The sequence below is a fragment of the Parviterribacter multiflagellatus genome (genome assembly GCF_056863265.1).
This window is the reverse complement of record NZ_JBXPIZ010000012.1, coordinates 164689-220290: the sequence shown is the minus strand read 5'-3', so window position 1 is coordinate 220290 and position 55602 is coordinate 164689. Positions and strand designations below refer to the sequence as shown.

Annotated in this window: 54 protein-coding genes and 1 pseudogene (2 of these 55 cut by a window edge); 27 read left to right on the top strand and 28 right to left on the bottom strand. The window is 73.9% G+C overall.

Annotation, left to right across the window (positions count from 1 at the left end; all coding sequences use genetic code 11):
* The 5 genes from gltB to AC1UE5_RS24710 form a co-directional block, all read left to right on the top strand.
* Positions 1-2213, top strand: partial view of a glutamate synthase large subunit gene (gene gltB, locus AC1UE5_RS24730; RefSeq protein WP_482928600.1) — the final stretch only. Its footprint begins 2350 nt before the window's first position; only the last 2213 of its 4563 coding nucleotides appear in the window; its start codon lies beyond the left edge, outside the window; the stop codon is at positions 2211-2213.
* A gap of 163 nt (positions 2214-2376) precedes the next feature.
* Positions 2377-3912 carry a glutamate synthase subunit beta gene (locus AC1UE5_RS24725; RefSeq protein ID WP_482928599.1) on the top strand — a complete coding sequence of 512 codons (1536 nt, stop codon included), beginning with the start codon at positions 2377-2379 and terminating at the stop codon, positions 3910-3912.
* 36 nt (positions 3913-3948) lie between these two features.
* Positions 3949-4515: a hypothetical protein gene (locus AC1UE5_RS24720; protein ID WP_482928598.1), complete on the top strand. Its 567-nt coding sequence runs from the start codon at positions 3949-3951 to the stop codon at positions 4513-4515.
* A gap of 55 nt (positions 4516-4570) precedes the next feature.
* The gene (locus AC1UE5_RS24715) at positions 4571-6151 is read left to right on the top strand and encodes a GmrSD restriction endonuclease domain-containing protein (RefSeq protein ID WP_482928597.1); all 1581 of its coding nucleotides are present in this window, start codon (positions 4571-4573) and stop codon (positions 6149-6151) included.
* Positions 6144-7364 carry a type II toxin-antitoxin system HipA family toxin gene (locus AC1UE5_RS24710; RefSeq protein ID WP_482928596.1) on the top strand — a complete coding sequence of 407 codons (1221 nt, stop codon included), beginning with the start codon at positions 6144-6146 and terminating at the stop codon, positions 7362-7364. The genes AC1UE5_RS24715 and AC1UE5_RS24710 overlap by 8 nt, the downstream gene beginning before the upstream one ends.
* Before the next feature lie 103 nt (positions 7365-7467).
* On the opposite strand, the gene AC1UE5_RS24705 is transcribed toward AC1UE5_RS24710, so the two are convergent.
* The 3 genes from AC1UE5_RS24705 to AC1UE5_RS24695 form a co-directional block, all read right to left on the bottom strand.
* Entirely contained in the window at positions 7468-9945 is a 2478-nt protein-coding gene (locus tag AC1UE5_RS24705) for a penicillin acylase family protein (RefSeq protein WP_482928595.1), read from the bottom strand.
* Positions 9946-10014: 69 nt separating this feature from the next.
* Positions 10015-10887 (bottom strand): hypothetical protein, encoded by an 873-nt coding sequence (locus tag AC1UE5_RS24700; RefSeq protein ID WP_482928594.1) that lies wholly within the window; start codon positions 10885-10887, stop codon positions 10015-10017.
* Entirely contained in the window at positions 10884-11405 is a 522-nt protein-coding gene (locus AC1UE5_RS24695) for an RNA polymerase sigma factor (RefSeq protein WP_482928593.1), read from the bottom strand. The genes AC1UE5_RS24700 and AC1UE5_RS24695 overlap by 4 nt, the downstream gene beginning before the upstream one ends.
* 129 nt (positions 11406-11534) lie before the next feature.
* Here AC1UE5_RS24695 and AC1UE5_RS24690 point away from each other — a divergent pair, with 129 nt between their 5' ends.
* The 4 genes from AC1UE5_RS24690 to AC1UE5_RS24675 all read left to right on the top strand — a co-directional run bounded on the left by AC1UE5_RS24690 (position 11535) and on the right by AC1UE5_RS24675 (position 15174).
* Entirely contained in the window at positions 11535-12896 is a 1362-nt protein-coding gene (locus AC1UE5_RS24690) for a flavin-containing monooxygenase (protein WP_482928592.1), read from the top strand.
* Complete coding sequence (locus AC1UE5_RS24685) at positions 12893-13486, top strand: TetR/AcrR family transcriptional regulator (protein ID WP_482928591.1); 594 nt, start codon at positions 12893-12895, stop codon at positions 13484-13486. The genes AC1UE5_RS24690 and AC1UE5_RS24685 overlap by 4 nt, the downstream gene beginning before the upstream one ends.
* Before the next feature lie 100 nt (positions 13487-13586).
* Positions 13587-14510 (top strand): hypothetical protein, encoded by a 924-nt coding sequence (locus AC1UE5_RS24680; protein ID WP_482928590.1) that lies wholly within the window; start codon positions 13587-13589, stop codon positions 14508-14510.
* A gap of 13 nt (positions 14511-14523) precedes the next feature.
* Entirely contained in the window at positions 14524-15174 is a 651-nt protein-coding gene (locus tag AC1UE5_RS24675) for a cobalamin B12-binding domain-containing protein (protein WP_482928589.1), read from the top strand.
* A gap of 5 nt (positions 15175-15179) precedes the next feature.
* On the opposite strand, the gene AC1UE5_RS24670 is transcribed toward AC1UE5_RS24675, so the two are convergent.
* On the bottom strand, positions 15180-15479 hold the full coding sequence (locus AC1UE5_RS24670; protein ID WP_482928588.1) for a hypothetical protein: 300 nt from the start codon (positions 15477-15479) through the stop codon (positions 15180-15182).
* 136 nt (positions 15480-15615) lie between these two features.
* Here AC1UE5_RS24670 and AC1UE5_RS24665 point away from each other — a divergent pair, with 136 nt between their 5' ends.
* The gene (locus AC1UE5_RS24665) at positions 15616-17493 is read left to right on the top strand and encodes a glycerophosphodiester phosphodiesterase family protein (RefSeq protein ID WP_482928587.1); all 1878 of its coding nucleotides are present in this window, start codon (positions 15616-15618) and stop codon (positions 17491-17493) included.
* A gap of 59 nt (positions 17494-17552) precedes the next feature.
* Complete coding sequence (locus AC1UE5_RS24660) at positions 17553-17807, top strand: hypothetical protein (protein WP_482928586.1); 255 nt, start codon at positions 17553-17555, stop codon at positions 17805-17807.
* Here AC1UE5_RS24660 and AC1UE5_RS24655 read toward each other — a convergent pair.
* Positions 17804-18985, bottom strand: coding sequence for a PucR family transcriptional regulator (locus tag AC1UE5_RS24655; RefSeq protein WP_482928585.1), 1182 nt, complete (start codon positions 18983-18985; stop codon positions 17804-17806). The two genes, AC1UE5_RS24660 and AC1UE5_RS24655, sit on opposite strands and share 4 nt — an antisense overlap.
* Positions 18986-19044: 59 nt before the next feature.
* Between AC1UE5_RS24655 and AC1UE5_RS24650 the strand changes: the two genes are divergently transcribed.
* On the top strand, positions 19045-20466 hold the full coding sequence (locus AC1UE5_RS24650; RefSeq protein WP_482928676.1) for a flavin monoamine oxidase family protein: 1422 nt from the start codon (positions 19045-19047) through the stop codon (positions 20464-20466).
* Here the strand turns inward: AC1UE5_RS24650 and AC1UE5_RS24645 are convergent.
* The 4 genes from AC1UE5_RS24645 to AC1UE5_RS24630 are packed head-to-tail and all read right to left on the bottom strand — an operon-like array spanning position 20453 to position 23496.
* On the bottom strand, positions 20453-21529 hold the full coding sequence (locus tag AC1UE5_RS24645; protein ID WP_482928584.1) for an ATP-binding cassette domain-containing protein: 1077 nt from the start codon (positions 21527-21529) through the stop codon (positions 20453-20455). The genes AC1UE5_RS24650 and AC1UE5_RS24645 overlap by 14 nt on opposite strands.
* Position 21530: 1 nt before the next feature.
* Complete coding sequence (locus AC1UE5_RS24640; RefSeq protein WP_482928583.1) at positions 21531-22334, bottom strand: ABC transporter permease; 804 nt, start codon at positions 22332-22334, stop codon at positions 21531-21533.
* A gap of 8 nt (positions 22335-22342) precedes the next feature.
* Entirely contained in the window at positions 22343-23110 is a 768-nt protein-coding gene (gene modA / locus AC1UE5_RS24635) for a molybdate ABC transporter substrate-binding protein (protein ID WP_482928582.1), read from the bottom strand.
* Entirely contained in the window at positions 23107-23496 is a 390-nt protein-coding gene (locus tag AC1UE5_RS24630) for a TOBE domain-containing protein (protein ID WP_482928581.1), read from the bottom strand. Before AC1UE5_RS24630 ends, modA begins: the two co-directional genes overlap by 4 nt.
* 82 nt (positions 23497-23578) lie before the next feature.
* On the opposite strand from AC1UE5_RS24630, the gene AC1UE5_RS24625 reads away from it, so the two are divergent.
* Complete coding sequence (locus AC1UE5_RS24625) at positions 23579-24172, top strand: hypothetical protein (RefSeq protein ID WP_482928580.1); 594 nt, start codon at positions 23579-23581, stop codon at positions 24170-24172.
* On the opposite strand, the gene AC1UE5_RS24620 is transcribed toward AC1UE5_RS24625, so the two are convergent.
* Complete coding sequence (locus AC1UE5_RS24620) at positions 24169-24891, bottom strand: isocitrate lyase/PEP mutase family protein (RefSeq protein WP_482928579.1); 723 nt, start codon at positions 24889-24891, stop codon at positions 24169-24171. The two genes, AC1UE5_RS24625 and AC1UE5_RS24620, sit on opposite strands and share 4 nt — an antisense overlap.
* Before the next feature lie 20 nt (positions 24892-24911).
* On the opposite strand from AC1UE5_RS24620, the gene AC1UE5_RS24615 reads away from it, so the two are divergent.
* Positions 24912-26471 (top strand): 4-coumarate--CoA ligase family protein, encoded by a 1560-nt coding sequence (locus AC1UE5_RS24615; RefSeq protein ID WP_482928578.1) that lies wholly within the window; start codon positions 24912-24914, stop codon positions 26469-26471.
* Positions 26472-26474: 3 nt separating this feature from the next.
* On the opposite strand, the gene AC1UE5_RS24610 is transcribed toward AC1UE5_RS24615, so the two are convergent.
* Positions 26475-26780, bottom strand: coding sequence for an AzlD domain-containing protein (locus AC1UE5_RS24610; RefSeq protein ID WP_482928577.1), 306 nt, complete (start codon positions 26778-26780; stop codon positions 26475-26477).
* Complete coding sequence (locus AC1UE5_RS24605; protein WP_482928576.1) at positions 26777-27475, bottom strand: AzlC family ABC transporter permease; 699 nt, start codon at positions 27473-27475, stop codon at positions 26777-26779. Before AC1UE5_RS24605 ends, AC1UE5_RS24610 begins: the two co-directional genes overlap by 4 nt.
* A gap of 54 nt (positions 27476-27529) precedes the next feature.
* Here AC1UE5_RS24605 and AC1UE5_RS24600 point away from each other — a divergent pair.
* Positions 27530-28654, top strand: a pseudogene (locus tag AC1UE5_RS24600) (lysylphosphatidylglycerol synthase transmembrane domain-containing protein); the annotation flags it as partial.
* Between the two features lie 89 nt (positions 28655-28743).
* Here AC1UE5_RS24600 and ligD read toward each other — a convergent pair.
* Both ligD and AC1UE5_RS24590 read right to left on the bottom strand, forming a co-directional pair.
* Positions 28744-29730: a non-homologous end-joining DNA ligase gene (gene ligD, locus AC1UE5_RS24595; protein WP_482928575.1), complete on the bottom strand. Its 987-nt coding sequence runs from the start codon at positions 29728-29730 to the stop codon at positions 28744-28746.
* 398 nt (positions 29731-30128) lie between these two features.
* Positions 30129-31460 carry an HD-GYP domain-containing protein gene (locus AC1UE5_RS24590; RefSeq protein WP_482928574.1) on the bottom strand — a complete coding sequence of 444 codons (1332 nt, stop codon included), beginning with the start codon at positions 31458-31460 and terminating at the stop codon, positions 30129-30131.
* Positions 31461-31773: 313 nt separating this feature from the next.
* Between AC1UE5_RS24590 and AC1UE5_RS24585 the strand changes: the two genes are divergently transcribed.
* Both AC1UE5_RS24585 and AC1UE5_RS24580 read left to right on the top strand, forming a co-directional pair.
* Complete coding sequence (locus AC1UE5_RS24585; protein WP_482928573.1) at positions 31774-32649, top strand: MerR family transcriptional regulator; 876 nt, start codon at positions 31774-31776, stop codon at positions 32647-32649.
* Entirely contained in the window at positions 32646-33143 is a 498-nt protein-coding gene (locus AC1UE5_RS24580) for a nitrogen regulation protein NR(II) (protein WP_482928572.1), read from the top strand. Before AC1UE5_RS24585 ends, AC1UE5_RS24580 begins: the two co-directional genes overlap by 4 nt.
* Here AC1UE5_RS24580 and AC1UE5_RS24575 read toward each other — a convergent pair.
* Both AC1UE5_RS24575 and AC1UE5_RS24570 read right to left on the bottom strand, forming a co-directional pair.
* Complete coding sequence (locus AC1UE5_RS24575) at positions 33140-35098, bottom strand: penicillin-binding transpeptidase domain-containing protein (RefSeq protein WP_482928571.1); 1959 nt, start codon at positions 35096-35098, stop codon at positions 33140-33142. The two genes, AC1UE5_RS24580 and AC1UE5_RS24575, sit on opposite strands and share 4 nt — an antisense overlap.
* A 53-nt stretch (positions 35099-35151) precedes the next feature.
* Complete coding sequence (locus AC1UE5_RS24570; protein ID WP_482928570.1) at positions 35152-35820, bottom strand: TetR/AcrR family transcriptional regulator; 669 nt, start codon at positions 35818-35820, stop codon at positions 35152-35154.
* 146 nt (positions 35821-35966) lie between these two features.
* Between AC1UE5_RS24570 and AC1UE5_RS24565 the strand changes: the two genes are divergently transcribed.
* Entirely contained in the window at positions 35967-37421 is a 1455-nt protein-coding gene (locus AC1UE5_RS24565; RefSeq protein WP_482928569.1) for an MFS transporter, read from the top strand.
* Between the two features lie 12 nt (positions 37422-37433).
* On the opposite strand, the gene AC1UE5_RS24560 is transcribed toward AC1UE5_RS24565, so the two are convergent.
* Positions 37434-37766, bottom strand: coding sequence for a hypothetical protein (locus tag AC1UE5_RS24560; RefSeq protein ID WP_482928568.1), 333 nt, complete (start codon positions 37764-37766; stop codon positions 37434-37436).
* A gap of 159 nt (positions 37767-37925) precedes the next feature.
* Between AC1UE5_RS24560 and AC1UE5_RS24555 the strand changes: the two genes are divergently transcribed.
* From AC1UE5_RS24555 to AC1UE5_RS24545, 3 genes are all read left to right on the top strand, one after another.
* Positions 37926-38102 (top strand): hypothetical protein, encoded by a 177-nt coding sequence (locus tag AC1UE5_RS24555; protein ID WP_482928567.1) that lies wholly within the window; start codon positions 37926-37928, stop codon positions 38100-38102.
* Between the two features lie 62 nt (positions 38103-38164).
* Entirely contained in the window at positions 38165-39355 is a 1191-nt protein-coding gene (locus AC1UE5_RS24550; RefSeq protein WP_482928566.1) for a hydroxymethylglutaryl-CoA reductase, read from the top strand.
* Positions 39352-39960, top strand: a complete 609-nt coding sequence (locus tag AC1UE5_RS24545; protein ID WP_482928565.1) for a QsdR family transcriptional regulator — start codon at positions 39352-39354, stop codon at positions 39958-39960. Before AC1UE5_RS24550 ends, AC1UE5_RS24545 begins: the two co-directional genes overlap by 4 nt.
* Positions 39961-39969: 9 nt before the next feature.
* On the opposite strand, the gene AC1UE5_RS24540 is transcribed toward AC1UE5_RS24545, so the two are convergent.
* Positions 39970-40839 (bottom strand): oxidoreductase, encoded by an 870-nt coding sequence (locus AC1UE5_RS24540; RefSeq protein WP_482928564.1) that lies wholly within the window; start codon positions 40837-40839, stop codon positions 39970-39972.
* A gap of 75 nt (positions 40840-40914) precedes the next feature.
* Between AC1UE5_RS24540 and AC1UE5_RS24535 the strand changes: the two genes are divergently transcribed.
* From AC1UE5_RS24535 to AC1UE5_RS24520, 4 genes are all read left to right on the top strand, one after another.
* Positions 40915-41706: a helix-turn-helix transcriptional regulator gene (locus tag AC1UE5_RS24535; RefSeq protein ID WP_482928563.1), complete on the top strand. Its 792-nt coding sequence runs from the start codon at positions 40915-40917 to the stop codon at positions 41704-41706.
* Complete coding sequence (locus AC1UE5_RS24530; RefSeq protein ID WP_482928562.1) at positions 41703-41933, top strand: ribbon-helix-helix domain-containing protein; 231 nt, start codon at positions 41703-41705, stop codon at positions 41931-41933. The genes AC1UE5_RS24535 and AC1UE5_RS24530 overlap by 4 nt, the downstream gene beginning before the upstream one ends.
* Positions 41933-42277: a type II toxin-antitoxin system PemK/MazF family toxin gene (locus AC1UE5_RS24525; RefSeq protein WP_482928561.1), complete on the top strand. Its 345-nt coding sequence runs from the start codon at positions 41933-41935 to the stop codon at positions 42275-42277. The genes AC1UE5_RS24530 and AC1UE5_RS24525 overlap by 1 nt, the downstream gene beginning before the upstream one ends.
* 189 nt (positions 42278-42466) lie before the next feature.
* Entirely contained in the window at positions 42467-43738 is a 1272-nt protein-coding gene (locus AC1UE5_RS24520) for a DEAD/DEAH box helicase (protein ID WP_482928560.1), read from the top strand.
* Positions 43739-43743: 5 nt separating this feature from the next.
* Here the strand turns inward: AC1UE5_RS24520 and AC1UE5_RS24515 are convergent, their stop codons facing one another.
* From AC1UE5_RS24515 to AC1UE5_RS24480, 8 genes are read right to left on the bottom strand one after another with little or no spacing between them, the layout of a single operon-like run.
* Positions 43744-44445 (bottom strand): SRPBCC family protein, encoded by a 702-nt coding sequence (locus AC1UE5_RS24515; RefSeq protein WP_482928559.1) that lies wholly within the window; start codon positions 44443-44445, stop codon positions 43744-43746.
* Between the two features lie 25 nt (positions 44446-44470).
* Positions 44471-45652 (bottom strand): vWA domain-containing protein, encoded by a 1182-nt coding sequence (locus tag AC1UE5_RS24510; RefSeq protein WP_482928558.1) that lies wholly within the window; start codon positions 45650-45652, stop codon positions 44471-44473.
* Positions 45649-46533, bottom strand: coding sequence for an AAA family ATPase (locus AC1UE5_RS24505; RefSeq protein ID WP_482928557.1), 885 nt, complete (start codon positions 46531-46533; stop codon positions 45649-45651). The genes AC1UE5_RS24510 and AC1UE5_RS24505 overlap by 4 nt, the downstream gene beginning before the upstream one ends.
* Positions 46530-47114: a nucleotidyltransferase family protein gene (locus AC1UE5_RS24500; protein WP_482928556.1), complete on the bottom strand. Its 585-nt coding sequence runs from the start codon at positions 47112-47114 to the stop codon at positions 46530-46532. The genes AC1UE5_RS24505 and AC1UE5_RS24500 overlap by 4 nt, the downstream gene beginning before the upstream one ends.
* Positions 47111-47947 carry an XdhC family protein gene (locus AC1UE5_RS24495; protein WP_482928555.1) on the bottom strand — a complete coding sequence of 279 codons (837 nt, stop codon included), beginning with the start codon at positions 47945-47947 and terminating at the stop codon, positions 47111-47113. Before AC1UE5_RS24495 ends, AC1UE5_RS24500 begins: the two co-directional genes overlap by 4 nt.
* On the bottom strand, positions 47947-50310 hold the full coding sequence (locus AC1UE5_RS24490; RefSeq protein ID WP_482928554.1) for an aerobic carbon-monoxide dehydrogenase large subunit: 2364 nt from the start codon (positions 50308-50310) through the stop codon (positions 47947-47949). The genes AC1UE5_RS24495 and AC1UE5_RS24490 overlap by 1 nt, the downstream gene beginning before the upstream one ends.
* Positions 50310-50816, bottom strand: coding sequence for a (2Fe-2S)-binding protein (locus AC1UE5_RS24485; protein ID WP_482928553.1), 507 nt, complete (start codon positions 50814-50816; stop codon positions 50310-50312). Before AC1UE5_RS24485 ends, AC1UE5_RS24490 begins: the two co-directional genes overlap by 1 nt.
* 15 nt (positions 50817-50831) lie before the next feature.
* Positions 50832-51710, bottom strand: a complete 879-nt coding sequence (locus tag AC1UE5_RS24480) for an FAD binding domain-containing protein (RefSeq protein WP_482928552.1) — start codon at positions 51708-51710, stop codon at positions 50832-50834.
* A 93-nt stretch (positions 51711-51803) separates the two neighbouring features.
* Between AC1UE5_RS24480 and AC1UE5_RS24475 the strand changes: the two genes are divergently transcribed.
* Positions 51804-52796: a LysR family transcriptional regulator gene (locus AC1UE5_RS24475; RefSeq protein ID WP_482928551.1), complete on the top strand. Its 993-nt coding sequence runs from the start codon at positions 51804-51806 to the stop codon at positions 52794-52796.
* A 10-nt stretch (positions 52797-52806) separates the two neighbouring features.
* Here AC1UE5_RS24475 and AC1UE5_RS24470 read toward each other — a convergent pair whose 3' ends face one another.
* A complete protein-coding gene (locus AC1UE5_RS24470; protein ID WP_482928550.1) occupies positions 52807-53688 on the bottom strand; it encodes an arginase family protein in 882 nt (293 codons plus the stop codon).
* Positions 53685-54806, bottom strand: coding sequence for an XdhC family protein (locus tag AC1UE5_RS24465; RefSeq protein WP_482928549.1), 1122 nt, complete (start codon positions 54804-54806; stop codon positions 53685-53687). Before AC1UE5_RS24465 ends, AC1UE5_RS24470 begins: the two co-directional genes overlap by 4 nt.
* 55 nt (positions 54807-54861) lie before the next feature.
* On the opposite strand from AC1UE5_RS24465, the gene AC1UE5_RS24460 reads away from it, so the two are divergent.
* Positions 54862-55602, top strand: the 5' portion of a protein-coding gene (locus tag AC1UE5_RS24460) for a LacI family DNA-binding transcriptional regulator (RefSeq protein WP_482928548.1). It continues 303 nt past the right edge of the window; the window shows 741 of its 1044 coding nt (coding positions 1-741); its start codon is at positions 54862-54864; the stop codon falls past the right edge of the window.

Sequence of the window (55602 nt, the reverse complement as noted above, 5' to 3'; positions counted from 1 at the left end):
ACGACCAGCTCCTGCCGGTCGGCGGCGTCTACGCGTGGCGCCGCGACGGCGAGCACCACATGTGGAACCCGGACACGGTCGCCGCGCTGCAGCACGCCGTCCGGGCCACGAACGGCACCGCGCAGCAGAAGTACGACGAGTACGCGAAGCTCGCCAACGAGGACGCCAACCGGCGCGCGACCCTGCGCGGGCTCATGAAGTTCAAGCCCGCCGGCGACCCGATCCCGTTGGAGGAGGTCGAGCCGGCGAAGGAGATCGTCAAGCGCTTCGCCACCGGCGCGATGTCGCTCGGCTCCATCTCCACGCCCGCGCACGAGACGCTCGCGAAGGCGATGAACCGCATCGGCGGGCGCTCGAACACGGGCGAGGGCGGCGAGGACCGTCGGCGTTTCGCCGACGACCGCCGCTCGGCGATCAAGCAGGTGGCGTCGGGCCGCTTCGGCGTCACGATCGACTACCTCACGAACGCCGACCAGCTCCAGATCAAGATGGCGCAGGGCGCGAAGCCAGGTGAGGGCGGCCAGCTGCCCGGCCACAAGGTCGACCAGTACATCGGCTCGATCCGGCACTCCACGCCGGGCGTGGGTCTGATCTCGCCGCCGCCGCACCACGACATCTACTCGATCGAGGACCTCAAGCAGCTCATCTACGACCTGCGCTGCGCGAACCCGGGCGCGTCGGTCTCGGTGAAGCTCGTGGCCGAGGTCGGCGTCGGCACGGTCGCCGCGGGCGTCGCGAAGGCGAACGCCGACCACGTGCTCATCGCGGGCCACGACGGCGGCACCGGCGCTTCGCCGCTGTCCTCGATCGTCGCCGCGGGCTGCCCCTGGGAGATCGGCCTGGCCGAGACGCAGCAGACGCTGCTGCGCAACGACCTGCGCTCGCGCATCTGGGTCCAGACGGACGGCCAGCTCAAGACCGGCCGCGACGTCGCGATCGCCGCGATGCTGGGCGCCGACGAGTACGGCTTCTCGACCGCGCCGCTGATCGCGACGGGCTGCATCATGATGCGCGCCTGCCACCTGAACACGTGCCCGGTCGGCATCGCGACGCAGGACCCGGTGCTGGTCGAGCGGTTCAAGGGCCAGCCCGAGCACGTCGTCAACTTCTTCTTCTTCGTCGCGGAGGAGCTGCGCCAGATCATGGCCTCGCTCGGCATCCGCACGGTGAACGAGATGATCGGCCGCACCGACCTGCTTGAGGCCGACGACGCGATCGACCACTGGAAGCAGCGCGGGATCGACCTGTCGCAGCTGCTCGCCTATCCGGAGCTGCCGGAGGGCGCGCCGCGCCACCGCACCGAGCTGCCGCCGGGCAACCTCGACGACCACCCGGACTGGAAGCTCGTCGAGCAGGCCGAGGGTGCGATCGAGCGCGGCGAGACGGTCCGGATCGACACGACGATCCGCAACGTCGACCGCACGGTCGGCGGCATCCTCTCGCACACGGTCGCCAAGAAGCACGGCCTGGAGGGGCTGGAGGACGACGCCATCACGGTGACGTTCGACGGCACCGCCGGGCAGTCGTTCGGCGCCTGGCTGGCGAACGGCGTCACGTTCGTCCTCAAGGGCGACGCCAACGACTACGCGGGCAAGGGCCTGTCGGGCGGCACGCTGGTCGTGCGCCCGCCGGACGGCGCGACCTACAAGTCGGAGGAGAACGTCGCGGTCGGCAACGTGCTGCTCTACGGCGCGACCGGCGGGAAGGCGTTCTTCCGCGGCCTGGCGGGCGAGCGGTTCTGCGTCCGCAACTCGGGCGCGACCGCCGTCGTCGAGGGCGTGGGCGACCACGGCTGCGAGTACATGACCGGCGGCCGCGCGGTGATCCTCGGCCCGACCGGGCGCAACTTCGCCGCGGGCATGTCCGGCGGCCTGGCCTTCGTGCTCGACGAGGACGGGACGTTCGCGTCGCGGGTCAACCCGGCGTCGCGGCCCGACCTCGAGGCGCTGACCGAGGCCGACGCGATCGAGGTCCACGCGCTGGTGTCCGAGCACTTCGAGCGCACCGGCTCGCCGGTCGCGCGCCGGGTGCTCGACGAGTGGGAGACGCTGAAGGCCAAGTTCGTGAAGGTCTTCCCGGCCGACTACAAGCGCGTGCTCAACGAGCTCGCCGCGCAGGAGGACGCTGCGCAGGCGCCCCGGGCGGACGAGTTCGCGGGGGAGACGGCCGACGTCGTCGGCGTGCCGGACATGCGTCAGGACGAAGGGGAGTAAGTGCTGCCCCCCGTCCATCACGACGTCCCTGGACGCCCGGCGATCACCGCCTGGCGGCGTCCTCGACCGCTCGAAATGCCAGAGGCATTCCTTCGGGTCTGCGTCCTTGCCAGCCGGCGCCGCCGGACCTCCATGAACATCGCGACGAACGGGGAGCAGCACTGTGGGTGAGCTCGGAGGCTTCCTGAAGATCGAGCGGCGCAACTTCGCGTACCGCGATCCGAAGGAGCGGGTCGGCGACTACCAGGAGTTCCTGGTCGAGCAGCCCGTCGAGACCCTGCGCGACCAGGGCGCGCGCTGCATGGAGTGCGGCATCCCGTTCTGCCACAACGGGTGCCCGCTCGGCAACCTGATCCCGGACTGGAACGACCTCGTCTACCGCGACCGGTGGTTCGACGCGATCCGCCAGCTCCACGCGACGAACAACTTCCCGGAGTTCACGGGCCGACTGTGCCCGGCGCCGTGCGAGGCCGCGTGCGTGCTGGAGATCCGCGAGGGCGACGCCGTCACGATCAAGCAGATCGAGAACTCGATCATCGACCGCGCCTGGGACGAGGGCTGGGTCAAGCCGCAGCCGCCGACGCACGAGACCGGCTACGCGGTCGCGGTGATCGGGTCGGGCCCCGCGGGCATGGCCGCCGCGCAGCAGCTGCGCCGCTCCGGTCACCGCGTGACGCTGTTCGAGCGTGACGAGGCCGCCGGCGGCCTGGTGCGCTTCGGCGTGCCGGACTTCAAGATCGAGAAGCGCATCGTCGAGCGCCGCGTGCAGCAGCTCGTGGCCGAGGGCGTCGAGCTGCGGCTCGGCGTCGACGTCGGCGTGGACGTGAAGGTCGACGAGCTGCGTGAGGAGTACGACGCGCTGGTGATCACGACGGGCTCGCGCACGCCGCGCGACCTGCCGGTCCCGGGCCGCGCCGAGCTCTCCGGCATCCACCCGGCGATGGACTACCTCTACGGGCGCAACCGCTGGGTCGCGGACAGCTCGTACGAGGCGCCGATCACCGCCAAGGGCAAGAACGTCGTCGTCATCGGCGGCGGCGACACCGGCGCGGACTGCGTCGCGCAGTCCGAGCGCGAGGGCGCGAAGCAGATCGTCCAGCTCGAGGTGCTGCCCGAGCCGCCCAAGAACCGTCCCGACGACAAGACGCCGTGGCCGCTGTGGCCGCAGAAGTTCCGGCTGTCGTACGCGATGGAGGAGGCGAAGGCGCTCGGCATCGGCGAGCAGGACTTCCTCGTCGCGACGACGTCGTTCAGCGGCAAGGACGGCCAGGTCACGACGCTGCACGCCGCGAAGGCCGACCCGGCGAACCCGTTCGGGCCGCCGCTCCCCGGCACCGAGTTCGAGATCGAGGCCGACCTCGTGCTGCTCGCGATGGGCTTCCTGCACCCCGAGCAGCCGCTGCTCGACCAGCTCGGCATCGCCAAGGACCCGCGCGGCAACGCGAAGGCCCCGACCTACGAGACGTCCGAGAAGGGCGTCTTCGCGGCGGGCGACGCGCGCCGCGGTCAGTCCCTGATCGTCTGGGCCATCAACGAGGGCCGCCAGTGCGCCCGCATGGTCGAGCGCTTCCTCGGCACCCTCGAGCCCCGCGAGCTCATCCCGACCGGCAACACCGCGCCGGCGGACGAGTCCTTCGAGGGCCCGCCCAACCACGTCTCCGGCGGCATCGTCGCCGGCGGCGCGGCTCCGGCAGCCTGACGCACGCCCGCGCCCCTCTCCGGGTAGGGGAGGGGCGTGTCGGATCACAAGGCGCTCTTGGAGGAGGCGATCGCGCTGGAGGCAGGTGGCCACCGCGCGCTGCTCGCCGGGGACGTCGAGGGCGCGCGGGACGACCTGCGCGCCGCGTCGGACCGCTACCGCGCGTCGTGGGAGGCCGCGCCGCCGGACGCGTACGGCCGGCTGGTCGGGATGCTGAAGGCGGCGGTGCTGGCGGGGGAGGCCGAGACCGCCGCGCGGTACGCGCACGCGCAGATCGGCGACGACCCCGCGACGCCCACCTCGGCGTACGCGGTCGCGATCGCGGCGCTCGTCCACGGCGACGACGCGCTCGCGGCGCGCGCGGCCGACGCCATGCGGGGCGGCAGCGACGCCTTCGACCGCACCGCCACCGCGATCACCGCGCTCGCGCAGGGCGACGCGGCGGCCTACGGCGACGCGCTCGAAGCGATCGTCGACGACTTCGCGCAGCGCACCGACCACCTCACCGGCGTCCCCATCGCGGACACCGCGGCCATGCTCGAGCGCCTCGCCGCCGCCCGCGGCCTCGCCGCGAACCTCCGCTCACCCCTCCTCCCGCGCTGACCTAAGCGCGGCGCGTTCGGGGAAGACCTCCGCCGCAGACAGTATCGTTTCTTGGGTGATCGAGGACCATGCGCCTATCCGTCTGCGCGCAGAGACCATCCCACTGGACGATCTCATCGATCAGGTACGGCGTGGCGCCATCCGGATTCCGTCGTTTCAACGCCTGTTCCGATGGAACGAGCGAGATGTCCTCGCCCTGTTCGACTCCGTTGCCAAGGGCTATCCGATTGGAACGCTGCTCTTATGGCAGCGAAGCGCTGAGGCTGAGCATGTGAAGCTTGGCCCCCTCGAAGTGGACGCACCTCCAATGAGCGACGCACATTGGGTGGTTGATGGCCAGCAGAGGCTGACTTCGCTCGCAGGCGTTCTGCTTGCTCCCGACGACGTCGAAGACCACCGGTTCAGGGTCTTCTACGACCTGCGTGACGGGAAGCTCCGTCGTCGCGGTGCTCAGCCCGCACCCGGACACTGGCTTCCGCTCAACGCAGTGCTCGATACCCAGCGTCTGCTCGGCTGGCTTCGCGACTACCCGGAAGAGGCGAGTTCACCTGAGCACGTCGAACGTGCCCTGGCTCTATCGAAGCGGGTCCGTGAGTACCGCGTGCCGACGTACGTTGTCGAGGGCACGGACGAGGAAGCGCTGCGTGACGTGTTCCAGCGCGTCAACAGGGGCGGCAAGCCTCTGCGGGCAGCGGAGGTGTTCGACGCGCTCCACGGCCATCGCGGGGATTCGGAGCCGACGAGCCTACGAGCCCTTGGCGACACCCTTGCGGGAACTGGGTTCGGCGAACTCGATCAGGCGACGCTGCTTCGCTCGCTGCTCGCGTCGCGCGGCGGTGACGCGTTTCGCGATTTCGAGGAGGAGTTCGCGTCTAGGGACGAGGCGGTTGCCGGTTTCCGCGACGCGGAACACGCGTTGCGACTGACTATCACCTTCTTGCAGGAGCAATGTGGATTCCCGCTCGCCAGGGTCGTGCCATACGCGATGGTGATTCCAACGCTGACGCGGTTTTTCGCGGTGCATCCGAAGCCCCATCCGCGATCTCGTGAGCTTCTGCGTCGCTGGGTCTGGCGAGGGGCCATCGTCGGTATTCAGCCCGACGGCTTCACCTCTGCGCTACGACGGGCCGTTAAGTCGATCGACGAAGACGAGCACGCAAGCGTGCAACGGCTTGTTGGGCTCGTTCCGCCGTTGATTGGACGGGAACCGGATCTGCACGCGCCTCGGCTTAACACGGCGGCGGGACGGCTCGCGTTCAACACCCTTTGGTCGTTGAACCCCGAATCCCTATCAGGCGACGGCATCGTCGATCCGGCACAAGCAGCCGAAGACGGAATGCTCATCATCACGGGAAGAGCACCGACTGAGCTCGGTCTCGTCGATCGGTTGCTCCACCCCTCTCTCGAGCAGGGGGACACCGCGAACGCGTTGCTTGAGGCGCCGGAGCATGTCTTGCGCAGCCATGCCATTGACCAAGACGCGCTTACCGCGCTCCGGCGCGGCGACGAGCCAGGCTTTCTCGTTGCACGAGAGAGCGAGCTACGGCGGCTCTTCGATCGGCTCTGGCAGGAGAAGGCGGTCATGCATGATTCGGATCGACCGCCGATCGACGCGCTGCTGACGGACGATGAGTGATCCCACGTTTGTCCGACTGTCACTTGATCAGACGCTTATCGGGCACCTCCGCTACCTGGACGGGAAGACAACCTTCCTACCTGACCACGAGTGGGCTTCGGATCCACGACGTCCGATCCTTGGTCAGCGGTTCGAAGATGATCCACACAGGCGTTTCGGGACTAGCGGCCGCCTTCCGCCGTGGTTCAGCAACCTGCTACCGGAGGGCCCGTTCCGGCGATTCGTTGCACGAGGGAACGACGTAAGCGAGAACAGCGAGTTTCGCCTTCTAGCCCAGTTGGGAGCGGACCTGCCAGGCGCGCTGGTCGCCCAGCCGGTCGACGACCTCAGCCAGTCGCCCGACGAGGCGTCGGAGGAGGACACGATCAACGTTCCAGAACTCGACGACCCTCTGTTCAAGTTCAGCCTTGCGGGCGTCCAGCTCAAGTTCTCGGCGTTGCACGACGAGGACCGTGGGTTCGTGGTGCCGATCAGTGGCGTGGCGGGTGAGTGGATCGTCAAGCTTCCCGATGCGCGGTACGAAGGTGTACCCGCGAACGAGTACTCGATGATGACCTGGGCGGCTGAGGTGGGCGTCGAGGTCCCCGAAGTCCGGCTGATCTCACTCGACGAGATCGACGGTCTTCCGGTCGAGGTGCTGCGCCTCCGACGCGAGGAGAACGTCGCATATGCGATTCGGCGTTTCGACCGCGAGAACAACGGTCGACAGCATATGGAGGACTTCGCTCAGGTCGCCGGTCTTTTCCCCGAGCAGAAGTACGGACACGCCGGTTACGCCAGTCTCGTGCGGCTGGTCGACGCCATTGTGGGCCCTGCTGGCGTACGCGAGATGCTACGTCGACTCGTGCTCCTAGTCGCCATGGACAACGGAGACGCGCACCTTAAGAACTGGACGCTGCGGTATCCGCAGCCGCGAAGCGTCAGCCTCTCGCCAGCCTACGATTTCGTCTGCACGGGTGCCTACATCGACCGTGACCCTCTCGCGCTCACCCTCGCCGGTGAACGCGACGTCGCTGAGATCTCGCGCGGAACGTTCGCGAGGTTGCTACGAAAAGCTGGTGTCTCGGAAGACCTAATGGAGATCGTCGACCAAACCGTTGAGCTGGCCCGAAGTACGTGGCAGGAATTGCGCGCAGATCTCCCGTGCGCGAGGCATGTCAAGGAGCACGTGGACGCTCAGTTTGAGCGATCCCCGCTGCTTCGTGGTGAGTGAGGGTCGCGGCCCAAGCTTGTCGTGTACGCCCCCGCGCCCAGCCTCACGAGCATCGGCGTACGCGGCGCGCCCGCCGGTAGTGCGGGCGCGCCGGCGGGTGTTTCTACTTCCGCGGGCGGTGGCCCGTGAAGGAGACCACCTGCTGGATGCCGCTCGGGCGGTTGGTGTAGCGGATCTTCGTCTGCAGGAGGCCGGGGGCGAACGTGATGCGCTCGGCGTTCGCGTCGGCCTTCCACGCGGCGGGGTCGGCGCTGGCCTGCTTGGCCTCCAGCGCCGCGCCGGTGTCCTCGATGGCCTTCCAGATCGCCGCGCGGCACGCGGCCACGTCGCCGGCGCCGCAGTAGCGGGTCGAGTACGGGTCGGCGAACCTCGTGCCGAGGAGGGACCGCAGGTCCTTGTCGACGTAGTTCAGGCCGCCGTTGGTGAACCCGCTGCGGGTCGAGTTCGTCGTCCCGACGATCTCCTTGAACTCCGCGAGCTGCGGGCCGAGCACGCCGCCCATCACCGCGTCGACGAGGCGCGGGTAGAGCTCGTCCCAGATCGCGGGCGCGGGGCCGGCGTCGATCACGCCGTCCTCGTCACGGTCCAGCCGCGAGGAGCCGATCGCCTTCCAGCTCACGAGCAGGTCGAGCATCTGCTGCGCGCGCGGCGACGGGGCGTTCGTCCCCTGCAGCAGCGCGCTGATCGACAGGGTCAGCCCGTAGGAGCGGATGTCCTGCGTGGCCGCCGCGTTCATCGCCGCGGTCACCGACGCGAGGTCGTGCTTCTCGCGCTTGGCGATGCCGGCCTCGAGCAGGCGGTTGCGGTGCAGCGCGCCGTGCTCCCAGTCGTTGTCCGCGGCGCCGAACTCCGGCGCCGGGCGGTTGTTCCAGTTGAGCAGGATCCCGTTGCCCGGGTTCTTCTGCTGCGGGTGCTTGGAGCCCGGCAGGAAGCCGCGCCACTCGTACTCGCCGGTGCCCTTCGTGGGCAGGCGCGGGTCGACGCGCGGGTCGCGGATCGGCAGCCGGCCGGCCGAGAACATCGCGATGTCGCGGTCGTCGGCGTAGGCGACGTTGAACGTGTACGGCTGCCGGTTGGCGGCCTTGAACAGGTCCTCCGACGAGGCGATGCGGCCGAGCGTCGCGTCGCGGAACGGCAGCATCCACAGCGCGTCACGGCCGGCGCTGGAGCGGGAGCGGGAGATCGCCACGCGCTTGCCGTTCACCGTGCCATAGCCGGTGACCGGGCCGTGCACCGTCGTGCGGTACGTGATCTTCTCCTTGCCGGCCAGGACGCCCGCGTTGACGGTGCCCATCGAGCGGCAGCGGCCCTTGTAGCGGTACTTCGTCGTCGAGCCGCCGCACAGCGTCTCCACGAACTCGTCCGCGGTGTCGTTGCCGGCCGACGTCAGCGAGTACGCGAAGTCCTCGCCGCGGCCGATGAAGATGACGCCCGGGTGCGCGGGGGAGTAGATGCCGCGCATCGCGTGGCCGGGCCACGAGATGTCGGCCTCCAGCGTCAGGCCGGGGTAGTAGTAGCCGATCTGCGGGCCCGCGACGAAGAGCGGGTGCCCGTTCGTCGAGCGCTTGCCCGACACCATCAGGAAGTTCGACGCGTGCGGCACGCCGCCCCGCGGCTCGACCGACTCCGCGGCGGCGTTGGCCGCGCTCGCGGTCGCCCCGAACGTCGTCGGCTTGAACGAGCCCGCGTCGAGCACGGCGTTGCCGGTCGCCTTCTTCGGGATCGCGTTGTACGGGAACGCGCGCGTCAGCGTGTTCGAGCGGTCCGCGTCGTTGGTCGACGTCAGGTCGTCGAACACCTGCGACGCCTTGCTCGCGCCGAGCCGGTCGCGCAGCCCGTCGAGGAGCTGCGAGCGCGACGCCTCGTCACCGCCGCCGCGTCCGAACAGCTCGCCCGCCAGCGCGATGAAGCCGAAGATGTCGGCGCGCTCGAACGGCGGCTGCGTCGACTTCTCCGCGCGCATGCGCGCGTTGATGCCGTCGATGTAGACGTCGATCTCGTGGAGGATCGCGCGGCCGTCCTTGCCGGCGGCGCGCAGGTTGCGGACCTGCTCGCGCTCGATGATCCGGTCCGCCTCCTTGGTCGGGGCGAACGGCGTGAGCCGCGTGACGAGCCCGAACGCGCTGATGCCCGGCACGTCGAGCGCCGCGAGGCGGCCCGGGTTGCGGCCCTGGGCGAGCAGCAGCCCGCGGTCCTCCTGGAGGACCCACCCCATCGCCCACACCACGTCGTCGCGCGTGCGGCCCTTGATGTGCGGGACGTTGTACTTGTCGCGCACGATCGAGACGCCCTTGCGCGGGACCTTCTCGGTGCGCGTCGGCCCGGGCGCGTCGCCGAGCTTGGCCGACTTGAAGGTGCGCTGCAGGTCGGCGTTCGTGACCTGGTCGAACAGCGGCGTCAGCGCGTCGTACATCTTCGCCTGCGAGTCGGCGCCGGCCGGGACCGGGATGCCTCCCCACTGGCCGGAGGGGACGATGTTCAGCGCGGTCTCGGCGTAGTCGCGAGCCGCGGCAGGGGTGGTGGACAGAGCGAGCGCGACCGTCGCTGCGAGCGCGCTCGCTCCCCCGAGGCGGGACAGCATCGGCGGAACGATAGACCTCCGGGAAACGGTGTCATGACACCGTGTCAACGTCCATCGGAAGTCAACACCTCAGCCGGTCGGACCGCCCAGCTCGAGCTGCTCGCGGTGCGCCGCGTCGTCCGGCAGCACCCGCTGCGCGACCACCCGCTCGGTGAGGTCGTAGACGAACGGCTTGCCGTTCACCGCGGTGCCCTCGCTGTGGTGCGTCACCGCGAGCGGCGCGTAGCTCTCGGCGTCGACCAGCAGCTCGTCGCGGTCGCCCGGGAGCGCCGGGTCCTGCACGCCGGTGACGACGAGCCGCAGCGCGCGGTGCCCGCCGAACGTCGTCTCGCCGTCGAGCCGCACCTGCGCGTCCTCGCCGCGCCGCGCGCGCTCGAGCAGCGCCTGCGCCTGGAAGATCAGCGAGGGCACCATCTCGCCCTCGGCCTGCTTGACCTCGCCGGTGCGCGGGTCGCGCTGCTTCAGGATCTTGCGGCCGTCCGCATCGCGGTAGGACACGTCCTCGACGCCCTTCTCGGTGCGCTCGCCGCGCGCGTCGGTGACGAGCGAGCGGACCGCGACCGGCTTGCCGTCCGCGCCGACGCGGACCCACACGGTCTTGCGCTGCCACAGGCCGCCGTCGCTCCAGCGTGCGTCGACCTCGCTCTGCGTGACGACGATGCGGTTGGAGGGCACGTCGGCCGCGGCGGCCGCGCGCGCCACCACGTCGGCGACCGCGAGGCCCCCGTCGCTGCCGGCCGGGACGAGCGCCGCGACCACCGCGGCGGCGGCGAGCGCCGTGCCCGGCACGGCGATGCGGGCGGCGCGGGCGCCCGTCCGGCGGCGGCGCGCGGCGGTCACGCGCGCGGGATCGGGCGGGGCGGCCATGAACGCGGGGTCCGCGGCAGCGGGGTCGGCGGCGCGGAGGCGGTCGAGCACGGGATCGGTCATCAGGTCGGTCATGCGGAGAGCTCCTGCAGCGAAGGGGCGGGGGCGGTGTCGGAGGAGGCGAGCGCGTCGCGCAGGCGCGCCCGCGCGCGGGAGAGCCGGACGGCGAACGCGTTGGGCGAGCAGCCGGCGGCGCGGGCCGCGTCGGCGCCGGACACGCCCTCCCAGGCGACGAGGCAGATCGCCTCGCGCTCGACGGGCGAGAGCGCGGCGAGCGCCCGGGCGAGCGCGGGATCGGCGCCGGCGACACGCTCGGCGGGATCGGGTGCGGACGCGGCCGGCGACGCTCCGCTGGCGACCCGCGCGAGCAGCGCGCCGCGCCGGGCATGCGAGCGCCGGTGGCCGTGCACGACCTTGCGCGCCACGCCGTACAGCCACGGCAGCGGATCGTCGACGCGCGGCAGCTTGCGCCAGGCGATCGCGAACGTCTCGGCGACGACGTCGTCGACGGCGTCGGGCTCGACCCGCCGCGCGGCGTACGCGCGGATGGCGGGGAGGTGCGTCTCGTACAGCGTCCAGCGAGGCGGGCTCACGTCTCTTCTCTGCCGGAAGGCCGCCGGACCTTACGTGCTCGACACCGTGTCAAACGAGCGCTAAGGTGACGCGGGCGTCAACTTTCGTCGCGACCTTCCCGCGCGAACCGAACCACGAGGTCACCGTCCATGCCCCAGAAGCCCACCGCCGCCGTCATCGGAGCCGGCTCGTCCGGCATCGCCGCCGTCAAGGCGCTGCACGAGCGCGGCATCGACGTCACGTGCTTCGAGGCGTCCGACCGGGTGGGCGGCAACTGGGTCTTCGGCAACAAGAACAAGATGTCGGCGGCGTACCGCTCGCTCCACATCAACACGTCGCGCGGCCGCATGGCGTACGCCGACTACCCGATGCCGGAGGACTACCCCGACTTCCCGCGCCACGACCAGATCGCGCGCTACTTCGACGCCTACGTCGACCACTTCGGCTTCCGCGACCGCATCCGGTTCGAGACCAGCGTCGAGCACGCCGCGCGCCGCGACGACGGCACGTGGGAGCTCCGCACGTCCGACGGCGAGACGCACCGCTTCGACGCCCTGCTGGTCGCCAACGGCCACCACTGGGACAAGCGCTGGCCCGAGCCCGAGTTCCCCGGCACGAAGGACTTCCAGGGCACGGTCCTGCACGCGCACGACTACGTCGACAACACGGACCTGCGCGGCAAGGACGTCGTCGTGCTCGGCATGGGCAACAGCGCGATGGACATCGCCGTCGAGTCCGCCGAGGTCGCGGCGAACACGTACCTGGCCGCCCGCCGGGGCGCGTGGATCATCCCCAAGTACCTGTTCGGCAAGCCGCTCGACACGCTCGCCACCGACCCGCGCATGCCGTTCTCGATCGGCGCGCGGATCATGGAGAAGATCGTCACGCTGCACGTCGGCAAGCCGGAGAAGTTCGGGCTCCAGAAGCCCGACCACCGCTTCGGCTCGGCGCACCCGACGATCTCCGGTCGCATCCACGACCGGATCACGCACGGCAAGATCGCGCCGAAGCCGAACATCGCGCGGCTGCACGCGGACGAGGTCGAGTTCACCGACGGCACGCGCGTGCACGCGGACGTCGTGATCTTCTGCACCGGCTACAAGATCTCGTTCCCGTTCTTCGACGAGACGTTCATCTCCGCCCCGGACAACAAGATCGACCTGTACTGGCGCGTGTTCGACCCGAGCATCCCGAACCTCGCGTTCATCGGCCTGCTCCAGCCGCTCGGCGCGGTGATGCCGCTCGCCGAGGCGCAGGGCAAGTGGGTCGCGTCCTACCTGCTCGGCGAGTACCGGCTCCCGTCGCCCGAGGCGATGCGCGCGCACATGCGCGACGATGCGCAGGCGATGAGCAAGCGGTACGTCGCCTCCAAGCGCCACACGATCCAGGTCGACTTCGACTCCTACCTCTACAAGCTGGAGAAGGAGCGCAAGGCGGGCGCGGCGCGCGCGGCCGCGGCGGGCTACGTGCCGCAGGTGCAGGCCAAGGTGGAGGAGGGCGTGCCCGCGTGAGCGCGCTCCCGGCCGGCCGGCGCGAGCAGACCAAGCAGGCCAACCGCGCCGCGATCCTGGAGGCGGCGCGGGAGGTGTTCGCCGAGATCGGCTACGGCGCGGCGACCGTCCGCGACGTCATCCGCCGGACCGACCTGGCGGCGGGCACGTTCTACAACTACTTCCCCGACAAGGAGTCGGTGTTCCGCGCGCTGATCGAGGAGGCCGCGGTGCGCGGGCGCGAGGCCGTGCGCGCCGGCCGCGGGACGGCGACGACGCTCTACGAGTTCGTCTACAGCGGCTACCTGGCGTACTTCCGGTTCGTCGCCGAGGACCCGGTGACGTTCGAGCTGACGCGCCGCAACGCGGGGACGTTCCGCGCGATGTTCGACGAGCCGACGCTCGGCGCGGGGACGACCGAGCTGCGCGACGACCTGGAGCTGGCGGTCGCGCGCGGGCTGCTCCCGGAGACCGACACCGAGTACCTCGCGGCGGCCATGGTCGGGGTCGGCGTGGAGGTCGGCCTGCGGATGATGGAGCGCGATCCGGTGGACCCGGAGGGCGCCGCGCGGTTCGCGACCGGGCTCTTCGTCAGCGGCGTGCCACAGTAGGTGCATGCCTTCGTTCTGCCGTCACGGGCGATTCGAACAGAACTGCCGGATCTGCAATCCGAAGGAGCCCGGCGCGGTCGGCGGGAGCTCGCCGCGGCCGGTGTCGTCCAAGCCCGACGCTGCGAAGGTCGGCGGTGTGCCCGGCCGGCGCGCGTCCGACAGCACGTCGTCGCGCCGCTCCTCGTCCGGCGGGCGCGGGTCGTCCGGGATGGTGGTGCGGCGCCAGGCGCGCGCGGTCGAGGACGGCTTCGAGCACGAGCTCGTCCCCGGGCTGAAGGCCTCTGGCGATGCGCGGCGACTGGCCGAGGAGATCGCGTTCGCGCAGGCGCGCCTGGAGCAGCTGCGCTCCGACCCGCCCGGGCTGTACGCCGAGGTGGCGCTGAGCGAGAACCCGGAGGAGGCGCTCTGGCTCGCGTTCCAGATCGCGCACCTGAGTCCGCTGGCGGGCGAGGACGGGCCGTTCGCGTCGATCGAGGCCGTCCGCACCACGTGGGCGTCGGGCGAGGCGCCGCGGCTGGAGGAGGGCACGGTGCTCGGCCCGCGCACGACGGTCGACCCCAAGCAGCCGACCCGCACCGCCGAGGCCTACCGCGCGTGGGCCGCGCGCGCCGGCTCGCAGCAGGCCGCCTTCACGGGCGAGAGCGCGTGGACGCCCGCCCGCCGCTTCTCGCGGCTGTTCGAGCGCCTGTCGCTCCCGGGCTTCGCGCGGGCGGGCCGCGTCGAGCTGCTGATCTCGCTCGGCCGCCTCGGCCTGGCGGAGATCGAGCCGACCGAGCTGCGCCTGGGCGACCCCGACGACGGCGCGACGATCGCCGCCAAGCGCATCTTCGGCATCGGCGACACGGTCATCCTCGAGCGGCGCGCCGCCGATCTCGCGGAGGCGGCCGAGGCCCCGCTCGCCGCGCTCGACCTCGCGCTCTTCAACTTCAACCAGCCGGCCACCGCCCGCGCGACGATGGGCTCGGCCGCCGATCCCGACGGCGAACTGCGCGGACGAGTGGAAAGGGCGCTCGGCTTGGGGTAGAACCGCCGTCACGGTGACGGCGACCGAGGCCACGCTGCGCGAGTCGTACCTGGCGGCGCTGCTGGCGGGGGACCCGACGCGCGCCCGCGCGGTGGTCGAGCTGGCCGTGGACGACGGACTGCCGATCCGGCGCGCGTACCTGGACGTGCTCGCGCCGGTGATGCAGGACGTGGGGGAGCGGTGGGAGCGCGCGGAGATCGGCGTCGCGCGCGAGCACTTCGCGACGCAGGTGACCGACGCGTTGCTGGCGTCGCTGGGCGCGCGGATGCGCGTCCCGCCGACCGGCGGGCGGCTCGCGGTGCTGGCCTGCACGCCGGGCGAGCAGCACGAGCTCGGCCTCGCGATGGCGGCCGACTTCCTCGAGGCCGAGGGGTGGGAGGTCGTCGAGCTGGGCGCGTCGGTGCCGGCGGTCAGCCTCGCCGAGCTGGTGGCCGAGGAGCAGCCGGACGTCGTCGGGCTGTCGACCGCGATGGCCTCCAGCGCGCCCGCGGTGGGCCCGCTCCTCGCGCTCCTGACGGAGCTGGAGCCGCGGCCGTGCGTCGTGCTCGGCGGGCGCGCGTGGCGCCAGCACCCGGTGCCGGACGGCGCGGACGCGTGCCTGCCGGGCCCGGAGGAGCTGGTCGAGCTCGTCCGCCGGCGGTTCCCGCCGGTCCCCGAGGACTGAGCGGCTCAGTTCCAGCGGCGGCGGCCGCTGCGGCGCTCCTCGCGGCGGGCGAGGACGGCGGCGATGGCGGCCTGCGCGTCGTCGCGCAGCCCCTGCGCCTCCTCGATCGCCGCGCACAGCACGTCGATCTCCGCCGCGGCCTCGGCGAACGGCGGGCCACCGAGGCGCAGCAGCGTGTCGATGCGCCCGTCGAGCGTGTCCACGCGCTCGTCGAGGCTGCGCTGGAGGAGCCGAAGCTCGAACAGGGTCGGGGTGCGGGTGTCGCCGCGGGTGACGACGGCGGAGGTGAGGATGCGATCGGGCATGGGGAACGCGGGGCGGGGGCACTCCCGGTCATCGGCACCGGGGCGTCCCGCTTGAGCCCCTGGACACAAGATCGTCACCGGACGCTCACGGCTTTGACATCCGGTGCGGCCGTGCTGCGCTTAGCGTCGCGCGGCGATGCTCGACGCACGCCGACTCACTGCCGCCGCGCTGATCGCCGCGGCAGGACTGATCGCTCCCGCCGCAGCGGGCGCCGCGACCGACCCCGCCGGCACGAAGGTGCTGGAGGAGCGCTTCGACGGCCCCGGCCTGCCCGCGGGATGGGCCGCCATCGAGGGCGACTGGAAGATCGAGAACGGACGTCTCGCCGGAACCTCCCCCAACACCAGCCAGCTGTCGCGGATCGCCTTCGGGCCGCGGCTGGAGCACTTCCGCTTCGAGGCGACGGTGCGCTTCGAGAGCGTCGTGAACGCCTCGCGCTGGACCGCGCTCGCGCTCGACCTCGCGACCGACGGCAAGCCGCCGTGGTCGCACGCGGCCCTGCGCTCGACCTCCACCGCCACGAACGGGGCGGAGTTCGCGATTCGCACCGCCGCGAACACGTGGAACGTCACCGACACCGCGGCGGCGCCGACCGACGCGGCGACCGGGCGTGACGTCAAGGTCGCGATCGAGGTCCACGGCTCGTCGGGGACGTGGTTCTTCAACGGGCAGAAGCTCATGACGACGCGCGCGATCCAGCGCTCGGCGGACGGACGCCTCGGGTTCGTCGTCAACGGCGCGAAGGTGTCGTTCGACGACGTCGTCGTGACGAAGCTCCCGGCCGAGTCGTTCGTGCTGCCGGACGACGGCTCGGTGCAGCCGAAGGTGATCGCGCACCGCGGCTACTCGCGCATCACGCCCGAGAACACGCTGGCGGCGATGACGACCGGCCACCTCGCCGGGGCGGACTGGGTCGAGACGGACGTGGCGACGAACGCCGACGGCGTGCCGTACGTGCTCCACGACGGAACGGTCGACCGGACCACGGACGGAACGGGCGCGCTGAGCGCGCTGCGGTCGTCGTACCTCGACACGCTCGACGCCGGCTCCTGGTTCAACGCGGCGTTCACCGGCCAGCGGCTGCCGTCGCTCGACGCGCTCCTGGACCAGGTGAAGGCCGACGGGGCCAAGCTCCTGCTGGAGATCAAGGGGCCCGAGACGCCCGCCGAGGTGCAGCGGATCGTCGCGGCGGTGCGCGCGAAGGGGATGCTCGGGCGCACGCTCGTGCAGTCGTTCGACGAGAGCGTCGTCCGCGCGTCGCTCGCGGCCGAGCCGGAGCTGCCGGCCGCGCTGCTGCGCAGCACGCTCGACACGGACCCGGTCGCCAAGGCGCGGGAGCTCGGCGTCGTCGCCTACAACCCGTCGTGGGACGCGATCAAGGCCCGTCCGGCGGCGATCAAGGAGCTGAACGCCGCAGGGGTGGCGGTCATGCCGTACACCGTCGACAGCGCGGTGGAGTGGGCGAAGATGGAGGCCGCGGGCGTCGACGGCATCATCACCAACCGGCCGGGCGAGCTGGTCGGCTGGAACCTGCGCGCCGACCAGGAGCCGCCCCCGCCGGCGCCCGAGCCCGCGGTCGTGAAGGTGCTCGCGCCGCATGACGGCGCCACGCTCGAGCGCGGCGACGAGGTCACCGTGGCGCTCGGCCTCGAGCACGCGTCGGAGGTCCAGGTGACGCTCGACGGCAAGGCCACCGCGGAGGGCGAGACGATCGACGCGGACACGCTGGCGCTGGGTGACCACCGGCTGGAGGCGAGCGCGGTCGGCGAGGACGGCAAGCGCGTCTTGGCGGCGTCTGCCTTCCGCGTGAAGGCCACGCAGGACGGCTTCGTCCACCTCGCGGCGTCCGTCGACGGTGTGCCGACCACGGTGCGGACCGTGCTCCTCAACCGCGCGCTCGAAGGCGACTGGCGCGGCGTCCGCATCACGCTCGCGGCGTTCCGCAAGCGCATCGCACCGGCGGCGTACGCGCTGCTCGACGGCGACGCGAAGGTGCTCGCGGAGCGCCGCTGACGGCGCTCACTGCCTGGCCGGCGCGACGTGTGCGCGCCGGCCGGGTAGGTTTCATGGGGATGGCAGACGAACGCGACTGGCTCGAGGTCACCCTCGACGCCTCCAGCCGACGGGGACTCGCGGAGCGGGTCGAGATGCACACCGCCGCCCGGCAGGAAGAGGGGCAGCCGCACCTGCTGCGCATGCTGCGTGCCAACCGGGACGAGCTGCTGCTCGACAAGACGCAGGCCAAGCTCGTGCTCGACGTGCTCAACGTCGACCGCCGCCTCTCTGCGCTCCGCGCGCGGCTGGAAGCCTTCCTGGGCCTGCGCTAGCCGCGCGGGGCGAGGACGCGCTCCAGCCGGATTGCGGCCTGCAGCTCGGTCTGGCGCTCGCGCACCGGCCGGCCGAGCAGCTGCTCGATGGTGTTGAGCCGGTAGGCGATCGTGCGGTCGTTGACCTTCAGCAGCGCCGCGGCGGCCGACGCGTTGAACCCGCAGGCGAAGTAGGCGCTCAGCGTCTCGCGGAGCTTGGCGCCGTCGCGGCCGGCGTCGAGCGCCGCCAGCTCGCCGGCCACGAACGCGCGCGCCGCGGCCTCGTCGGCGAGCATCAGCGACTCGAGCGCGACGTCGTCGAAGCACGTGACCGCCGCGGCGGTCGCGACGCCGATGCGGTGTGCCGCCCGCGCCTCGCGGTGGCTGCTGCGGAACCCGTCCGGCCCCGCCGCCGCGCGCCCGAACGCGAGCCCGCCGTCCCAGGAGCCGGGCGCCGCCACGCGCAGCGCCCGGTCGTCGCCGGCCGCGCCGCCGCCCAGCCAGCCCCACGTCGTCTGGCCGCTCACCGCCACCACCAGGAGCCGGGCGCCCAGCGCGGTCGCCAGGCGCGCCAGCTCGGCGTCCGCGCCGGGGCCCCACGCGACCGCGGCGCGGTGGTGCGCGCGCAGGTCGTAGCCGAGCTCGGCGCCGTCCACCTCGCCGCCGTCGAGGACGTCGCGCACGAGCTGCACGCGCCGCTGCTCGCGGCTGCGGAGGAGCAGGTCGCGCTCGCGCGTGTACGCGTCGGCGACGAACGGGATCACCGCGTCGATGTAGGCGAACGTGTGCTGCGTGCACGCCCGCAGCGCCTCCCCGCGCTCCTGCGTGTCCAGGCCCTCGATCGCGTTGACGGCCTCCAGCATGGCGTCCCACGCCACCGACTGGCCGATGCGGTAGGTCTGGAGCAGCGCGGTGAGCGGGACGCCGGCCTGCGCGGACGTGCGCGCCTCGACCACCGCGTCCTCCGGCGGCCCGGACGGCAGCGGCGGGCCGTCGCGCGCCAGCTGGAGCAGCGCGGCGCGCAGGTTGGCGACGCTGCTGCGCCGCATCGCCGCCGCCATGTCGGGGTCGGCGCCCACCCCGGACTCGGGCACCTCGGCCGCGAACCGCGCGAGCATCCGCTCCACCAGCTCGTCCTCGCGCGCCCGGATCGCCCGGGCGACGTCGTCGAAGATCTGCCGGGCCTGCGCGGCGTTCACGGGGGACGAACGCTACCTCCTACGACGTTCGCAGAACACGGGCCGCCGGCTTCGCGAACATCGCGGAGCGCGGCCGTGCACCGACGCGAGAGGCTGCCCCCATGACCAGCCACCACGCCGACGTCGTGGTCGTCGGAGCCGGGCTCGCCGGCCTGGCGGCCGCGCAGTCGCTCACCGCCGCCGGCCGCTCGGTCGTCGTGCTCGAGGCGTGCGACCGCGTGGGCGGGCGCGTGCTCAACCACGAGCTCGCGTCCGGCGGCGTCGTCGAGGTCGGCGGCCAGTGGGTCGGCCCGACCCAGCGGCGCGTCAACGCCCTGATCGCCGACCTCGGCCTCGAGCTCCACCCGACGTACGACGAGGGCTTCAACCAGTTCGAGCACCGCGGCCGGCTCGGCCGCTACCGGGGCGCCATCCCGAAGGTCAACCCGCTCGTCCTCGCCGACATCGCGCAGGCGCAGGCGCGGCTGGACCGCATGGCGCGGCAGGTGCCGCTCGACGAGCCCTGGCGCGCGCCGAAGGCCGCGGCGTGGGACGCGCAGACCGTCGCGACGTGGCTGCGGCGCAACGTCGCGAGCCGGGCGGCACGCGACTTCTTCGCCCTGATGTGCGAGGGCGTGTTCGCCGCGCAGCCGGCCGAGCTGTCGCTCCTGCACGCGCTGTTCTACCTGCACTCCGCCGGCGGGTTCGACGCGGTGGTCTCGACCGACGGCGGCGCGCAGCAGCACCGCGTCGTCGGCGGCTCGCAGCTCATCGCGGTGCGGGTGGCCGAGCGGCTGGGCGACCGCGTGGTGCTCGGCGCCCCGGTGCGCCGGATCGCGGACGACGGCGCGTCGCTCGTCGTGCAGGCCGACGGGGTCGAGGCGACGGCCGAGCGCGTCATCGTCGCGATCCCGCCGACGCTCGCAGGACGCATCGACTACGAGCCCGGGCTGCCCGGCTACCGCGACCAGCTCACGCAGCGGATGCCGCAGGGCTCGGTCATCAAGTGCATGGCGGTCTACGACGAGCCGTTCTGGCGGCGCGACGGGCTGTCCGGGCAGGTCACGAGCACCGACGGCCCGATCAAGGTCGTCTTCGACAACACGCCCTCCACGGGCGGCGTCGGCGTCCTGCTGGGGTTCTTCGAGGGCGAGCAGGCGCGCCTGCACGGGCGGATCGCGCCGGAGGAGCGCCGGAGCGCGGTCCTGCGCTGCTTCACGCGGTTCTTCGGGCCGCGGGCGAGCGACCCGGTCGAGTACGTGGAGCGCGCGTGGGCGGAGGAGAAGTACGCGCGCGGGTGCTACGGCGGGTTCCTGCCGCCGGGCGTGCTGACGTCGCTCGGCTTCGCGCTGCGCCGCCCGTGCGGCCGCATCCACTGGGCCGGGACGGAGACCGCCGAGGTGTGGTGCGGCTACATGGACGGCGCCCTCACGTCGGGGGAGCGCGCGGCCCGTGAGGTGCTCGCCGCCGCCGGCGCGGCCGCGCCGGTCAGCGCGGTGTGAGGCGCGTCGCGGTGGCCTTCCACGTCGCCACGACCTCGCGGCCGGGGGCCAGGTCGAGGGCCTCCGCAGCCGGCGTCGTGATCTCGGCCGCGAGGCGGTGCGCGCCGTCGAGCGCGACGCGCACGCGGTTGCCGAGCACGGTCGTCGTGACGACGCGCACGGCGAGGTGGTTCTGGGCCGAGCCGCCCGCGGGCGGATGCGCGGAGAGCGCGATCTCCCACGGGTAGACGCTCGCCGCGACCGGGCCGACCGCGGTGTCGGTGGAGACGATCGTGTCGGCGCCGCCGTCGAGCGTGACGGTCGTGAGGCCGCCCGGGCCGGGCGCCGCCGTCCCGGTGAGCACGACCGCGCCCGCGAAGTCGGCCACGAACGCGCTCGCGGGCGCGGCGGCGATGGCGCTCGCGCTGCCCTGCTGCACGATGCGGCCGCGGTCGATGACGCCGACGCGGTCGCCCAGCTCGGCGGCCTCGGTGAAGTCGTGGGTGACGAGCAGCGCGGGGACCCCGGCGTCGCGCAGGACGGCCGCCAGGGCGCGGGTGGCGTCCTTGCGGGTGCGGGCGTCGAGGGCGGAGAGCGGCTCGTCGAGGAGGAGCACGTCGGGGCGCCGCGCGAGCGCGCGCGCGAGCGCGACCCGCTGGCGCTCGCCGCCGCTGAGCGTGCGTGGGCGCGCGTCGGCGTGGGCGGCCATCCCGAAGCGGTCGAGCAGCTCCAACGCGCGGGCACGCCGCTCACGCCGGGGCGCGTCGCGCAGCGGGTAGGCGACGTTCTCCCACGCGCGCAGGTGGGGGAACAGCGCGTGCTCCTGGAAGAGGTAGCCGCAGCGGCGCTCCTCGGGCGGCCGCGCGACGCCCGCGGCGGTGTCGAGCCACACCGCGCCATCGCACGCCACGCGCCCCGCGTCGGGCGTCACGAGCCCGGCCACGACCCGCAGCACGCTCGTCTTGCCCGCGCCGGACGGGCCGGCGAGCGCGAGGCACTCCCCGGGCGCGACCGCCATCTCGACGTCGAGGAGCGTCGCGCCGAGCTGCGCCCGCGCCGCCACCTCGAGCCTGCTCGCGGTCACCTCAAGCCACCTCGAGGTCGTCGCCGCGGCGCTCGGCCAGCTTCACCGCGAGCAGCAGGCCGGCCGACACCGCGACGAGCACGGCGGACAGCGCGAGCGCCGCGTCGTAGTCGCTCCCCAGCCGCGCGTAGATCGCCAGCGGCGCGGTCTGCGTGATGCCCGCGAACGAGCCCGCGAACATCAGCGTCGCGCCGAACTCCCCGAGCGCCCGGCCGAGCGCCAGCGCGCCGCCCGCCACCAGGCCGCCGCGCGCCTGCGGGACCACGACGCGCGCGAACGTCCGCGCCTCGCTCGCGCCCAGCGTGCGCGACGCGTCGACCAGCGTCGGCTCGACCGCCGCGAACGCCGCCAGCGCCTGGCGCACGTAGAACGGCGCCGCGACGAACGTCACCGCGACGACCACGCCCGCGGTCTGCAGCGCCAGCTCGATCCCCGCGTCCTCCAGCGCGCCGCCGAGGATGCCGGACGGCCCGACCGCCGCGAGCAGCGCGATGCCCGCGACCGCCGGCGGCAGCACGAGCGGCAGCTCGATCAGCGTGATCGCCACGTCGCGCCCGCGGAACCGCCGCGTCGCGAGGAAGTACGCGCACGGGGTCCCGACGAGGACGATGAGCACCATCGCCGCGGCGGTCGTGCGCGCGCTCAGCCACAGCGCCTCGCGGGCGCCCTCGTCGCCGAGGCTGTCGAGCAGGCGGCCCGGGCCCGTGTCGACGAAGATCGCGACGACGGGCAGCGTGAGGAACAGGACGACCGTGGCGGTGGCCAGCCCGAGCAGGACGGGGAAGAGGGCGCGGCGGAGGTGCACCGCGGCGATCACCCCGCGGCGCCCGGCGGCCCGAACCCGGCGTCGCGCAGCGCCTGCTGGCACGCGCCGCGGATGAGGCTCGTCACGAACGCGTCGGCGCCGTCCGGGTTGCCCGCGCCGCGGACGATCGCGACGCCGTACTCGACCTGCGGCTGCAGCGTGTCGGGCAGCGCGATCGACCGGACGCGGTCGCCCGCGGCCTCGACGTCGCTCGCGTAGACGAAGCCCGCGTCGGCAGCGCCTTGGGCGACCTTGCCGAGCACGCCCTTCACGTCGGGCTCCTCGGTGCGGACGTTCGCGCGGATCGCCGCGGCGTCTCCGGCGGGAAGGCGCTCCAGCACGGCCTTCGTGTACGCGCCGACCGGCACCTCCTCGTCGCCGACCGCGACCGTCACGCCGTCGCGCGTGAGGTCGCCGATCGTGCGCACGTCGGAGTCCTGCGGCACGGCGACGACGAGCTCGTTCGTCGCGAAGACCTGCGGCTCGTCGGCCAAGCCCTCCTCGTGCAGCGCGTCGGGGAGCGTCGTGTTGGCCGCGGCGAACACGTCGGGCCTGACGCCCTGGCGGATCTGCGCGGCCAGCTCGTCGGAGCCGGCGAACGAGAGCTTCACGTCGGCGCCGTCGAGCTGCTTGGCGCAGGCGGTGAGCGGGTCGGTGAGCGACGCGGCCGCGGACACGACCAGCCGGTCGCCGTCACCGCCGGCCTCGTCGTCGTCGCCGCAGCCCGCCGCGGCCAGCGCGGCGGAGAGCGCGACGGCGGCGAGCCCGCGCCTCACCGTGTGCGCTCCACCATGACCGACGTCGCCTTGACCATCGCGGTCGCGCGGACGCCCTCTGCGAGCCCCAGCTCCTCGACGGCGTCGCGCGTCACGGCGGACACGACGCGGAACGGCCCCGCCTCGATCTCCACCAGCGCCATCACGCCGTCGACCTCGACCGACCGCACGATGCCCGGGAAGCGGTTGCGCGCGGACACCGCGTCGCCCGCCGGCGCGCGGTGGGGGCGCGCGGAGAGCCGCTCGATCTCGGCGGCGGGCACGCGCCGGCGGTTGCGCTCGTCGCGGACGGTCGTGAGCTTCCCCGCGCGGTCCCACCGCCGCAGGGTGTCCGTGCTGACGCCGAGCGCCTTCGCCGCGTCGCCGAGGGTGAGGTCGGAGGGCATGTGCCTAAGCATCGCATAGGCAGCGACGGCGGAGCGGCCGCGGCGCGGGTGGCGGGGCGGCGGCGCGGGTAGCGTCCGCGGCATGCCGCAGCCGATCCGCGAGATCGTCCCGGGCGTCCTGCACTGGACGGCCATCCACCCGAACACGGGGCTCGAGTCGTCGAGCTACCTGCTGACCGACGCCGGCGTGGCGATCGACCCGCTCCTGCCGGAGGAGGGGTCGGGCGCGCTGCCCGAGGTGCACGCCGTGCTCCTCACCAACCGCCACCACCTCCGCGCCGCGCGTGAGCTCGGCGCGCCGATCCACGCGAGCCGCCCGGGCCTGCACGACCTCCCCGGCGACGTCACGCCGTTCGACTTCGGCGACACGCTCCCTGGTGGGGTCGTCGCCCGCGAGATCGGCGTCATCTGCCCGGACGAGACCGCGCTCGTGATCCCCAGCGCCAGGGCGGTCGCGGTCGCGGACGGGGTCGTCAACTACGGCGGGCTGCAGTTCGTCCCCGACGACCTGCTCGGCGACGACCCCATCGGCGTGAAGACCGGCCTCCTCGACGCGTACGGGCGGCTCGCGCAGGAGGTGGAGTTCGACCACCTCCTGCCCGCCCACGGCGCGCCGATCGTCGGCAACGCGCGCACCGCGCTGCTCGACTTCGTGTCGCTGACGAACCCGGGCTAGCCCGCGAGCAGCGCCGTCGCGACGGAGGCGACGGTCGCCAGGGCGGCGCTCTGCAGCCCCGGCCCGAACGACACCCGCCGCACGCCGAGCTCCCGCAGCCGCGCGAGCGGCGGCTCGTCGACCGGCATGAGCACGCTCACCGGCCCGATCGCGCGGACCAGCTCGCCGATGACGTCGAGATCGACGACACCCGGCACGAACACGCAGTCCGCGCCCGCGGCGACGAACAGCCGCCCGCGCTCCACCGCCACGTCGAACGCGCCGTCCAGGCCCGCCAGGTACGCGTCGCAGCGCGCGTTCACCACGAGCCCCGACTCCACGGCCGCGCGCACCCGCGCGACGGCCTCGTCGAGCGGCCGCAGCGTGGTCTCGCCCACGCCGTCCTCGAGGTTGCACCCGGCGACGCCGATCGCCCGCGCGAGCTTCATCGTCTCCGCCACGTCGCCGTAGCCCGCCTCCAGGTCCGCCGTCACCGGCAGGCCGGGCACGGCGTGCACGACGCGCTCGACGGCGCCCAGCATCTCGTCGCGCGTGACGACCTCGCCGTCGGGCTTGCCGAGCATGGCCGCGACGGCCCACGAGGCGGTGGCGATGGCGCGGCAGCCGGGGAGCGCCGCGACGGTCCGGGCGCTCGCGGCGTCCCAGACGTTGGGGAGGACGAGCAACTCCGAGCCGTCATGCAGCTTCCGGAGGACGTCGACGTTCGCTTGAGCAGTCACGGTCCATTAGCTTGCCGACCATGCCGATCGGAAGCCCGTTCCCCGACGTCGTGATCCCCGACGCCGCGCTCACCCCGTTCGTGCTCGAGAAGGCCGCGGAGCTGGGCGACAAGCCCGCGCTCGTCGACGGGCCATCGGGTCGCGCGCTGTCGTTCGCCCAGCTGGAGGACCAGATCCGGCGCTTCGCCGGCGGCCTGCAGATCCGCGGGTTCGGCCAGGGCGACGTGCTCGCCCTCCTGAGCCCGAACATCCCCGAGTACGGCGTGGCCTTCCACGGCACGATCCTCAGCGGCGGGACGGTCACGACGATCAACCCCGTCTACAACCCGGAGGAGATCGCGTACCAGCTGAAGGACGCGGGCGCGCGGTACCTCGTGACCGTGCCGCAGGCGGCCGAGCAGGCGCGCGCGGCGGGCGACAAGGCGGGCATCGAGGAGTTCTTCGTCGTCGGCGAGGACGAGTGGAACGGGCTCGTCGAGGAGGAGCCGATGGAGGCCGGCGAGGAGCCCGAGGTCGACCCGGCCAAGGACCTCGCGGCGCTCCCGTACTCGTCCGGCACGACCGGTCACCCGAAGGGCGTGATGCTCACGCACCGCAACCTCGTGGCCAACCTCCTCCAGGTCGAGGCCGTCATGCCCGTCGCACCGGACGACGTGCTGATCGGCGTGCTGCCGTTCTTCCACATCTACGGCATGACCGTGATCCTCAACAACGGCGTGCGCAACGGCGCGACCGTCGTGACGATGCCGCGGTTCGACCTCGAGCAGTTCCTGCGCAACATCCAGGAGCACAAGGTCACGCGCGCCTACGTCGTGCCGCCGATCGCGCTCGCGCTGGCCAAGCACCCGCTGGTCGACCAGTACGACCTCTCCTCGCTGCGCGTCGTGATGTCCGGCGCGGCGCCGCTGGGCGAGGAGCTGGAGAAGGCGTGCGCCGAGCGCCTGGGCTGCCGGGTGTTCCAGGGCTACGGCATGACCGAGTCGTCGCCGGTGTCGCACTCCCACACGCTCACCGGCGCGACGAAGCCGGGCACGATCGGGCCGGTGCTGCCGAACATGGAGTGCCGGATCGTCGACGTGGCGACCGGCGAGGACGCGCCGGAGGGCGAGCGAGGCGAGCTGTGGATGCGCGGCCCGAACGTCATGGCCGGCTACCTCAACAACCCCGAGGCGACGAAGGCCACGGTCGACGAGGACGGCTGGCTGCACACCGGCGACGTCGCGATCGTCGACGACGAGGGCTACTTCTCGATCGTCGACCGCGTCAAGGAGCTCATCAAGTACAAGGGCTTCCAGGTCCCGCCGGCCGAGCTGGAGGCGCTCATCATCACGCACCCGCAGGTCGCGGACGTCGCGGTGATCGGCGTCGACGACGAGGAGGCCGGCGAGATCCCGAAGGCGTTCGTCGTGCTCTCCGGCGAGGTGACGCCCGACGAGATCAAGGCGTTCGTGGCCGAGCACGTGTCCTCGTACAAGCAGGTCCGCGCCGTCGAGGTCGTGGACGAGATCCCCAAGTCCGCGTCCGGCAAGATCCTGCGCCGCATCCTCAAGGACCGCGAGCGCGAGGCCGCGGCCGGGTAGGGCTCAGACCGCTCGGAGGAGCGCCGTCGTCGCGGCGGCGCCCACGAGCACGACGAGCATCGGCGCCCTGAGGGCGATCGCGCCACCCGCGAACGCGATGCCGGCGGCGCGCTCGTCGAGCACGAGCTCGCCGTCGGTCGCGAACGTGCCCGTCACGACCAGGCCCGCGACGAGCGCCGGGACCGACGCGGTGATGAACCGCTGCAGGACGTCGGGCAGCTCGCGGCGGCCGGCGATCACCGGCCCGGCGGCCTTGATCGCGAAGTTGATGACGGCGAGCGCGCCGATGAGCGTCCACGCGGTGCTCACCGGCGGCGCCCCATCCCGGCGAAGGCGGCGAGCGTGGCGGCGACGACCGGGATCCCGGCCGGCGCGACCGGGATGAGGAGGAACGCGATGAGCGCGCCGAGCGCCGCGACGCGGTACGGGTGCGCGCCGGCGTGCGCCTCGGCGAACAGCAGGTAGAGGAAGAACGCCGGGAAGATCACGTCGATCCCGAGCGCGTCGCCGTCGGAGCCGATGTCGACCGCCGCGCCGAGCGCCGTCCCGCCCATCCACGCGATCGCCTGCGTGATCGTCGCGCCGATGAAGAGGCCGCGCGAGACGCGGCCGTGCTCGTCGGTGGCGAGGATCACCGACGCGTCGACCGTCAGCTGGCCCTCGAACGCGCGCCGGACCGCGCCGCCGCGCGTGGCCGGGGCGGTGAGGAGCCCGAGCGGGAGGAAGCGGAGGTTCGCCAGCGTCGCTGCCCCGATCGCCGCGCCAAGCCCGCCGCCCGCGGCCAGCACGCCGGTCGAGGCGAACTGCGCACTGCCGGAGAAGACGACGACCGACATCACGATCGGCTCCCACACGCCCCACCCGAGCGTGCGCGCGGCGACGCCGAACGACACGCCGATCAGCAGCGTGGGGAGGAAGAGCGGGAGCGCGGCCCGCAGCCCGTCGCCGACTGTGCGCTCGTCGGCCGCGGCGATTCCACCGTCTGCCGTTCGGTGGTTGCTCACACGGCCGGAGGCTACCAACGATGAGTTCCGGCGGGCGGCCCGGTCCTAAGGGACATGACCGGTGGTAACCGCCCCGTAGGTGTCATCCGGGAGGGTGGATCCGGGACATCCCCGATGCGCGAACACCCCCTTCGAGACGACCATCTCCTCACGATGAGCACGGCACGATCCAACACCGAGACCCTCGCGGCCACCCCCAGCGCCGCCGGGCTCCGGTCCGCGCTCGTCCGGCGTGCGGCCAGCGCCTCCGATGCGCTGATGCGGCACGCCCAGCCGTCGGCCGCGGGGGCGGAGGCGCTGGACGTGAGGCCCAGCTCCGCGCTCCCGCGGCCGTCCGGCCGCCAGCTCGCGATCGCGGGCGGGCTCGTCGCGGCGCTGCTCGCCGTCCTGACGTTCACCGGCGGCCCCGCGGCGGAGCTGCGCGAGGCGTTCGACCGCGCCCTGGCCGCCGACTGGCGGTGGGTCGTCGCGGGCGTCGCGTTCGAGGCGCTGTCCTTCGCCGGGTACGTGCTGCTCTTCTGGCTGATCGCCGGGCGCGCGGCGGAGAAGATCCGCCTGCGCCAGAGCGCCGAGATCGCGCTGAGCGGCGCCGCGGCCACGCGGCTGCTGCCGACCGCCGGGCTCGGCGGCATCGCGCTGACGCTGTGGGCGCTGGCCCGCGCCGGCCTGCCCGCGCGCGTCGCGGTGCGGACGCTGCTGACGTTCCTCGTCCTGCTCTACACGGTCTTCATGGCGGCGCTCGCCGCGGCCGGGCTGTCGCTCGCGTTCGGCGTGGCGCCGGGCGAGGGGCCGCTCGCGCTGATGGTGCTGCCGGCGCTGTTCGGCGGCGGCGTGATCGTGGCGGCGCTCTCCGTGCGGCGCTCCCGCACCGGCGCGCTGGCGGCCGCGATCGACGATGCCACGGGCCACGTGCGCCGCCCCGACGCCCGCCTCGCCGGCGCGCTGATGTGGTGGGGCTTCGACCTCGCCGTGCTCGCCGTGATGTTCACCGCGCTGGGCGCGCCGCCGCCGCTCGCCGTGCTGGTCCTCGCGTACTTCACCGGCGCGGTGGCGAACACGATCCCGCTCCCCGGGATGGTCGCCGGCGGCACCACCGGCATCCTGCTCGCCTTCGGCGTCGACGCGTCGCTCGCGCTGCCCGCCGTCTTCGCCTACCGCGCGGTCGCGCTGTGGCTGCCCGCGGTGCTCGGCACGTTCGCCCTCGCCGGCCTGCGCAAGACCGCCGCGGCGTGGGCCATCGCCCCGGCGCCGCCCGCGCCGCGCCCGGTTCACGTCCCTTCCCGGGTGACCTCCGCCGCGGCCTTGTCCTCGCGGAGCCCGAGGAACCGCGGCTGCCGCAGCCTCCCCGCGGCGGTCCACTCCGCGAACGCCACCTGCGCGACGAGCTGAGGCGCCACCCAGTGCGTCCCGGGCGGGCGCGGCGTGACCGGCTCGCCGAACGGCGGCTCCGGGCGCTCCAGCTCCGCGAGCCGGGGCGCGAGCGCGTCGAGCGTCCGCTGGTCGAACCCCGTGCCGACCTTGCCGGCGTACCGCAGCACGCCGTCCTCGTGGTAGCCGCAGAGCAGCGCGCCGAAGCCGGTGCGCGCGCCGCGCGGCTCGGTGTAGCCGCCGATCACCAGCTCCTGCTCGAGCAGGCACTTGAGCTTCAGCCAGTCCTTCGAGCGCCCGCGCGGGTACGGCGCGTCCCGGCGCTTGGCGATCAGGCCCTCCCAGCCGGCCGTGCACGCCTCCGCGTACCGCTCCGTGCTCGGGCCGTCCAGCTCGGCGACGCGGCGCAGGCCGTCCGACCCGCGCCCGACCACCGCGTCGAGCACGGCCCGGCGCTCGCGCTGGGGGAGCGCGCGCAGGTCCCGGCCCGCGACCTGGAGCACGTCGAACGCCCACAGCGCGACCGCGTGGCTGCCGCGCTGCAGCGCCTGGAAGCCGAGCGGGGCGCCGTCGCCGCCCATCGCCAGCACCTCGCCGTCGAGCACGACGTCCACGCCGAGTCGCGCGACCGCCTGCGCCACCGCCGGCCAGCTCGCCGTGCGGTCCAGCTCGTTGCGGGTGAACAGGCGCACGTCGCCGTCGCGCGCGACCGCGAGGCAGCGGACGCCGTCGAGCTTGCGCTCCAGGACCCACGCATCGGGGTCGAGCTCCCGCTCGTCAGTCAGCGTCGCGAGCGCGGGCGGGAGGAAGCTCGGAGCGAGGTCAGGCAGCCGCTCGCGCGCCCCGGAGGAGAGGACGGCGAGCGGGCCGGTAGCCGCGTCAGGCACGCAGGGATCATCGCGAAACCTGGGAGAGTTCGCCCCAGCGAACTCTCCTGAGGTCATCCGAGCCCTCTGGGCGAGGATGGCCCCCCCACCGCGCGCGGTACGGCGTCCCCCAAACGGGTCACATGGCTGAGGGACGCCCCGCGCGCGGCGGGGCAGGCGGCTCCCGCTGGTGACGACCGGCCGTCCCGTCCATCGCCACCGGGCACGTCGGGGGCGCGGGCTGCCTCGGGTCTCCGGCCCCGGCTCTGCGGGTCCAGTTCGTTCGCCCGGTCATCACCTGCCGGGAACCCTCGCCCACCGGTCGGCGTACGTCGACTCGTCTGCGCGAAGCGTGCAGCTTGCGACACCGAACCTCCACGGAAACGGTGTAACCCTCCCGCAGCCGGGGCGCAGCCGCCTCAGGTCGCGGAGGCCGTGGCCTGGACGACGCGGCGCTTCAGCGCGAGCTCCGCGTCGAGGTCCACCGTGGTGGCGTGGCGCTCGGCCATCGGGCGGTGCGCCAGGAGGGCCGCGAGCGCCTCGACGAAGCGCGCGTCGAGCTGCGTCCCGCTCACCCGGCGCAGCTCGGTCAGCGCCTGGAACGAGCTCATCGACGGGCGGTAGGTCGTGCCGGCGGTGAGCGTGTCGTAGACCTCCGCGACCGCGACGACCTTCGCCAGCTCCGGGATCTCGCCGTCGGCCAGGCCGAGCGGGTAGCCGCGCCCGTCCGGCCGCTCGTGGTGCGCGGCGACCGCGTCGGCCACCACGTCCTCCACGCCGACGTTGCGCAGCATCTCGGCGCCCGCGTGCGGGTGGCGCTTGATCGCCTGCCACTCGTGCTCGGTGAGCGTGCCCTCGGCGCCCAGCGCGACGTCGGACAGCGCGAGCCGCCCGAGGTCGTGCAGGAGTCCCGCGGCGTGCGCGTCGCGGGCGGCCTGCTGGTCGAGACCGGCGGCGATCGCGATCTCCTGCGCCCACTTGGCGACCGCGGCGGCGTGGCGCGCGCTCTCCTCGTCGCGCTGGCGCAGCGCGCGCAGCATGCCCGCGACGACCTCGTGGCCGGCGAGCGAGTGGTCCAGCCGCTGCTGGCGCTGGGCGGCGACGAGCTGGAGCATGTACGTCACGCCGAGCAGGAGGAGCACGAGCGCCAGCAGCCCGAGCGTCTGGACGTGCACCGAGACGTAGGCGACACCCGCCGCGACCGGGACCGCCCAGAGCAGCGCGGGCGCGAACGGGCTGGGGACGTGCCGCCAGGCGGCGACGCCCTCGCGCCAGGTCGGGGCGCTGAAGAGCGAGACGGTCATGAAGCTCAGCACGAGCGCCAGGACCGCCGGGCCCGCGAGGGCGAGCATGAACAGCGGCGGGTCGTCGGGCGAGGGCCCGATCGCCTCGAACATCGCGCCGGCGACGAGCGCCGGGAGACCCGCGGAGAGGACGTTGACCGCCAGCGCGTAGGGGCGCAGGCGCGCGAACGGCCACGCCCCGAGCTCGCCCGCCGCGGCGATGACGAAGGCCGCGGCCGGGCCGAGCACGGCGAACCCGACCGAGGTGCAGGTGAACGACGCCGAGACGAACATCTGCCCGGCGAAGCGCACGGACAGGAGGTTGGCGACGACCGCGCCGCCGGCGAGCAGCCACGTCAGCGGGTCGGTGAGCCGGTCGTCCGCGACCAGGACGCACCAGATGGCGGCGACCAGGCACCCGGCCAGGGGGCCGGCCAGCGAAGGAGAGTGGGGGCGCGCGTCGTCCATCGGCGCGCGGGTGAGCGTATCGACGCCCGCGCGCCCTGTCGACGCATGGTCGATTACTTGATGCGGAAGTTCCCGTTCGCGGCTGACGCGCCGAAGAGCTCGACGGCGGCGACGGCGATGGGGATGAGCGCAAGCTTGACACGACGCATTATGGGTTGCCCTCCATGGGAGAATCGAGTGGACTTCTCCTGCGTTATGGACGGTCAGGCCGGTCATGCGGTAGGTCTGGGACAGGATCTGTACGGGAACCTGTGCAAATGCTCTCGCGGTACCTGCAACGATCTTCCGGTCTGACGTAACTGCGAGTTCACGGATGAGGACCCTCAAGACCAGCGAGGCCGCGGCGCTCCTGAACGTCACGGCGAACACCCTCCGCGCCTGGGAGCGCCGCTTCGGGTACCCGAGGCCCCAGCGCTCGCGGGGCAACCACCGGCTCTACACCTACGCGGAGGTCGCCGCGCTGCGGGAGGCGCTCCTCGAGGGGCTGTCGATCTCGTCGGCGGTGTCCGTCGCCCGCGAGGGGCTGAGCACCGACGTCCACGCGCTCGTGCGATCGCTCGGCGCGTTCGACGCCGTCCGCGCCGACCACGCCCTCGAGGCGTCGCTCGGGCTGCGCTCCGTCGAGCGGACCGTCGAGGAGGTCCTCCTCCCGGCGCTGCGCGAGATCCACCGCCGCGAAGGGCCCGACGACGCGCACTGGGCGTACGCCGCGTCGTGGGCCGGCGACTGGCTGCGCCGCGCGCGCCGCCTCTCGCCGCCGCCGTCGCGCGGCATCTCGATCATCGTCGGCGACGCGTGCGGCAGCGACCTCGACCCGAGCGCCGCGCAGCTGCGCTCGCTGGAGCTGTTCTGCGTGCGGGCCGGCGCGGATGTCCTGACGCTGCCCGTCGAGGCGCCTGGCGGGCTCACCGACGTCGTCGCCGCCGTCCAGCCCGACGTCGTCGTGATGGCCGGGTCGCGCGCCGGGGACGAGGCGCTGGCGCGGTGGGCGTACCGCATCCGCAGCGCCGTCGGGCGGCTGCCGCTCGCGCTCTTCCACCGCGACGTCCACGCGGTCGGGCCCGAGTCGCGGGCCAAGGTCCTGTCGACCACGCCGAGCGCCGCGCAGGAGGACCTCTTCGCGCTCGTGCCCCCGGCGTCGCGCCGGCGCCGGCGGGTGCAGCCGGAGGAGGTGCGGGAGGTCTCATGAGCGCCAACCACGCCAAGATCCTCCGCGCCGTCGAGGTCGCCGCGCCCCAGCCGCGGACGTTCTGCGGCTACTGCGGCGCGCGGCCCGACCCGGCCGCGGTGTCCGAGACGCGCGTCTGCGGCGACTGCGGGCTAGGCCTGCTCCTGACCGCCGACGCCGGCCTCGCGCCGGCGCCGCACGACGCGTTCGTCGTCGTCGATGCGGGCCTGTCGATCCGCGCGGTGTCGCGCGGGGCGGAGGCGCTCTTCCAGCTCGCCGAGATCGACGTCGTCGACCAGTCCCTGGAGCGCCTGCTCGTGCCGGCGGACTCGTCCGACGGCGCGCGCGCCCGGCTGCAGGGGCTCGTCTCCGGCGCGGCGCGCTCGCCGCTGTCGTCGGCCGAGCCGGAGGTCGAGATCGTGCGCCCGGCGCGGGCGTTCGGCGTCCGCTACCGGGCGCTCGTCGGCCGGTGCGAGCCGGGCCGCGCGGCACTCGTCGTGCTGGCCGAGCTCTAGCCGCCGGCGCCCAACGCGCTGAAGAACCTCGCTGCGATGGGGGCCGCGACGCGGCCCCCGGACTCGCCGCCCTCGACGAGCACCGAGATCGCGACGTCGCCGCGGTAGGCGACGAACCAGGCGTGCGTCGGCGGCGGGTCGCCGCCGCCGTACTCCGCGGTGCCGCTCTTGCCGCGCGGCTCGCCGGGGAGGGAGGCGAGCGCGGTGCCCGTGCCGCCGGTGACGACCGCGCGCATCAGCTCGCGCAGCGTCGCCACGTCGCCCTCGGGAAGCGGGTCGCCGGCCCGCGCGTCGGAGCCCTCGCCGTCCTCGCCCCGGATCAGCCGCGGCGCGCGCCAACGGCCGTCTGCCACCGTCGCGGCCACGCCGGCCATCGCCAGCGGCGACGCGACGATCTTGTCCTGGCCGATCATCATCGCCGCCTTGGCGACGGTGTCGCTCGGGGCAGGCACCTTCGACCGGCCGACGCCGAGCTCCAGCTCGACCTCCTCGCCCAGCCCGAAGTCGCGCGCGACCTCCGTCAGGTCGCCGTCGCCGAGCCGGCCGGCGAGCGAGACGAACGCGGTGTTGCACGACTGCGCGAAGTCGGTCCGGAACGGCACCGCGCCCGCGGCGCCGCCCTCGAAGTTGCGGAACGACCGCCCGCCGACCGTGGTCGTCTTCGGGCAGTCGACCGTCTGGCCGACGTCGAGCCCGTCGCGCAGCAGCGCCGCGGTGGAGACGATCTTGAACGTCGAGCCCGGGGGATAGAGGCCGCTGAACGCGCGGTTGAGCGTCGAGTCGGTCGGGCGGTTGGCGACCGCGAGCACGTCGCCGGTCGACGGCTGCACGGCGACCAGCGCCGCCTTGCGGTCGGTGTCCCCGAGGGCGCTCTCCGCCGCCGCCTGCACGTCGCGGTCGAGCGTCGTGCGCAGCGCCTCGCCGTCCTTGCCCTTCTTGACGAGCAGCTCGTCGACGACGTCGCCGGTGGTGACGTCGCGCGTGACGATCATCCGCGTCGCGCTGCCGCGCAGCTGGGCGTCGAACCGCTGCTGCAGGCCCCACTGGCCGGTCTCGTCGCCGGCCTTCAGGCGGCCGTCGGACGCCTCGACCTGCTCGGCGGTCGCGGGGCCGACCGCGCCGAGCACGGCGCGCGCGAAGCCCTTCGTGGGTGCGAGCGCCGCGCGCCGGACGTTGGTCGAGACGCCGGCGACCTCGGCCAGCTCGCCCTCGATCTCGTCGTAGTCGGTCTTGCGCAGCGAGATGACCGAGATGAACCGGCCCTTCGGCGCGTCCTCGAGCTTCCGCGTCAGCGCGTCCGCGTCGGCGTCGACCAGCTCCGCGAGCCGCGCCGCCGTCTCGCCGGGGTCGTCGACCTTCGACGTCTGCACCGCGATGTCGACGACCTGCCGGTTCTCGACCAGCGCGGCGCCGTCGCGGTCGCGGATCTCGCCGCGGTCGGGGAAGTAGGTGGCGGTGCCCAGGCGCGTCGTGGCGGTCACGTCGCGGTGGATGACGCTCGGCAGCCAGCGGACCTTCCACTCGTCGTCGGACTTCACGAGCCGGACGCGGCTGCGGTAGCGCCACTCGCCGATCGCCGGGACGGTCCAGCGGAGCGTGACGAGGGCGCTCGCGCGCTGCTCGCCGTCCTCCTCGACGTCGCCCGCGGTGGCCGTGAGCTTCGCGCCGTCGAGGCCCTTGCGCGAGGCGGCGAGCGCCTTCGCGGCCTCGGCTGGTCGGTCGGTCAGCTCCGCCGCCGCGGCGTCCTCGCCGCCCTGCCAGGCGGTCAGGAAGGCGTCGAGCTTCTCGCCCGGCTCCGGCCCGCCGGTCCCGCGCAGGACGAGGAACGCGACCGCCGCGACGGCGGCCAGCGCGGCGACGATCGCCGCGAGAGCGGGGCCCCGGCCGCGGCCGCGGCGGGCGGGCGGGCGGCGGCTGCCGGCGCGGTAGGTCGAGTACGGGCGGTCTCCTGCCATCGGCTACCACCCAAGCCGATCGGCGCGCGTCGAGGCAAGCGGCACGAGCGTCGTTATGCGCCCTTGGCGGCTGCCGCCGCTCCGCCTCCACGGGCGAGCGGCGCGACGATCGACTCGTCGGCCGGCGGGTGGGGGAGCGCGTGGGCCGCGGCGGGGCGCAGGCCGTCGAACACGATCGCGAGGTACCGCCGCCACAGCTCCGGCTGGTGCTCGAGCCGCCAGCGCGGGATCTTCGCCGCGATCGCGCACAGCGAGAGCACGTCGCTCGGGACCACGTCGTCGCGCAGGACGCCCGCGAGCTGGGCGCGGGCGACGATCGGCGCGATCAGCTCCAGCGTCATCTCGCGGGCGCAGACCGGCACCGACAGCGCGGTCCCCGACACCATCTGCAGCGCCTGGTAGAAGCCCTGGTCGATCGCCATGCCCTCGGCGACGACCGTCGCGCAGGCGGTGAACGACTCCCACGGGTCGGCCAGCTGCGACGGCTCGGCGACGCCGGCGCGCAGGCGCTCCATCCGGTCGTCGACGATCGCGCGGAGCAGGTCGTCCTTGGTGGGGAAGCGGCGGTAGATCGTGCCGACGCCGACGCCGGCCTCGCGCGCGACGACGTCGACGCCCGCGCCGACGCCGTGCTCGGCGAAGACGGCACGGGCCGCGTCGAGGATGCGGCGGCGGTTGCGCTCGGCGTCCGCGCGGAGCGGCCTGGGGTCGTCTGCGCCCATGTGGCCAGGAGGATAGTGGAAGCGGAGCGATGGCTTCCGGCTGTGCTACCGTCGCTCGGCGGACCGGAAGCGGAGCCTCCGCTTCCGCCCTCGTCCGCCGCCTTTCTCCTCACGCCCGCCGCCTCGCAGAAGACCCCACGCACGCCATGACCAAGACCGTCCACGGCAAGCCCTCGGCGCCGATCCTCATCGCGCTCCTGCTCGCCGCCCTCTCCTACGCGCTCTCGCAGACGCTCGTCGCCCCGGCGCTGCCCGCGATCACCCAAGAGTTCGGCACCGACAGCTCGACGTCGGCGTGGGTGCTGACGGGCTACCTGCTCGCGGCGTCGATCTTCACGCCGCTCGCGGGCAAGCTCGGCGACCTGTTCGGCAAGGCGCGCGTGATGACGCTGCTGCTGATCGGCTTCGCGATCGGGTCGGCGGTCTGCGCGATCGCCACCTCGATCGAGGTCGTCATCCTCGGCCGCCTGATCATGGGCACCGCGGGCGGCGTGTTCCCGCTCGCGTTCGGGATCATCAACGACGAGTTCGCGGCGGACAAGCGCGCGGTCGCGATCGGCCTGCTGTCCGCGATGTTCGGCATCGGCGGCGGCATCGGCCTGCCGCTCTCGGGCGTGATCGTCGACAACGTCGACATCTCCTGGCTCTTCTGGCTCGGCCTCCTCGCGCTGCCCGCCGCTTTCGGCGTGTGGCGGTTCGTCCCGCCGTCGCCGGCGCGCGAGCGCACGCGCATCGACTGGGCCGGCGCCGCGGTGCTGTCGGTCGGCCTCGCCGCGCTGCTGCTCGGCATCTCGAAGGCCAACCCGTGGGGCTGGGGCTCCGGCCGCGTCGTCGGCCTGCTCATCGGCGGCGTCGCGATCCTCGTCGCGTTCGCGTTCCTCGAGCTGCGCTCGCGCCAGCCGCTCGTCGACATGCGGGTGCTCGCCGAGCGGCCCGTGCTCGCGACGAACATCACCGGCTTCCTGACCGGCGGCGCGATGTTCGGCTCGTTCCTCCTCGCCCCGCAGTTCGCGCAGACCGCCGAGTCCGCGGCCGGCTACGGCTTCAGCATGTCGGTGACCGAGGCGGGCCTCCTGATGGTGCCGAGCTCGATCGCGATGCTCGTCTCCGGGCCGCTGGCGGGCACGTTCGGCAACCGGTTCGGCTTCCGTGCGGTGCTCGCGACGGGCACGGCGTTCAGCGCGGTGTCGTTCCTCGTGCTCGCGGTCGCGCACGGCGAGCCGTGGCAGTTCGCGTTCGCCAACATCCTGATCGGCGTCGGCATCGCGTTCGCGTTCGCGTCGATGGCGAACCTGATCGTCGCGCTGGTCGACCCGCGCGAGGTCGGCATCGCGACCGGCATCAACACGATCGCGCGCACGGTCGGCGGCGCGTTCGGCTCGGCGCTCGTGACCGCGCTGCTGACGGCGGAGACGATCGAGGGCACCCCGATCCCGACCGAGAGCGCCTACACCGAGGCGTTCGTCGCGTCGATCTTCATCTCGCTCCTCGCGCTCGCGTCCGCGCTGTGGATCCCGCGCCCCGGCCGGGGTGGGGAGCAGGAGAGCACGCCGCCGCTGCCGCGGGTCGACGACCCGCGCAGCGAGAGCGCGCTCGCGTAGCGGGGCCGTTGCCTACGCCGCGCGCGCGGCGGGCAGCGCGTCGTCGTCCGCGCGAGGGAGCAGCAGGCACGCGACCGCGCCGCACGCGAGGTGGACGCTCCGGCCCGGCCACAGCGGCCGGTCCGGAGTGGCGTGGTCGGGGCGGAGCGCGATCAGGCCCGCGAGCTCGTGCGCGGCTCTCGACGCGGCGGTCTGGATGGCCTGCAGCGCGCTGCGCTCGCCGTGGCGCCACCCGCCGGCGAGGAGGCGGTCACCCCGGTAGAGCTGCCAGCGCCAGCGGCGCCCCAGGCGGCTCGCGGGGAGCGGTTCGACGACGTAGTGGAACGCGGGGAGGTCGTCGTGCATGGGCTCACGCTACCGATCCGACCCGCCAGACCCTCCACACCTCGACGCATCGCCGTCGGGGTGGGGATGATGCCGGTCGGGGGTAGGGGATCGCACGCACGACGATTCGGGGGGTTCCCCCCATGCGTCGGGGTCGGGGACGGGCGTAGCGTCCCTCCCATGCAGACCACGAGCCTCACCTCCACCGCCTCGTCCTCCACCGACGGTCTGCGCGTCGTCGAGCGCAGCCGCGGGACCTGTCATCCCCAGGCCGCCCGTCCGACCACCCGTGATCGCGTCGCCCGCTCGCTCCTCCTGCGCCCGGACCCCGCGACCCCGGCCTACGTCCGTCGCTGACACGGCCCCGAGCGCGCGCAACACTCGCGACGTCTGTTGCGCGCGGTCGGTACGGTCCCGGCATGTCCGGAGCCGAGGCCACCACCCGCATCCCCGTCCCCCGCGACAAGGAGGACGACTACACGCGCGACGCGGCCGCCACGCGGCGGGCGTTCGCCGAGGAGCGGAGCGGCAGCTCACTCGAGCACGTGTCCGCGTACTCCTTCGACCCGCAGATCCTCAGGGGGAACGTCGAGCAGTTCGTCGGGGTCGCGCAGGTGCCGATCGGGCTGGCCGGGCCGCTGAAGGTCAACGGCGAGCACGCGCAGGGCGAGTTCTACGTCCCGATGGCGACCGCGGAGGGGACGCTCGTCGCGTCCTACAACCGCGGGATGCGGCTGCTGCACGAGGCGGGCGGTGTCACCACGACGATCCTCGACGACCGCATGCAGCGCGCGCCGTCGTTCGTCTTCCCGTCGGCGCGCGAGGCGCGCGCGTTCGGCCAGTGGCTGCGCGAGCACTTCGACGAGATCAAGGCCGTCGCGGAGTCGACGACGAGGTCCGGCAAGCTGATCGAGATCGAGCAGTACAGCGCCTCGCGCATCCTCTACACGCGGTTCGACTACACGACCGGCGACGCGGCCGGCCAGAACCTCACCGGCAAGGCGACGGCGGCGGCGTGCGCGTGGATCACGCAGAACTACCCCGGCATCGAGCGCTTCTTCCTCGAGTCGAACTTCGCGACCGACAAGAAGGCGTCGCAGATCAACATGCTCCGCACGCGCGGCAAGCGGGTGGTGGCGGAGGCGACGGTCCCGTCCGAGCTGCTCACGCGCGTGATGCGCTCGAACACCGAGCTGCTCTACCGGGCGCGCCAGGTCTCGAACCTGGGCGGCTTCATGTCCGGCGTCAACAACAACGGCTCGCACTCGGCCAACGGCATCACCGCGATGTTCATCGCCACCGGCCAGGACGTCGCGAACGTCGCCGAGTCGTCCGCCGCGTTCGTCTACGCCGAGCACCGCCCGAACGGCGACTACTACTACTCGATCACCATCCCGTCGCTGATCGTCGCCACGTACGGCGGCGGCACCGGCCTGGCGACGCAGCGCGAGTGCCTGGAGCTGCTCGGGTGCTACGGCTCCGGGAAGGTCGAGAAGCTCGCGGAGATCGTCGCCGCGACCGTCCTGTGCGGGGAGCTGTCGTTGGGCAGCGCGATCGTCGCGGAGGAGTGGGTCGAGGCGCACGACCTCTACGGCCGCAACCGGCCGTGACGACCGCGGCGCCGGCCCGCACCCGGCTGCAGCAGGACCTGGTCGACCCCGGCCCGGGCGGGCGGACCGCGGCGCTCGACGCGTTCCGCCTCGCCCGGCGCCGCTTCCAGGCGCCGGAGCGGATCGACATGAGCGCGCTGGCGGACGAGCTCGGGGTCAACCGCGTGACGCTGTACCGGTGGGTCGGCTCGCGCGAGCAGCTGCTCGTGGAGGTCATCTGGTCGCTCGCGCGTGCGACGCTCGACCGCATCGACGCGCGCGTGACGGCGCGGGGCGGCGAGCGGATCGTCCAGACCGTGACGCTCTTCCTCGAGGCGGTCATCGCCCACCCGGGCATGCAGCGCTGGCTGGGGGAGGAGGGCGAGGCGGCGATGCGCCTCCTCACCCGCCGCGCGACCGACTTCCAGCCCCGCCTCGAGGCGGCGATGGAGGCGCTCCTGCGCGAGGAGACCGCCGCCGGCCGCCTCCACCTCGACGCGCCGCTCGCCGAGGTCGCCTACGTCATCGTCCGCCTGATCGAGTCCTACACGTACGTCGACCTGATCACGGGGGAAGAGCCCGACGCGCGCCGCGCCGAGCCGATCCTCCGCCTCCTCCTGCGGTGACCGGCGCGCTCAGCCGCCGACGGCGTCGAGCTCCGCGAGGTCCTGCGGGGTGAGCGCGAGCCCGGCGGCGGCGACGTTCTCGCGCAGGTGCGCGACGCGCGAGGTGCCCGGGATCAGGAGCACGTTCGGCGCGCGCTGCAGGAGCCAGGCCAGGCCGACCGCGCGGGCCGTCGTGCCGTGGCGCGCGGCGACCGCGTCCAGGGCGGCGGACTGCAGCGGCGACCAGCCCCCGAGCGGGAAGAACGGCACGTACGCGATGCCCTGCTCCGCGAGCCGGTCGATCAGCGCGTCGTCCCCGCGGGCGGCGACGTTGTAGAGGTTCTGCACGCAGGCCACGGGCGCGATGGCCTGGGCCTCGGCGACCTGCTCGGCGGTGACGTTGCTGACGCCGAGGTGGCGGATGAGGCCCTGCTCGCGCAGCTCGGCGAGCGTCCCGAACGCCTCGGCGATCGACCCCGGCTCCGGGCCCAGCAGCCCGCCGACGCGGAGGTTGACGACGTCGAGCGCGTCGAGGTCGAGCCCGCGGAGGTTCGCGTGGACGGCGTCCCGCAGCTGCTGCGGCGCGCGGGCCGGCGGCCAGCCGCCCTCCGCGTCGCGCAGCGACCCGACCTTCGTCACGATCGCGAGGCCGTCCGGGTACGGGTGGAGCGCCGCGCGGATGAGCTCGTTCGTGACGCCGGGGCCGTAGGCGTCGGCGGTGTCGATGTGGGTGATGCCGAGCGCGACGGCCTCGCGCAGGACGGCGAGCGCCTCGTCGCGGTCGGCGGGCGGGCCGAGCACGCCCGGGCCCGCGAGCTGCATCGCGCCGTAGCCCATGCGCGTGACCTCGAGGTCCGCGCCCATCGTGAAGGTCCCGCCGGGGAGCGTCGTGGAAGCCATGGCCCCGAGGCTGCCTCGCGCGCGGGCGCGCACCCAGGGTCGATCTGTCCCTGGAAGACGGCCTACCTTGGCGGTATGGACCGTGCCGGTCTGGCCGACTTCCTCCGCCGCCGTCGCGCTGCGCTGCGGCCGGGCGACGTGGGCCTGCCGGAGGGCGCGCGCCGCCGGACCGCGGGGCTGCGCCGCGAGGAGGTGGCGACGCTCGCCGCGATGTCGACCGACTTCTACACGCGGCTGGAGCAGGGGCGCGGCTCGCGGCCGTCCGCGCCGGCGACGCTGGCGCTCGCCCGGGGCCTGCGGCTGAGCGCCGACGAGCGCGACCACCTCCTCCACCTCGCCGGCCACACGGCGCCCCCGCGCGCCGCGCGCGCGGGGGAGGCGAGCCCGACGCTCGTGCGCGTGCTCGACCAGCTGCGCGCGCCCGCCCAGGTCGTCACGGACCTCGGCGTCACGCTCCGTCAGAACGAGGCCGCCGTCGCGCTCGTGGGCGACCAGACCGCGTTCACGGGCCCGCGCCGCAGCTTCATCTGGCGCTGGTTCACCGAGCCGGAGGAGCGTGCGTCGTTCGCCCCGGACGAGCACCACGCGCTCTCGCGCAGCCACGTCGCGACGCTCCGCACCGTCCACGGCCGCGCCCGTGGCGAGGACCCCGAGGCGCAGGCGCTCATCGACGCGCTGCTCGCGGAGAGCACGGAGTTCGCCGCGCTGTGGGAGCGCCACGAGGTCGGCTTCAAGCCGCTGCGGCGCAAGCGGATGCGCCATCCTGACGCGGGCGAGCTGGAGCTCCGCTGCGAGGTCGTGACCGCCGACGACGTCACGCAGATGCTCGTCGTCTTCGGTCCTACCGGGTCATACTCGGGGGCGTGAAGACCGCGATCTCGGTCCCCGACGAGACCTTCCGCAAGGTCGACGACGCCGCGAAGCGGCTCGGCGTGTCGCGGAGCGAGTTCTTCTCGCGCGCGGCGGAGCGATGGCTGCACGAGCTCGACCGCGACAGCGTCACCGAGGCCATCGACGCCGCGCTGGAGGGCGTCGAGCACGATCAGGCCTTCACCGATGCCGCCGCTGCGGCCCTCACCCCCCGCGGCGACTGATGCGGCGCGGCGAGGTGTGGTGGGCCGACCTGGGTCTGCCGCGCGGGTCGGCGCCCGCGCTGCGCCGGCCGGTCGTCATCGTCGGCGACGACGCGTACAACCGATCATCGCTGCAGACGGTGACGGTGGTGGTGGTCACGACCAACCTGCGACTCGCGGCGGTCCCGGGCAACGTGCTCGTCCCGGCCGCCGCCGGCGTCATCGAGGGCGACGCGGTGGTGAACGTCACACAGGTGGCGACGATCGACCGCGGCGCGCTGGAGGATCGGATCGGCCCGCTCCCGGAGTGGCTGCTCGCGAAGGTCGACGACGGCCTGCGGCTGGCGCTCGGACTCGCCGCGTAGGCGCGCGCTAAGCTAGGAGAGCGGATTCGGCGAAGATCGCCGGCCGCGAGGCAGCTTCCTTGGGTCCCGCCACCGACGGCGGTTCGGGTGACGCACAGCCTCCCCGACACCGTCCGCGGCCCTCGTCGAGAGCGCCCGACACAACCAGGAGTTCCGATCTTGTCTACGCAGTCCTTCGCCGATCTCGGCGTGTCCTCCGCTGTCGTCAACGCGCTGAAGGCGCGCGGCGTCAGCGCCCCGTTCCCCATCCAGGCGCTCGTCGCGACCGACGTGCTCGCGGGCCGCGACGTGCTCGCCAGCTCGCCGACCGGCTCCGGCAAGACGCTCGCGTTCGGCATCCCGCTGATCGACCGCGTCGAGTCCACCGGCCGCCGCCCGAGCGCCCTCATCCTCGCCCCGACGCGCGAGCTCGCCACCCAGATCGTCGAGGAGCTGCGCGACATCGCGCACGCCCGCGCGCTGAAGATCACCGCCGTCTACGGCGGCGTCGGCATCGTCAAGCAGGCCCGCGAGGCCGCCAAGGCGCACATCCTCGTCGCGACCCCGGGCCGCCTCGAGGACCTCATCCAGCGCGGCGACCTCACGCTCCAGCACGTCAACCGGCTCGTGCTCGACGAGGCCGATCGCATGCTCGACATGGGCTTCAAGCCCGCCGTCGACCGCATCGTCGCCCAGTGCGCCGACGACCGCCAGACGCTCTTCTTCTCCGCCACGCTCGACGGCGAGGCCGGCAAGGTCGCGCAGACCTACACGCGCGACGCGGCTCGCCACGACCACGCGCCGAAGGAGAAGAAGGCCGTCGACGTCGAGCACCGCTTCGTCGCCGTCGACCATCCGGCGCGCGTCGAGACCCTGATCGAGCACCTCAAGGACGCCGAGCGCGACCTGGCGCTCGTGTTCGTGCGCACCAAGCGCGGTGCCGACCGGCTCGTCAAGAAGCTGAGCCGCGAGGGCCTGGAGGCCGTCGCGATGCACGGCGACAAGTCGCAGAACCAGCGCGAGAAGGCGCTCGCCCGGTTCTCGTCCGGCAAGGTCACGACGCTGATCGCGACCGACGTCGCCGCCCGCGGCATCGACGTCGACCGCATCTCGCACGTCATCAACTACGACCCGCCGGAGGACCGCGAGGCGTACGTCCACCGCATCGGCCGCACCGCGCGCGCCGGGCGCAGCGGCGTGGGCATCACGTTCGTCGACGAGCAGCAGGCCGACGACGTCGCGAAGATCGCCAAGGCGCTGCGGCTCGACCGCCAGTTCGCCTCGACGGGCCTGACGACGAACGCCACCCGCGGCGGCTCGAACAACAACGGCGGCGCGCGCTCGTCCTCGCGCCCGCGCGGCAGCGTCGGCGGCCCCACCGCCGGCGGCGCGTCGCACACCGGCGGGCGCCGCAACCGCGGCCGCGGCCGGGGCGGCTCGGGCCGCGGCGGCCGCGGCTCGTCCTCCGCGTCGTCGAACTAGCCGACCTACGAGCGGGCGCCCGCGCGGCGCCCGAGCAGGTAGGCGAGGAGCACGACGAGCCCGATCAGCGCGCCGAGCTTGCGCGGGTCGCGGAGCTGCTCCGCGGCCACCGCGCCGCCGACCGACCCGAGGTCCAGCGCGTCCTCGCCCTCGAACGCCGGGGGTGGGGGCGGCGGCGCGTCGTGGGTGAACCGCGCCTCGCGTGCGGGTTCCCTCGCGGGCTCGGCGGGCGGAGCCTCCGCGGACGGCGCGGGCTCGACCTTGCCCTCGAGCATCAGCGCGAGGTTCCGCGCGAAGGTGTCGATCAGGCGGCCTGACACGTCCTGCAGGACGCCCTGGCCCATCGTCGCGACCTTGCCGCTCAGGTCGACGTCGGTCGTGACGGTGGCGGAGGTCGTGCCGTTGGCGCCGCTGAGCACCATCGTCACGTCGGCGTCGGCGGTGCCCTGCCCGCGCGACTCCTTCGCGCGCGCCTTCATCACGGCGCGGTGGGCGTCGTCGTCGCGCTCGACGATCTCCACGTCGCCCTGGTAGGTCATCGACATCGGGCCGACCTTGACCTTGATCGCGACCTTGTACGCGGTGTCGCTCGTCCGCTCCAGGACACGGGCGCCGGGGACGGTCGGGGCGACGCGCTCGACGTCGAGGATCGCGTCCCACACGTCCCCGAGCGGGGCGTCGACGTCGAACCGGTTCTCGAACTGCATGGATCTCCTCGGGGTCGAAAAGGGGTCAGCGGTGGCGGCCGATGGCGGCGACGACCTCGTCGAGCGCCGCGAGCGAGTGGCCGGCGACGAGCTCGTCGACGAACGGGAGCGCCGCCGCCATCCCGCCGGCCAGCGGCGCGAAGCCGGGCGCGGCGACGCGCGGGTTGACCCACACGACGCGGTGCGCGAGCCGGCCCAGCCGCTCGACCTCGCGGCCCGCGAGCGCCGGGTCGCCCCGCTCCCACCCGTCGGACAGGATCACGACGACCGCGCCGCGTGCCACCCCGCGCCGGCCCCAGCGGTCGTTGAACGTGCGCAGCGCCTCGCCCAGCCGCGTGCCGCCCGCCCAGTCCGGCGCCGCCGCGCCCGCCCGGGCGAGCGCCGCGTCCGGCCGCCCCTCGCGCAGCGCGCGCGTGACGCGGGTCAGCCGGGTCGCGAACACGAACGTCTCCGCCCGCGCGCCCCGCGCCGCGCCCTCCAGCAGCAGCAGGTACGCCCGCGCGTAGGGCGCCATCGAGCCGGACACGTCGAGCAGCGCGACCAGCGGCCGCGGCCGGACGCGGCGGCGCCGGTGGAGCTGGCGGACCGGGTCGCCGCCGGTGCGCCGGGCGCGCGCGAGCGTCGCGCGGACGTCCAGGTGCTCGCCGCGCCGCGAGGCGGACGTGCGGCGGGCGCGCCGGGGCGGGGTCGCGACGCGCAGGCGGCGCAGGAGGTCGGCGACGGTCGCCAGCTCGGCGGCGTCGAGCGCGTCGAACCGCAGCTCGGACAGGCGCTCGGCGTCGCTGGCGGCGCTGCCGACGGGCAGGTCGGCCACACGATCGGAGTCCCCCTCCGCCGGAGGTGGCGCGGCGCCTCCCGCCGGAGTGGCTGGGGAGGTGGCTCCGGCGGAAGCGCCGGCCTCGTCCCCACGGGGTTGAGCGTGGGGGAGCGAGGGTGGTGGAGCGGTCGTGTCGCCGCGCGGGAGGTCGAGCCCACCCACCCCGGCCGTCCCGCCGAGCAGCGCGGCGAACACCCGCTCGAAGGCTCCGAGCTGGTCGCGCGCGGAGACGAACGCCAGTCGCGCGGGCCAGTAGAGGTCGTCAGGCGACGCGGGCGGCGCGAGCGCGACAGCGCGCGCGAACGTGACCTCGCGCGAGGGCGTGACGGGGAGCCCCGCGTCGCGCAGCGCCCGCCCGAGGGCGATCGCGAGCGTCGCGAGCTCCGTCATGACACGAGCCTCGCCAGGCCGGAGGCGCGCACGACGTCCTGGTCCTCGCGGTACTTCAGGACGGCGCCGAGCGTGCGCTCCGCGGCGTCCGGCGTCAGCGCGCCGGCGCCCAGCAGCGACAGCGCGCGCACCCAGTCGATGCCCTCCGCGATGCCCGGCGGCTTCTGGACGTCGGCGACGCGCAGGCGGCCGAGGACGCGCACGACGTCGGCGGCGAGCGCGGGATCGGCGTCCGCGACCCGGCGCCGCACGATCTCCGTCTCCAGCGCCGCGTCCGGATAGTCGATCCAGTGGTACAGGCAGCGCCGCTTCAGCGCGTCGTGCAGGTCGCGGGTGCGGTTCGACGTGACGATCACCGCGGGCGGGACGGCGGCGCGCACGGTCCCCAGCTCCGGGATCGTCACCGCGGCGTCCGCGAGCACCTCCAGGAGGAACGCCTCGAAGTCGTGGTCGGCCCGGTCGAGCTCGTCGATCAGCAGCACCGCGGGCAGCGGGCCGGGGTGCTCCAGCGCGGCCAGCACGGGGCGCGACAGCAGGTACTCCCGCGCGAACAGGTCCTCCTCCGCCAGCGCGTCACCGGCCGCCTCCGCCAGCCTGATCCGCAGCAGCTGGCGCGGGTAGTTCCACTCGTACAGCGCCTCTGACGCGTCGAGCCCCTCGTAGCACTGCAGCCGGATGAGCGGCGTGCCGAGCGCGCTCGCCAGCGCCCGCGCCGCCTCCGTCTTGCCGACCCCGGCCTCGCCCTCCAGGAGCAGCGGCTGGGGGAGCCGGAGCGCGAGGAAGAGCGCCGTCGCGAGTCCGGGACCCGCCAGGTAGTCCTGGGCCTCCAGCCGCGCGACGAGCGCGGCCTCGCCGGGGATCGCGTCCGCCAGCGCGCTCACGCCGCGCCGCCGCCCGCCGCCACCACGGCCTCGTAGTCGTCCCACGTGTCGACGTCGCGCGGGACGCGGCCGACGACCGGCACCTCGACGACGTCGGCGGCACGCCGGTCGAGCAGCTTCCACACGGCCTTGTCGCCGTGCAGCTCGCGGAGGTCCCCGAACGCCTCGCGCCCGAACGCGAAGGGGTGGCCGCGCCCGTCGGCGTAGCGGCACACCGCGATCGGGGCGTCGCCGCGCCGCTCCAGCAGCTCGGCCACGGTCTCGGGCTTGACGCCCGGCTGGTCGCCGAGCAGCAGGACGATCACGTCCGTGCGGAAGTCGAGCGCCTGCATCGCCGCCGCGATCGACGACGAGCAGCCGCTCCCGAACCCCTCGTTCACCACGACGTCGGTGCCGCTCAGGTCGACGGTCGCGCGGACGCTCGTCGCGCTGCCCCCGAGCGCGACGACGACCTGGTCCAGGCGCGACGCGCGCGCGATCCCCAGCACCGCGTCGAGCAGCGTCGCGCCGCGGTAGGGGAGGAGCTGCTTGGGCTGCCCGAGCCGCGTGGACCCGCCCGCGGCCAGGACGAGCCCGGTCACGAACCGCCGTGGCAACACGACCCTCCGCCGCCCTCGGTGGCGTCCGCGGCGCGCGCCGGGGGTGGGGTCCCCGCCGCGGTGGAGGGCGCGGCGGGGCCCACGTTCGTGACGGCCAGCGGGGCGAGCGCCGGGACGACCTGCGGCGCGCGCCGCACCGCGACGAGCTCGGCGAGGATGCTCAGCGCGATCTCCTCGTGCGTCCGCGCGCGCAGCTCCCGCAGGCCGGCGGGCGTGCGGACGCGGGCGAGCTCCTCCTCCGACAGCCCGCCCGCGGTCCGCAGCGTGGCGAGCACGCCCGCGCCGCGCCGCTCCGACGCGACGAGGCCGACGTACTCGACCTGCGCCTCCAGCGCCGCGCGCACCGCCTCCTCGTCGCCGTGCCCCAGCGAGGCGACGACGGCTCCGAAGTCCCCCGGCTCCGCGACCGCGCCCAGCCGCGCCGCGAACCCGACGCGCCCGGCCAGCTCCACCAGCGCCCGTGCCACCGGCGTCTCACCGGCGACCGCGATACGCGGCGCCGGGAGGTGCGGCTCGAGGAACAGCTCCAGCGCGCCGCCGGACAGGCACGGGTTCGACACCACCACGGCGCCCTCCGGCGCGGGCTCGTCGGTGTCGCCCGGCAGGATGCGCAGCAGCACCGGCTCCCCGGTCTCCAACGCCCGCAGCGCCTGCAGCCGCACCGTCGTGTCCGCGCACGCGCCCCCGACGAACCCGTCGATCGACCCGTCCCCGTGCACGACCGCGCGGTCGCCCGGCCGCGCGCTGGTCGGCGACGAGCAGCGCACCACCGTCACCGAGACGTGCGGGGCGTCGGCCGGCACGGCGCCGCGCATCAGAACTGCGCCTCGACCCGGCCGTCGCGCATCGCCTTCCACACCCGCGACGGCGTCAGCGGCATGTCCGCGTGCCGCACGCCGAACGGCGCGAGCGCGTCGACGACCGCGTTCACCACCGCCGGCGGCGACCCGACCGTCGCGCTCTCCCCGACCCCCTTCGCCCCGAGTGGGTGGTGCGGGGAGGGCGTGACGGTCTCACCCAGCTCCCAGTCCGGCACTTCCAGCGCCGTCGGGATCAGGTAGTCCATGAAGGAGCCGCCGAGGCAGTTGCCGCTCTCGTCGAACGAGATGATCTGCATCAGCCCCATGCCGACCCCTTCGGCCAGGCCGCCGTGGATCTGGCCCTCCACGATCATCGGGTTGATCCGCACGCCGCAGTCGTCGACCGCGACGAAGCGGCGCACGTGGACCTTGCCGGTGCCCGGGTCGACGTCCACGACGCAGACGTACGCGCCGAACGGGAACGTCAGGTTCGGCGGGTCGTAGGACGTCATCGCCGAGAGCTGGCCCTCGACGCCCTCGGGCAGCTCCAGCGCGCCGTGCGACGCCAGCGCGACGTCCTGGATCGAGACGCCCTTCTCCGGGTCGCCCTTGACGCTGAACCGGCCCTTGGTCCACTCCAGGTCGTCGGGCGACGCCTCGAGCATCGCGGCCGCGATCAGGCGCGCCTTGTCGCGGACCTTCCGCGCGGTGATGGCGGTCGCCGCGCCGCTGACCGGGGTCGAGCGCGAGCCGTACGTCCCGAGCCCGAACGGCGTCTGGTCGGTGTCGCCATGGACGACCTTGACGTCCTCGGGCGGGATGCCCAGCTCCTCGGCGACGATCTGCGCGAACGTCGTCTCGTGGCCCTGGCCCTGGGTCTGGACCGAGATGCGCAGGATCGCCGTCCCGGTCGGCTCGACCATGAGCACGGCGCCGTCGTTCATCCCGAGGCCGGCGATGTCCATGTGCTTGCGCGGGCCCGCCCCGACGGTCTCGGTGAAGAACGCCAGCCCGATGCCCATCAGCTCGCCGCGCGCCCGCCTGACCTCCTGCTCGCGGCGCAGCTCGTCGTAGCCGGCCATGTCGAGCGCCTTCTGCAGCGCGCGCGGGTAGTCGCCGGAGTCGTACTCCCACCCGGTCTTGCAGGCGTAGGGGAACTGCTCGGGCTGGAGCAGGTTCTGCATCCGCAGCTCGGCGGGGTCGCGTCCGAGCTCGTGCGCGAGCACGTCGATCATCCGCTCCACCAGGTAGACCGCCTCGGTGACGCGGAACGAGCACGCGTACGCGACGCCGCCCGGCGCCTTGTTCGTGTAGACGCCGGTGACCGAGCAGTGCGCGGCCTCGATGTCGTACGAGCCGGTGAAGATGTGGAAGAAGCCGGCCGGGTACTTCGTCGGCTGGGCGGTCGCGTTGAACGCCCCGTGGTCGGCGAGCACGCTCGTGCGGATCGCGCGGATGCGGCCGTTCCTGTCGGCCGCGATCTCGCCCTTCATCCAGTAGTCGCGGGCGAAGCCGGTGGAGGTCAGGTTCTCCGTCCGGTCCTCCATCCACTTGACCGGCTTGCCGGTGAGGATCGAGCCGACGACCGCGCAGACGTAGCCGGGGTAGATGGGGACCTTGTTGCCGAAGCCGCCGCCGATGTCCGGCGAGATGACGCGGATCTTGTGCTCGGGCAGGCCGGCGACGAGCGCGTAGAGCGTGCGGTGCGCGTGCGGCGCCTGGGTCGTGGTCCACAGCGTGAGCCCGCCCTCGATGCGGTCGTAGTCCGCGACGGCACCGCAGGTCTCCATCGGCGCAGGGTGCGAGCGCGGGTACAGCATCTCCTGCTCGACCACGACGTCCGCGCTGGCGAACACCGCGTCGGTGGCGGCCTTGTCGCCCGCCTCCCAGTCGAAGATGTGGTTGTCGGTGCGGCCCTCGATCTCGTCGCGGACGACGGGCGCGCCGGGCTCGAGCGCGCGGCGGGCGTCGACGACCGGGTCGAGCGGCTCGTAGTCGACGTCGATGAGCTCCAGCGCGTCCCGGGCGGCGTACCGGTCGTCGGCGACGACGAACGCGACCTCCTGGCCCTGGAAGCGCACCTTGTCGGTGGCGAGGACGGCCTGGACGTCGGCGCTCAGCGTCGGCATCCACGCGAGGTTCAGCCCCTCCAGGTCCTTGCCGGTGACGACGGCGTGGACCTTCGGGTGCTGGAGCGCGGCGGACGTGTCGATGTTCGTGATCCGCGCGTGGGCGAGCGGGGAGCGGAGCACCGCTCCGTGGAGCATCCCGGGGAGCTGCACGTCGTCGACGTACTGGCCGCGGCCGCGCACGAACCGCGGGTCCTCCTTGCGCTTGAGCCGCCCGAAGCCGACCGGGCGCTCCTCCGTGGCGGCCATCAGACCGTCACCTCACTCGAGCTCGAGGTCGGCGCCGCCGCGGCCTCGCGCTCGTGGGCGGCCGCCCACTGGATCGCCGCGACGATGTTCTTGTAGCCGGTGCAGCGGCACATCTGGCCGCTGATCGCCTCGCGGATCTCGTGGTCCGTCGGGTTCGCGTTGGCGTCGATCAGCGCGCGGGCGGTGAGCATCATCCCCGGCGTGCAGAAGCCGCACTGCAGGCCGTGCTCCTCGATGAAGCCCTGCTGCACGGGGTCGAGCTGGCCGTCCTGCTCGAGCCCCTCGACCGTGCGGACCTCGTGGCCGTCGGCCATCGCCGCGAGCATCGTGCACGACTTCACGGGCTCGCCGTCGACGAGCACGACGCACGTGCCGCAGTTGGAGGTGTCGCAGCCCCAGTGGGTGCCGGTCTTCCCGAGCGTGTCGCGGAGGAAGTGGACGAGCAGCGTCCGCGGCTCGGACTCCGCGGTGACCTGCTCGCCATTGAGGGTGATCGTGACCTGCATCGTCGGTGGTTCCTCTCAGGCGGTGGCGCGCTCGCGGGCGCGGCGGAGGGCGCGGAGCGTCAGCTCCTTGGCGAGGTGGCGCTTGTAGTCGGCATCGCCCCGCTGGTCGGTGATCGGGTCGCAGTGGTCGGCGGCGAGCTGCGCGGCCTCGGCGAGCCGCTCGTCCGTCGGCTGTTGGCCGCGCAGGGCGTCCTGCGCCTGGGTCGAGAGCACCTCCTGCGGGAGGACCGCGCTGAGCGCGATGCCGACGTCCTTGACCGCCCCGTCGCCGCTCAGCCACAGCGCGGCGGCGGAGGCGGCGATCGCCCAGTCGCCGTTGCGGCGCTCGACCTTCTCGTAGGCCGAGCCCGAGCGGGCGCCGGGCTGGATCGGGAGACGGATCTCGGTGAGCATCTCCGCGTCGCCGACCGCCGTCTCGTACGGGCCGCGGTGGAACTCGGTCATGTCGACCATGCGCTGGCCGCTGCGACCCTGGATGACGGCGATCGCGCCGGTTGCGGCGCAGACGGCGGAGAGGTCCTCGGACGGATCGGCCTGGCAGAGCGCGCCGCCGATCGTGCCGCGGTTGCGGACCGGCGGGTCGGCGATCACCTGCTCGGCGTCGTGGAAGATCGGGAGGTGGCGCCGCAGGACGTCGCTCTCCAGGAGCGCGCGGTGGCGGGTCATCGCGCCGATCCGGATGACGCCCTCCTCCTCGCGGACGTACGCGAGGTCCTCCTCGAGCGGGTTGATGTCGATGAGGTGCTCCGGCGTCGCGAGCCGCAGCTTCATCATCGGCAGCAGCGAGTGGCCCCCGGCGACCAGCCGGGACTCGGGACCGAGGCGCTCGAGCAGGGCGAGTGCCTCGTCGACGCTCGACGCACGGGCGTAGTCGAACGGCGCAGGTACCTGCAATGGACCCTCTCCTCCTTGGGGTTGAGCGCGACGCTACTCCCGTTCGCCCGCCGCGCTTGCAGGCCATAAGCGAACGCTTATAGCGTGCGGATCGTGACGTTCGCCCAGCTGCGCTCGTTCGCGACGGTGGCCCGCCTGGGGTCGGTGTCCTCGGCGGCGACGGTGCTGGGCGTGAGCGAGCCGGCGGTGTCCGCGGCGGTGGCCGCGCTGCGGCGGGAGCTGGAGGATCAGCTGTTCGTGCGGGCCGGCGGCGGGCTGCGGCTGACGCCCGGCGGCGAGCGCTTGGCGGCGGTGGCGGCGGAGATCCTGGGGCTGGAGGACAAGCTGCGGCGGGAGGTGCGCGAGGCGCGCGGCGAGCGTGGCCTGCTGCGGCTGGCGGTGTCGCCGTCGGTGGCGGAGTACGTGTCCGCGCCCCTGCTGGACGCGTTCACGCGGCGGCGGCCGACGCTGGAGGTCGAGCAGGAGGTCCACGCCGCGGACGACTTCGCGGCGCTGCTGGCCGACCGGCGCGCGGACGTGGTGCTCGGCCCGGCGCCCGCGGTGGCGTCGGCGGGGATGGAGGTCGCGCGGTTCCTGCGCTACAAGCTCGTCGTCGTCGCGGGCCCGCGTCACCCGCTCGCGTCGGCGCGCGCCATCCCGCTCCGCTCGCTGTCGGCCGACCGCTGGCTCGTCGGCCCGGCCGGGGCCGAGCAGCACGGGGCGCTGGGCTCGTTCTTCGCCGAACGCGGGATGCCGGTGCCCGAGGCGGGCGCGTTCATGACCGAGGGCGCGGCGCAGGCGGCCGCCGCGGCGGGCCAGGGCGTGATGCTCGCGATCGCCCACACGGTGATCGACCAGCTCCGCACGGGCACGCTGGTGCGCCTCGACGTCCGCGGCACGCCGCGCGACGCCTTCTGGCACGCGGCGACGCTCCCCGCCGACCGCCGCTCCGCCTCCGCCGACGCGCTCGCCAAGTTCCTCACGACCCCCGAGGCCACCCAGGCGATCGTCGCCCGCCCCGGCGGCGTCCCCGCGGGTCGCTTCCGCCCGCCGGTCTACGTGACGATCTGGTCCGACACCCCGGGCCACGACCGCACCCCCGCCTGATGCGCGCGCGTCAGCCCGCGAGCCCCTCCGCGACCGCCTCGACCAGCGCGCGGGCGTGGGCGCCCGTCGGGTCGAGGTCGGGGTCGAAGATCGTGAGCTCGAGGCCGGCGACGTGGGGGCGGAGGGTGCGGAGCGTCGTGGTGAGGTCGGCGAAGGTGTAGCCGTCGGGGTAGGGCGAGTCGACCGCGGGCATCAGCGCGGAGTCGACCACGTCGACGTCGACGTGGAGCCAGAGCGGGCCGGCGTCGGAGAGCGCCGTGGCCGCGTGCGCGGCGGCAGCCTCCGCGCCCCCGAGCTCCCGCACCCGCGCGAGGTCGACGACGTCGACCGCGCTGGCGTAGGCGGCCGCCTCCTCCTCACCGAGCTCGCGCGCGCCGAGCGCCACGACGTCGCGCTCCTCCACGAACGGCGCGCCGCGGCCCTCGAGGTCGGTCAGCACGGGCGTCCCGCGGCCGACCGCCAGCGCGAGCGTCTCCCCGGCGACCGCTCCCACCTCGCCGTTGCCGGGGTGGCGGAAGTCGAGGTGGCCGTCCACGTACACGAGCCCGATCCGCGGGGCGCGGCGACGCAGCGCGAGCAGCCCGCCGAGGATGACCGAGCAGTCGCCGCCGACGACGACCGGGAAGCCGCCGTCGTCGAGCACGCCGCCCACCGCGTCGGCGAGCGCGACGCTGTACGCGGCGATGCCCGGGCCGTTGCGGACGCCGGTCGTCGGCTCGATCTCCGGCGCGTACGGCGGCGCCGCCACGTCGCCGGCGTCCGACGCGCCGAGCGCCTCGACCAGCCCCGCCGCCCGCAGCGCGCGCGGCGCGTCCCGCGTGCCCGGCTCGTGACCCGACCGCAGCGGGCGCAGCCCGAGGTTCGTCGGCGCCCCGACGACGACGAGGCTCACGCGACGTGGGCGGTGCGCGGGTGAATCGGCCCGGAGGCCTCGGCGAGGCGGCCGCCGGCGCGGTGGGCGCGGAGCGCCAGGATCTCGGCGAGGATCGCGATCGCGGTCTCCGCAGGGGTGCGGGCGCCGACGTCGAGGCCGCAGGGCGACGCCACCCGGGCGAGGTCGTCGTCGCTCAGCCCCGCCTCGCGCAGGCGCTCCTCGCGGTCGGCGTGGGTGCGGCGTGACCCGAGCGCGCCGATGTAGCCCGCGCCGCTCGCCAGCGCCGCGACCAGCGCGGGCTCGTCGAACTTCGGGTCGTGCGTGAACACGAGCACCGCGTCGCGCGGGCCGAGCGTGCGCGTGGGCAGGTAGCGGTCGGGCCAGTCGACCACGACCTCCGCCCAGCGCGAGAAGCGCGGCGAGCGCGCGAACGCCGCGCGGGCGTCGCAGATCGTGACGCGGTAGCCGATCTCGCCCGCCATCCGCGCCAGCGCGGCGGAGAAGTCGATCGCCCCGAAGATCACCATCGACGGCGGCGTCGCGAAGGCCTGCAGGTGGACGCGCAGGTCGCTCCCCATCACCTCACCCAGCGCGCTGTACGAGCGCACCGCGCTGCGGCCCTCGTCGAGGAACCCGCGGGCGTCGCGCGTGACCGAGTCGTCGAGCAGCTCCGTGACACCCAGGGCGCCGGTCGCCGACGACGGGGTGATCGCGAGCTTCGCGCCGGCGGACGGGCCGTCGAGCAGGGTCGCGAGCGCGACGGGCTCCCCCGCGGCGATCGCGTCACGGGCGACCCCGAGCGCGTCGCGCGCCGCCGGCGTCAGCTCGTGGACGAACAGCTGCATCGTCCCGCCGCACATCAGCCCCACGTCGACCGCCTGCGCGTCGCTGATCCCGTACGTGACGACGCGTGGCGCGCCGCCGGCCAGCACCTCGCGCGCCTCGTGGACGAGCGCGCCCTCGACGCACCCGCCGGTGACGGACCCCTCGATCCGCCCGGTGTCGTCGACCAGCATCTCGGCGCCGGGATCGAGCGGGGCGGACCCGATCGTCTCGACGAGCGTGGCCGACACGACCCGCCGGCCGGCCTCCAGCCACTCCAGCGCGACCGCCTGTGACCGCGGTAGGACCTCCATGGGCGCAGGCTACTCCGGCGCGCAAGCGCCGCCGCGTGCGCGATGATCATCCGTGATGCCGAGCGAGAAGACCGTGACCCTCCGTGACGTGGCCGCCGAGGCAGGCGTCCACCCCGCGACCGCCTCCCGGGCGCTCAACACGGAGACGCGCGAGCTCGTCAACGGCGACACCGCCAAGCGCGTCCTCGAGGCCGCCGCAAAGCTCGGCTACCGCCCGAACCCGATCGCGCGCGGCCTGAAGACCAACCGCAGCTACACGATCGGCGTCGTCGTCCCGGACCTCAGGAACCCCCTGTTCCCGCCCATCGCGCGCGGCATCGAGGCCAAGCTCGAGCCCGCCGGCTACACGAGCCTGCTCGCCAACACGGACAACGACCCCGAGCGCGAGCGGCTCAGCTTCGACGCGCTCCGCGCCCGCCAGGTCGACGGCTTCATCACCGCCACCGCGCACCGCGACCACCCGCTCCTCTTCGAGGTCGCCGCGACCACGCCGCTCGTCCTCGTCAACCGCGTCACCGACGACGCGTCGCTGCCGTGGGTGGTCGCCGACGACCACGGCGGGATGCGGCTGGCGGTCGACCACTGCCGGCAGCTCGGCCACGAGCGCATCGCCCACGTCGGCGGCTCGCTCGGGCTCTCGACCGGCAACGAGCGCCAGCAGGGCTACCGCGAGGCGATGCAGGCCGCGGGCCTGGAGGTCGACGAGCAGCTCATCGCGATCGGCGGCATGTACGCCGAGGCCGAGGGCGCGCGCCTGACCAAGGAGCTGCTCGCCTCCGGCCACGAGCTCACCGCG

What these genes read in the sequence shown, in the direction of transcription:
- AC1UE5_RS24710 (WP_482928596.1), top strand. Translation starts at nt 6,144, where the DNA reads ATGAGTGATCCCACGTTTGTCCGACTGTCACTTGATCAGACGCTTATC.
- AC1UE5_RS24705 (WP_482928595.1), bottom strand. Translation starts at nt 9,945, where the DNA reads ATGCTGTCCCGCCTCGGGGGAGCGAGCGCGCTCGCAGCGACGGTCGCG.
- AC1UE5_RS24700 (WP_482928594.1), bottom strand. Translation starts at nt 10,887, where the DNA reads ATGACCGACCTGATGACCGATCCCGTGCTCGACCGCCTCCGCGCCGCC.
- AC1UE5_RS24690 (WP_482928592.1), top strand. Translation starts at nt 11,535, where the DNA reads ATGCCCCAGAAGCCCACCGCCGCCGTCATCGGAGCCGGCTCGTCCGGC.
- AC1UE5_RS24670 (WP_482928588.1), bottom strand. Translation starts at nt 15,479, where the DNA reads ATGCCCGATCGCATCCTCACCTCCGCCGTCGTCACCCGCGGCGACACC.
- AC1UE5_RS24665 (WP_482928587.1), top strand. Translation starts at nt 15,616, where the DNA reads ATGCTCGACGCACGCCGACTCACTGCCGCCGCGCTGATCGCCGCGGCA.
- AC1UE5_RS24660 (WP_482928586.1), top strand. Translation starts at nt 17,553, where the DNA reads ATGGCAGACGAACGCGACTGGCTCGAGGTCACCCTCGACGCCTCCAGC.
- AC1UE5_RS24630 (WP_482928581.1), bottom strand. Translation starts at nt 23,496, where the DNA reads ATGCCCTCCGACCTCACCCTCGGCGACGCGGCGAAGGCGCTCGGCGTC.
- AC1UE5_RS24625 (WP_482928580.1), top strand. Translation starts at nt 23,579, where the DNA reads ATGCCGCAGCCGATCCGCGAGATCGTCCCGGGCGTCCTGCACTGGACG.
- AC1UE5_RS24615 (WP_482928578.1), top strand. Translation starts at nt 24,912, where the DNA reads ATGCCGATCGGAAGCCCGTTCCCCGACGTCGTGATCCCCGACGCCGCG.
- AC1UE5_RS24590 (WP_482928574.1), bottom strand. Translation starts at nt 31,460, where the DNA reads ATGGACGACGCGCGCCCCCACTCTCCTTCGCTGGCCGGCCCCCTGGCC.
- AC1UE5_RS24585 (WP_482928573.1), top strand. Translation starts at nt 31,774, where the DNA reads ATGAGGACCCTCAAGACCAGCGAGGCCGCGGCGCTCCTGAACGTCACG.
- AC1UE5_RS24580 (WP_482928572.1), top strand. Translation starts at nt 32,646, where the DNA reads ATGAGCGCCAACCACGCCAAGATCCTCCGCGCCGTCGAGGTCGCCGCG.
- AC1UE5_RS24575 (WP_482928571.1), bottom strand. Translation starts at nt 35,098, where the DNA reads ATGGCAGGAGACCGCCCGTACTCGACCTACCGCGCCGGCAGCCGCCGC.
- AC1UE5_RS24570 (WP_482928570.1), bottom strand. Translation starts at nt 35,820, where the DNA reads ATGGGCGCAGACGACCCCAGGCCGCTCCGCGCGGACGCCGAGCGCAAC.
- AC1UE5_RS24565 (WP_482928569.1), top strand. Translation starts at nt 35,967, where the DNA reads ATGACCAAGACCGTCCACGGCAAGCCCTCGGCGCCGATCCTCATCGCG.
- AC1UE5_RS24560 (WP_482928568.1), bottom strand. Translation starts at nt 37,766, where the DNA reads ATGCACGACGACCTCCCCGCGTTCCACTACGTCGTCGAACCGCTCCCC.
- AC1UE5_RS24555 (WP_482928567.1), top strand. Translation starts at nt 37,926, where the DNA reads ATGCAGACCACGAGCCTCACCTCCACCGCCTCGTCCTCCACCGACGGT.
- AC1UE5_RS24550 (WP_482928566.1), top strand. Translation starts at nt 38,165, where the DNA reads ATGTCCGGAGCCGAGGCCACCACCCGCATCCCCGTCCCCCGCGACAAG.
- AC1UE5_RS24540 (WP_482928564.1), bottom strand. Translation starts at nt 40,839, where the DNA reads ATGGCTTCCACGACGCTCCCCGGCGGGACCTTCACGATGGGCGCGGAC.
- AC1UE5_RS24535 (WP_482928563.1), top strand. Translation starts at nt 40,915, where the DNA reads ATGGACCGTGCCGGTCTGGCCGACTTCCTCCGCCGCCGTCGCGCTGCG.
- AC1UE5_RS24525 (WP_482928561.1), top strand. Translation starts at nt 41,933, where the DNA reads ATGCGGCGCGGCGAGGTGTGGTGGGCCGACCTGGGTCTGCCGCGCGGG.
- AC1UE5_RS24515 (WP_482928559.1), bottom strand. Translation starts at nt 44,445, where the DNA reads ATGCAGTTCGAGAACCGGTTCGACGTCGACGCCCCGCTCGGGGACGTG.
- AC1UE5_RS24510 (WP_482928558.1), bottom strand. Translation starts at nt 45,652, where the DNA reads ATGACGGAGCTCGCGACGCTCGCGATCGCCCTCGGGCGGGCGCTGCGC.
- AC1UE5_RS24495 (WP_482928555.1), bottom strand. Translation starts at nt 47,947, where the DNA reads ATGCGCGGCGCCGTGCCGGCCGACGCCCCGCACGTCTCGGTGACGGTG.
- AC1UE5_RS24490 (WP_482928554.1), bottom strand. Translation starts at nt 50,310, where the DNA reads ATGGCCGCCACGGAGGAGCGCCCGGTCGGCTTCGGGCGGCTCAAGCGC.
- AC1UE5_RS24485 (WP_482928553.1), bottom strand. Translation starts at nt 50,816, where the DNA reads ATGCAGGTCACGATCACCCTCAATGGCGAGCAGGTCACCGCGGAGTCC.
- AC1UE5_RS24465 (WP_482928549.1), bottom strand. Translation starts at nt 54,806, where the DNA reads ATGGAGGTCCTACCGCGGTCACAGGCGGTCGCGCTGGAGTGGCTGGAG.